Annotated in this window: 47 protein-coding genes and 2 pseudogenes (2 of these 49 running past the window's edge); 28 read left to right on the top strand and 21 right to left on the bottom strand. The window is 61.7% G+C overall.

The window, feature by feature from the left end; translation table 11 throughout:
• The 6 genes and pseudogenes from J3R84_RS07995 to istB form a co-directional block, all read left to right on the top strand.
• Positions 1–150: pseudogene (locus J3R84_RS07995) on the top strand (ABC transporter ATP-binding protein); it begins 1,715 nt to the left of the window's first position.
• Between the two features lie 365 nt (positions 151–515).
• Positions 516–1,094 carry a ubiquinol-cytochrome c reductase iron-sulfur subunit gene (gene petA, locus J3R84_RS07990; RefSeq protein WP_025427197.1) on the top strand — a complete coding sequence of 193 codons (579 nt, stop codon included), beginning with the start codon at positions 516–518 and terminating at the stop codon, positions 1,092–1,094.
• A gap of 14 nt (positions 1,095–1,108) precedes the next feature.
• Positions 1,109–2,389 carry a cytochrome b gene (locus J3R84_RS07985; protein ID WP_025427196.1) on the top strand — a complete coding sequence of 427 codons (1,281 nt, stop codon included), beginning with the start codon at positions 1,109–1,111 and terminating at the stop codon, positions 2,387–2,389.
• 32 nt (positions 2,390–2,421) lie between these two features.
• Positions 2,422–3,291, top strand: coding sequence for a cytochrome c1 (locus tag J3R84_RS07980; RefSeq protein WP_025427195.1), 870 nt, complete (start codon positions 2,422–2,424; stop codon positions 3,289–3,291).
• Positions 3,292–4,143: 852 nt separating this feature from the next.
• Complete coding sequence (gene istA / locus J3R84_RS07975; protein WP_373688562.1) at positions 4,144–5,655, top strand: IS21 family transposase; 1,512 nt, start codon at positions 4,144–4,146, stop codon at positions 5,653–5,655.
• A gap of 12 nt (positions 5,656–5,667) precedes the next feature.
• Entirely contained in the window at positions 5,668–6,423 is a 756-nt protein-coding gene (istB, locus tag J3R84_RS07970; RefSeq protein WP_203530155.1) for an IS21-like element helper ATPase IstB, read from the top strand.
• A 771-nt stretch (positions 6,424–7,194) separates the two neighbouring features.
• Here the strand turns inward: istB and J3R84_RS07965 are convergent.
• Entirely contained in the window at positions 7,195–13,923 is a 6,729-nt protein-coding gene (locus J3R84_RS07965) for an apolipoprotein A-IV repeat region-like domain-containing protein (RefSeq protein WP_203528600.1), read from the bottom strand.
• A 607-nt stretch (positions 13,924–14,530) separates the two neighbouring features.
• Between J3R84_RS07965 and J3R84_RS07960 the strand changes: the two genes are divergently transcribed.
• Both J3R84_RS07960 and J3R84_RS07955 read left to right on the top strand, forming a co-directional pair.
• Positions 14,531–14,899, top strand: a complete 369-nt coding sequence (locus J3R84_RS07960; RefSeq protein WP_025427193.1) for an Hpt domain-containing protein — start codon at positions 14,531–14,533, stop codon at positions 14,897–14,899.
• Between the two features lie 181 nt (positions 14,900–15,080).
• Positions 15,081–15,401, top strand: coding sequence for a 2Fe-2S iron-sulfur cluster-binding protein (locus J3R84_RS07955; protein ID WP_025427192.1), 321 nt, complete (start codon positions 15,081–15,083; stop codon positions 15,399–15,401).
• A 463-nt stretch (positions 15,402–15,864) separates the two neighbouring features.
• Here the strand turns inward: J3R84_RS07955 and J3R84_RS07950 are convergent, their stop codons facing one another.
• Entirely contained in the window at positions 15,865–16,494 is a 630-nt protein-coding gene (locus J3R84_RS07950) for a DUF922 domain-containing Zn-dependent protease (RefSeq protein ID WP_025427191.1), read from the bottom strand.
• 105 nt (positions 16,495–16,599) lie between these two features.
• Here J3R84_RS07950 and folP point away from each other — a divergent pair, with 105 nt between their 5' ends.
• From folP to folK, 3 genes are read left to right on the top strand one after another with little or no spacing between them, the layout of a single operon-like run.
• Entirely contained in the window at positions 16,600–17,451 is an 852-nt protein-coding gene (gene folP / locus J3R84_RS07945) for a dihydropteroate synthase (protein ID WP_203528602.1), read from the top strand.
• 14 nt (positions 17,452–17,465) lie between these two features.
• Entirely contained in the window at positions 17,466–17,834 is a 369-nt protein-coding gene (gene folB, locus J3R84_RS07940; protein ID WP_025427189.1) for a dihydroneopterin aldolase, read from the top strand.
• Positions 17,803–18,348 (top strand): 2-amino-4-hydroxy-6-hydroxymethyldihydropteridine diphosphokinase, encoded by a 546-nt coding sequence (gene folK, locus J3R84_RS07935; RefSeq protein WP_371412279.1) that lies wholly within the window; start codon positions 17,803–17,805, stop codon positions 18,346–18,348. Before folB ends, folK begins: the two co-directional genes overlap by 32 nt.
• Before the next feature lie 69 nt (positions 18,349–18,417).
• Here the strand turns inward: folK and J3R84_RS07930 are convergent, their stop codons facing one another.
• Positions 18,418–18,969 carry a hypothetical protein gene (locus J3R84_RS07930; protein WP_025427187.1) on the bottom strand — a complete coding sequence of 184 codons (552 nt, stop codon included), beginning with the start codon at positions 18,967–18,969 and terminating at the stop codon, positions 18,418–18,420.
• A gap of 245 nt (positions 18,970–19,214) precedes the next feature.
• Between J3R84_RS07930 and J3R84_RS07925 the strand changes: the two genes are divergently transcribed.
• Positions 19,215–20,081, top strand: coding sequence for a cytochrome b/b6 domain-containing protein (locus J3R84_RS07925; RefSeq protein WP_057208752.1), 867 nt, complete (start codon positions 19,215–19,217; stop codon positions 20,079–20,081).
• A complete protein-coding gene (locus tag J3R84_RS07920) occupies positions 20,078–20,866 on the top strand; it encodes a molybdopterin-binding protein (protein WP_025427185.1) in 789 nt (262 codons plus the stop codon). Before J3R84_RS07925 ends, J3R84_RS07920 begins: the two co-directional genes overlap by 4 nt.
• 110 nt (positions 20,867–20,976) lie before the next feature.
• Here the strand turns inward: J3R84_RS07920 and J3R84_RS07915 are convergent, their stop codons facing one another.
• The 3 genes from J3R84_RS07915 to J3R84_RS07905 form a co-directional block, all read right to left on the bottom strand.
• Entirely contained in the window at positions 20,977–22,062 is a 1,086-nt protein-coding gene (locus J3R84_RS07915) for a YcjF family protein (RefSeq protein WP_025427184.1), read from the bottom strand.
• On the bottom strand, positions 22,059–23,552 hold the full coding sequence (locus J3R84_RS07910; RefSeq protein ID WP_025427183.1) for a YcjX family GTP-binding protein: 1,494 nt from the start codon (positions 23,550–23,552) through the stop codon (positions 22,059–22,061). Before J3R84_RS07910 ends, J3R84_RS07915 begins: the two co-directional genes overlap by 4 nt.
• Before the next feature lie 120 nt (positions 23,553–23,672).
• A complete protein-coding gene (locus tag J3R84_RS07905; RefSeq protein ID WP_057208685.1) occupies positions 23,673–24,194 on the bottom strand; it encodes a SixA phosphatase family protein in 522 nt (173 codons plus the stop codon).
• A gap of 415 nt (positions 24,195–24,609) precedes the next feature.
• Here J3R84_RS07905 and dksA point away from each other — a divergent pair, with 415 nt between their 5' ends.
• Positions 24,610–25,029 carry an RNA polymerase-binding protein DksA gene (gene dksA / locus J3R84_RS07900; RefSeq protein ID WP_025427181.1) on the top strand — a complete coding sequence of 140 codons (420 nt, stop codon included), beginning with the start codon at positions 24,610–24,612 and terminating at the stop codon, positions 25,027–25,029.
• Positions 25,030–25,130: 101 nt separating this feature from the next.
• Here the strand turns inward: dksA and J3R84_RS07895 are convergent, their stop codons facing one another.
• Positions 25,131–26,096 (bottom strand): flagellar biosynthetic protein FliO, encoded by a 966-nt coding sequence (locus tag J3R84_RS07895; protein WP_057208683.1) that lies wholly within the window; start codon positions 26,094–26,096, stop codon positions 25,131–25,133.
• Positions 26,097–26,372: 276 nt separating this feature from the next.
• Between J3R84_RS07895 and cckA the strand changes: the two genes are divergently transcribed.
• On the top strand, positions 26,373–28,997 hold the full coding sequence (gene cckA / locus J3R84_RS07890) for a cell cycle histidine kinase CckA (protein WP_025427179.1): 2,625 nt from the start codon (positions 26,373–26,375) through the stop codon (positions 28,995–28,997).
• A 142-nt stretch (positions 28,998–29,139) separates the two neighbouring features.
• Here the strand turns inward: cckA and J3R84_RS07885 are convergent, their stop codons facing one another.
• On the bottom strand, positions 29,140–30,069 hold the full coding sequence (locus tag J3R84_RS07885; RefSeq protein WP_025427178.1) for a pseudouridine-5'-phosphate glycosidase: 930 nt from the start codon (positions 30,067–30,069) through the stop codon (positions 29,140–29,142).
• Positions 30,070–30,100: 31 nt separating this feature from the next.
• Positions 30,101–31,048 carry a carbohydrate kinase family protein gene (locus tag J3R84_RS07880; RefSeq protein WP_057208681.1) on the bottom strand — a complete coding sequence of 316 codons (948 nt, stop codon included), beginning with the start codon at positions 31,046–31,048 and terminating at the stop codon, positions 30,101–30,103.
• 239 nt (positions 31,049–31,287) lie between these two features.
• Between J3R84_RS07880 and recA the strand changes: the two genes are divergently transcribed.
• From recA to J3R84_RS07865, 3 genes are all read left to right on the top strand, one after another.
• The gene (recA, locus tag J3R84_RS07875) at positions 31,288–32,376 is read left to right on the top strand and encodes a recombinase RecA (protein ID WP_025427176.1); all 1,089 of its coding nucleotides are present in this window, start codon (positions 31,288–31,290) and stop codon (positions 32,374–32,376) included.
• 229 nt (positions 32,377–32,605) lie between these two features.
• Complete coding sequence (alaS, locus tag J3R84_RS07870; RefSeq protein ID WP_084814278.1) at positions 32,606–35,269, top strand: alanine--tRNA ligase; 2,664 nt, start codon at positions 32,606–32,608, stop codon at positions 35,267–35,269.
• Between the two features lie 264 nt (positions 35,270–35,533).
• On the top strand, positions 35,534–36,385 hold the full coding sequence (locus J3R84_RS07865; RefSeq protein ID WP_025427174.1) for an AraC family transcriptional regulator: 852 nt from the start codon (positions 35,534–35,536) through the stop codon (positions 36,383–36,385).
• A 228-nt stretch (positions 36,386–36,613) separates the two neighbouring features.
• Here J3R84_RS07865 and J3R84_RS07860 read toward each other — a convergent pair whose 3' ends face one another.
• Entirely contained in the window at positions 36,614–37,828 is a 1,215-nt protein-coding gene (locus J3R84_RS07860; RefSeq protein WP_203528604.1) for an NADP-dependent isocitrate dehydrogenase, read from the bottom strand.
• Between the two features lie 267 nt (positions 37,829–38,095).
• Here J3R84_RS07860 and J3R84_RS07855 point away from each other — a divergent pair, with 267 nt between their 5' ends.
• From J3R84_RS07855 to murI, 3 genes are all read left to right on the top strand, one after another.
• The gene (locus tag J3R84_RS07855) at positions 38,096–40,084 is read left to right on the top strand and encodes an FUSC family protein (RefSeq protein WP_057208679.1); all 1,989 of its coding nucleotides are present in this window, start codon (positions 38,096–38,098) and stop codon (positions 40,082–40,084) included.
• Between the two features lie 89 nt (positions 40,085–40,173).
• On the top strand, positions 40,174–41,019 hold the full coding sequence (locus tag J3R84_RS07850; protein ID WP_025427171.1) for an RNA methyltransferase: 846 nt from the start codon (positions 40,174–40,176) through the stop codon (positions 41,017–41,019).
• The gene (murI, locus tag J3R84_RS07845) at positions 41,006–41,851 is read left to right on the top strand and encodes a glutamate racemase (RefSeq protein ID WP_025427170.1); all 846 of its coding nucleotides are present in this window, start codon (positions 41,006–41,008) and stop codon (positions 41,849–41,851) included. Before J3R84_RS07850 ends, murI begins: the two co-directional genes overlap by 14 nt.
• Here the strand turns inward: murI and J3R84_RS07840 are convergent.
• Positions 41,848–42,006: a hypothetical protein gene (locus J3R84_RS07840; RefSeq protein WP_156407977.1), complete on the bottom strand. Its 159-nt coding sequence runs from the start codon at positions 42,004–42,006 to the stop codon at positions 41,848–41,850. The genes murI and J3R84_RS07840 overlap by 4 nt on opposite strands.
• A gap of 255 nt (positions 42,007–42,261) precedes the next feature.
• On the opposite strand from J3R84_RS07840, the gene J3R84_RS07835 reads away from it, so the two are divergent.
• Positions 42,262–43,776, top strand: a complete 1,515-nt coding sequence (locus tag J3R84_RS07835; RefSeq protein ID WP_203528606.1) for a helicase HerA domain-containing protein — start codon at positions 42,262–42,264, stop codon at positions 43,774–43,776.
• Between the two features lie 86 nt (positions 43,777–43,862).
• On the opposite strand, the pseudogene J3R84_RS07830 reads toward J3R84_RS07835, so the two are convergent.
• Positions 43,863–44,197, bottom strand: a pseudogene (locus J3R84_RS07830) (cupin domain-containing protein).
• A gap of 113 nt (positions 44,198–44,310) precedes the next feature.
• Here J3R84_RS07830 and J3R84_RS07825 point away from each other — a divergent pair.
• From J3R84_RS07825 to J3R84_RS07805, 5 genes are all read left to right on the top strand, one after another.
• Positions 44,311–44,838 carry a MarR family winged helix-turn-helix transcriptional regulator gene (locus tag J3R84_RS07825; protein WP_025427167.1) on the top strand — a complete coding sequence of 176 codons (528 nt, stop codon included), beginning with the start codon at positions 44,311–44,313 and terminating at the stop codon, positions 44,836–44,838.
• Between the two features lie 227 nt (positions 44,839–45,065).
• Positions 45,066–45,683, top strand: a complete 618-nt coding sequence (rpsD, locus tag J3R84_RS07820) for a 30S ribosomal protein S4 (protein WP_025427166.1) — start codon at positions 45,066–45,068, stop codon at positions 45,681–45,683.
• Between the two features lie 161 nt (positions 45,684–45,844).
• Positions 45,845–46,792 carry a glutaminase gene (locus J3R84_RS07815; protein WP_025427165.1) on the top strand — a complete coding sequence of 316 codons (948 nt, stop codon included), beginning with the start codon at positions 45,845–45,847 and terminating at the stop codon, positions 46,790–46,792.
• Positions 46,793–46,903: 111 nt separating this feature from the next.
• On the top strand, positions 46,904–47,788 hold the full coding sequence (gene ttcA / locus J3R84_RS07810; protein WP_025427164.1) for a tRNA 2-thiocytidine(32) synthetase TtcA: 885 nt from the start codon (positions 46,904–46,906) through the stop codon (positions 47,786–47,788).
• Positions 47,785–48,609, top strand: a complete 825-nt coding sequence (locus tag J3R84_RS07805; RefSeq protein WP_025427163.1) for an inositol monophosphatase family protein — start codon at positions 47,785–47,787, stop codon at positions 48,607–48,609. The genes ttcA and J3R84_RS07805 overlap by 4 nt, the downstream gene beginning before the upstream one ends.
• Before the next feature lie 72 nt (positions 48,610–48,681).
• Here the strand turns inward: J3R84_RS07805 and J3R84_RS07800 are convergent, their stop codons facing one another.
• The 8 genes from J3R84_RS07800 to J3R84_RS07765 form a co-directional block, all read right to left on the bottom strand.
• Positions 48,682–49,974: a multidrug effflux MFS transporter gene (locus J3R84_RS07800; protein ID WP_025427162.1), complete on the bottom strand. Its 1,293-nt coding sequence runs from the start codon at positions 49,972–49,974 to the stop codon at positions 48,682–48,684.
• 55 nt (positions 49,975–50,029) lie between these two features.
• Positions 50,030–51,265 carry a multidrug effflux MFS transporter gene (locus J3R84_RS07795; protein ID WP_025427161.1) on the bottom strand — a complete coding sequence of 412 codons (1,236 nt, stop codon included), beginning with the start codon at positions 51,263–51,265 and terminating at the stop codon, positions 50,030–50,032.
• A gap of 412 nt (positions 51,266–51,677) precedes the next feature.
• The gene (gene grxD, locus J3R84_RS07790) at positions 51,678–52,016 is read right to left on the bottom strand and encodes a Grx4 family monothiol glutaredoxin (RefSeq protein WP_025427160.1); all 339 of its coding nucleotides are present in this window, start codon (positions 52,014–52,016) and stop codon (positions 51,678–51,680) included.
• Between the two features lie 135 nt (positions 52,017–52,151).
• Entirely contained in the window at positions 52,152–52,394 is a 243-nt protein-coding gene (locus tag J3R84_RS07785) for a hypothetical protein (protein ID WP_025427159.1), read from the bottom strand.
• A 7-nt stretch (positions 52,395–52,401) separates the two neighbouring features.
• Positions 52,402–52,635: a BolA/IbaG family iron-sulfur metabolism protein gene (locus tag J3R84_RS07780; protein WP_025427158.1), complete on the bottom strand. Its 234-nt coding sequence runs from the start codon at positions 52,633–52,635 to the stop codon at positions 52,402–52,404.
• Positions 52,636–52,654: 19 nt separating this feature from the next.
• On the bottom strand, positions 52,655–54,895 hold the full coding sequence (gene purL, locus J3R84_RS07775) for a phosphoribosylformylglycinamidine synthase subunit PurL (protein ID WP_025427157.1): 2,241 nt from the start codon (positions 54,893–54,895) through the stop codon (positions 52,655–52,657).
• 196 nt (positions 54,896–55,091) lie between these two features.
• Complete coding sequence (locus J3R84_RS39005) at positions 55,092–55,178, bottom strand: hypothetical protein (RefSeq protein ID WP_376742567.1); 87 nt, start codon at positions 55,176–55,178, stop codon at positions 55,092–55,094.
• Positions 55,179–55,380: 202 nt separating this feature from the next.
• On the bottom strand, positions 55,381–56,799 hold the full coding sequence (locus J3R84_RS07765) for an aminotransferase-like domain-containing protein (RefSeq protein ID WP_025427156.1): 1,419 nt from the start codon (positions 56,797–56,799) through the stop codon (positions 55,381–55,383).
• A gap of 31 nt (positions 56,800–56,830) precedes the next feature.
• On the opposite strand from J3R84_RS07765, the gene J3R84_RS07760 reads away from it, so the two are divergent.
• Positions 56,831–57,136 (top strand): DUF1127 domain-containing protein, encoded by a 306-nt coding sequence (locus J3R84_RS07760; RefSeq protein ID WP_038576122.1) that lies wholly within the window; start codon positions 56,831–56,833, stop codon positions 57,134–57,136.
• 140 nt (positions 57,137–57,276) lie between these two features.
• Here the strand turns inward: J3R84_RS07760 and J3R84_RS07755 are convergent, their stop codons facing one another.
• On the bottom strand, positions 57,277–57,671 hold the 3' portion of the coding sequence (locus J3R84_RS07755; RefSeq protein WP_025427154.1) for a hypothetical protein. 13 nt of this gene lie beyond the right edge of the window; the window shows 395 of its 408 coding nt (coding positions 14–408); its start codon lies off the right edge, out of view — the gene reads right to left on this strand; the stop codon is at positions 57,277–57,279.

The following is a 57,671-nucleotide window of genomic DNA, read 5'->3' as shown; positions in this document are numbered from 1 at the left end:
GCCGCTCTCGATCGGCTCGTCGTCATGGATAAGGGCCGGATCGTCGAGGACGGAACCCACGCCGAACTGATCGCTCGGGGCGGTCTTTACGCTGACCTCTGGTCGCGGCAATCCGGCGGCTTTCTGGCACGCGAAGAAGCGGCAGAGTAGGGCGGCCTCGTCGCCTTTTCTCCACCCTTCGAACGGCCGTCGGCCAACTGCAATGACGACCGTCAAGTCCTTGTGCCAATTGGCCGCGCTTTTCCCCGCGACAATCTGCCCACCCACCCTTGTCAAGGCTGGACATAATTTGCGATCAAGCATAGAACGCGCCGGATTGACGGGGAATCTGCGAGCCGTGTGCGCGCAGCACTTTTCGGATTCTGACGCCCGATAACGTGTTTGCAACAGCAAACCGGCTAAGGTGTCAGCACATTGATTGGGCGTGCTTCCTTGACCTAGGTGAAACCGCAAGGGCAGGGATCTCGCTGGGCGGATGCGGTTTCCGCAACATTGCGTGAGAGGATGGTTTAGCCGTGAGCGAACACGACATTTCAAGCGAGACCTCGGGCGAGCCCACTCGCCGCGATTTCCTTTACCTGGCCACCGGCATGGCGGGCGTCGTCGGCGCCGGCGCGGTCGCTTGGCCATTCATCGACCAGATGCGTCCGGATGCTTCGACGCTTGCTCTCGCCTCGATCGAGGTCGATGTGTCGAGCCTGCAGGCCGGCATGTCGCTGACGGCCAAATGGCGCGGCAAGCCGATCTTCATCCGCAACCGCACTGAGAAGGAAGTGGAAGAGGCCAAGGCGGTCGCTCTTGCCGACCTCAAGGATCCGGTTGCGCGCAACGCCAACCTTCCGACCGACGCCGAGGCGAACGATCTCGATCGCTCCGCCGGCGAAGGCAAGGAAAACTGGATCGTGATGATCGGCTCCTGTACCCATCTCGGCTGCGTGCCGCTTGGTCAGGCCGGTGATTTCGGTGGCTGGTTCTGTCCCTGCCATGGTTCCCACTACGATACGGCCGGCCGAATCCGTAAAGGTCCGGCGCCGGAGAACCTCGCCGTGCCGACCTTCTCGTTCGTTTCCGACACAGTTATCAAGATCGGTTGAGGGGACTACTGATAATGAGTGCTGAACATTCAACCTACACGCCAACGACTGGCATTGAGAAATGGGTTGATTCCCGTCTTCCGCTGCCGCGTATGATTCACGACAGCTTCATCAGCTATCCGGTTCCCCGGAACCTGAACTACGCATATACCTTTGGCGCCATGCTTTCCGTGATGCTGATCGTGCAGATCCTGACCGGTATTGTGCTGGCCATGCACTATGCCTCCGACACGACCGTTGCGTTCAACTCGGTCGAAAAGATCATGCGCGACGTCAACCACGGTTGGCTGCTGCGCTACATGCACGCCAACGGCGCATCATTCTTCTTCATCGCCGTCTACCTACACATCGCCCGTGGCCTCTATTACGGCTCGTACAAGGCACCGCGCGAAATCCTCTGGATCCTCGGCGTGGTCATCTACCTCCTGATGATGGCTGCCGGCTTCATGGGCTACGTTCTGCCCTGGGGTCAGATGTCCTTCTGGGGCGCGACCGTTATCACCGGCTTCTTCTCGGCCTTCCCCTTGGTGGGTGAGTGGATCCAGCAGTTCCTGCTTGGCGGCTTTGCCGTTGACCAGCCGACCCTGAACCGCTTCTTCTCGCTGCACTACCTGCTGCCCTTCATGATCGCCGGCGTTGTCGTGCTTCACGTCTGGGCCCTGCACGTCACCGGCCAGACCAACCCGACCGGCGTCGAAGTGAAGTCGAAGACCGATACCGTTCCCTTCACGCCCTACGCGACCTTGAAGGACGCACTCGGCGTCTCCGTGTTCCTGCTGGTCTATGCATGGTTCGTATTCTACCAGCCAAACTTCCTCGGCCATCCGGACAACTACATTCCGGCTGACGCTCTGAAGACGCCTGCCCACATCGTTCCTGAATGGTACTACTTGCCGTTCTACGCGATGCTGCGCGCCATCACCTTCAATGTCGGCCCGATCGACTCCAAGCTCGGTGGCGTTCTGGTGATGTTCGGCTCGATCATCATCCTGTTCTTCCTGCCATGGCTGGATACCTCGAAGGTGCGTTCGGCTGTCTACCGTCCCTGGTACAAGCTGTTCTTCTGGATCTTCGTGGTCAACGCCATCCTGCTCGGCTGGCTGGGTTCGCGCCCTGCGGAAGGCCTGTACGTTGTCATGTCGCAGATCGGCACTCTGTACTACTTCGGTTTCTTCCTCGTCATCATGCCGGTCCTCGGCCTGATCGAAACGCCGAAGCGCATTCCGAATTCCATCACCGAGGCGGTGCTTGAGAAGAAGAATGCGAAGGCACAGCCGGCCACCGCACGTGCCTGATCAGAACAGCGATTGATAAGGAACCCACAACAATGAAAAAGCTTGTAACAGGCATTCTGTCACTTGCTGTCGTCGCTGGCCTCGGTCTCGGAGCTGCTGTCGCTGAAGAGGCGGCAGGTGGCGCGGAGCATGGCGGCGGCACGCCCCACTATCCGATCCACAAGCCTGAGCAGCAGGACTGGTCGTTTGCCGGCCCGTTCGGCAACTACGACAAGGGTCAGCTGCAGCGTGGCCTGAAGATCTACACCGAAGTCTGTTCGGCCTGCCACTCGATGAATCTGGTGGCATTCCGTACGCTCGAAGGCCTCGGCTATTCCGACGCACAGGTGAAGGCCTTCGCCGCGAACTACGAAGTTCAGGACGGCCCGAACGCTGACGGCGAAATGTACACCCGCAAGGCCGTGCCTGCGGATCACTTCCCGTCGCCGTACCCGAACAAGGAAGCAGCTGCTGCTTCCAACAACGGGGCTGCACCGCCGGACTTCTCGCTGATCGCCAAGGCGCGCGGCATCGAACGCGGCTTCCCGCAGTTCGTCTTCGATATGTTCTGGCCTTACCAGGAAGGTGGCCCGGATTATATCCACGCGCTGCTGACCGGTTACCATGAGCCGCCGGAAGGCGTTCAGGTCGCCGAAGGCACGCACTACAACCCTTACTTCGCCAACGCTTCTGCGCTGGCGATGGCCCAGCCGATCTCCAACGATCAGGTTACCTACGAGGATGGCACGCCGCAGACGGTGGACCAGTATGCCAAGGACGTTTCGGCCTTCCTGATGTGGGCAGCCGAGCCGCACCTGGAAGACCGCAAGCGCACCGGCTTCATGGTCATGGTGTTCCTGCTGATCTTCACCGGTCTCGTCTACCTGACCAAGAAGTCGGTTTACGCCAACAAGGAACATTGATCGCAGACTGGCTTCGCCAGCTTGATCGAAACCTTAGAAAGGCCCCGGTTTGTCCGGGGCCTTTTGTTTTGCGCGGTGTTGTTTTCGTTCGACGGTGCGAAATGCGCATGAGGTGGCTCTGCCTGGACGGGAAGGAGCAACCTGGTGTCAATGCGGTGATGGGGTATCCGAGCCTTGTCTCGTGTTGTCGAACCGTGGCGCGATTGGTTGCGTCGGACCAGTGGGTCGGATCGCTGCTACTTCCCGAAATAAGCGCCTTTGGGGGTATGTGCCGGCTGCCGCCGGAATGCACTCAAACGCGCTGATGCAACGCAATGCCGCGTAGCTACTATGGTGGTGGCCGCCAGGTCGTTCTCGTCATGAGGAGTGAACCGCGACATCTGTCGCGTCGGGCTAATGCCAGATGCATGAGATGCTCGCGGCAGCTTCCGCAGGAGATAGTTAAGGTGTGGATACATACCACTGCGGAACCTGGCAGGGCGTCCGCCTGGGCCTGGGCAGAATTTTAGAATGCTAGGCATGTCTGCTGTCTTCTGGTCAGCGTTTGCTGATCATGCGACGAACATGCCCGGGCTTTTCCAAGCTCGAACCGCGCCTTTCTCGATTGTGGTCGACGGTGCGGCAAACGCCGTTCTCCTGCACTCCGGCCCACACCGCTGCGGATTCCGACGTGAAGCCGGCCGCCATTCCGATCAAAGACCGGCCACCATTCCGATCTGAAGCCGGCCACCGTTCCAATCAAAGACCGGCCGGTTTTCGGCACTGAACATTACCTCCTGGGTCAGCAACTTTGGCATCAATTACACCACGACAAACGTGGAGATTTTGATGCCGGCAAAGAGAAGGCTGACCATGAGACAGTTACGACAAATGCTGCGGCTTGCCGGAAGCGGGACGAGCTCCCGCGAGATTGCCGTCGTGTTGGGAATAGCGCGCAGTACGGTGCAGGATAATCTGCGGCGCGCAGCAGCGGTTGGATTGACCTGGCCCTTGCCGGGCGAACTGACCGACGATGCGCTTGCGAACAAGCTCTTCACTCGCAACGGCGTCAAACAGGGCGCGAGGAGACGCGTCGAGCCGAACTGGGCCGATCTTGCTGTCGAGCTCAAGAAGCCTGGTGTCACCTTGCTCATCCTGTGGGAGGAGTATCGTGGCTCGCATCCCGAAGGATATGGCTACAGTCGCTTCTGCGAACTCTTTCGCGGTTTCGAGCAGCGGCTTTCGCCGACGATGCGCCAGGAGCATGCGGCCGGCGACAAGGTGTTCGTCGACTATTCCGGCAAGAAGATCCCGATTGTCGATCGCAAGACCGGCGAGATCCGCGAGGCAGAGATCTTCGTGGCGGTGCTCGGCGCATCCAGCTTCACCTATGCGGACGCGACCTGGACGCAAACGCTCCCCGACTGGATCGGCTCGCATGTCCGGATGTTTCGTTTCTTTGGAGGCGTTCCCCGGCTGATCGTTCCCGACAATCTGAAGTCAGGCGTCAGTCGTGCCAGCTTTTACGATCCCGAGATCAACCGCAGCTACGGCATGATGGCATCGCACTACGCCGTCGGTGTTCTTCCGGCACGGCCGCGACGGCCGAAGGACAAATCGAAAGTCGAGAATGGCGTCCGGTTTGCCCAGTCCTGCATTCTGGGGCGATTGCGCAATCAGACCTTTTTCTCGCTTGCTGAGGCCAATGTTGCCATTGGCCAGGCACTCGATCGCATCAACGGCCACGTCATGCGCCGGTTGGGCGTCAGTCGCCGGCAACTGTTTGAGAGCGTTGAGCGTGCCGCACTCGCAAGTCTTCCGAGCGAAGACTACGAATTCGCCGAATGGCGTTTGGTCCGCGTCTCGACGGATTACCACGTCGAGTTCAAGACTTTCTTTTATTCCGTGCCGCACAGCCTCATTCGCCAGCAGGTCGATCTGAGGGCAACGGCACGCACCATCGAGATCTTCCACCGCGGCAAGCGCATTGCCGTGCATCAGCGCCGCTATGGTGGTCCTCGCCATGGAACTGATCCGGATCATATGCCCAGTTCCCACCGGCGCTATGCCGAGTGGACACCGGATCGCTTTCGGCGCTGGGCCGCATCCATCGGCCCTCAGACCGAAGGGTTGGTCATCGCAATTCTTTCCAGCCGTCCTCATCCCGAACAGGGCTTTCGAACATGCCTGGGTGTCCTGCGGCTGTTTCGCGACATCGAACGCAATCGGGCTGAGGCCGTTTCAGCCCGCGCCGTCGAGATCGGTGGACTGAACTGCAAGAGCATTGCCTCGCTCATCGCCAACCACAAGGCCGCGCGCCATTCCACCGAACCGACCGCCATTATCGATCACGCCAACCTGCGTGGCCCTGATTATTTTCATTGAGGAGACACACCATTGCTGATCAACCCCACCATCGACATGCTGCGCGAACTCGGCCTTTACGGCATGGCAGCCGCTTTCCAGGAGCTCGATGCACAATCAGAAGCACGTGGCCTCGAGCATGCAGAATGGCTTGCCATGTTGCTCGAACGCGAGGCCACCATGCGTCGACAGAAGCGCTTCGAAGCCCGCGCCAGGGCTGCCAAGCTTCGCCACGACGCGCAGATCGAGAATGCCGACTTTCGTGCTGCACGCGGCCTCGATCGCAATCTGTTCATGGCGCTTGCCGGCTGCGACTGGATCCGCAAGCACCACAGTCTTCTCATCACCGGGCCAGCCGGTGTTGGCAAAAGTTGGCTGGCCTGCGCACTCGGCCACAAAGCATGCCGCGAGGATTTCTCCGTCGCCTATCACCGCGTCCCGCGGCTGTTTGCAACTCTTGCCCTTGCAAGGGGCGACGGGCGATACGGCAGGATCCTCAAATCCCTCGCCAAGACCGACCTGCTTATTCTTGATGATTGGGGACCGGAAAAACTCAACGATGATCAGCGGCGTGACCTCCTCGAGATCATCGAAGACCGCTACGAGCGTCGCTCGACAATCGTCACCAGTCAGGTGCCTCTGGATCACTGGTACGAGATCATTGCAAACCCAACGCTCGCCGATGCCATTCTGGATCGCCTCGTTCACAACGCATACCGCATCGATCTGACCGGCGACAGCATGCGAAAACAGCGTCCGCTGGTCGCCGCTGAAACACCTCAAACTTGACCTGAAACAAAACCCGATCCAAACATCAAACAGACCCAGGATCAGTCCGAGAAATGGCCGCCTTCAAATCGGAACGCCGGCCGGAATGAAATCGGAATGACTGGCCGGCTTCAAATCGGAATCAATGGCCGGCTTCATCGGAATACGCACACCGCCAAGATTGGCTGCGGGATACTCTTGTGGACAATGGCGTCGGCCAGCCGACGCTATGAAAGGGTCATCCGTTGGGTGCTTGGTACTCCGCCACCTCGGCAGCATCGGCGGTGATGTAGTACGGCAGTTTGCCGTAGGTAGCCGCCGGTAAGCTGCCCACGTTGGCGCGCAACGCGCGTGGAGTAACTCTGCCATTCAAATGGGACTAGTGAAGCGGCTTCCGCTCCTGGGGCGTGCTTGCGCCGTAACATTGGCGATGCCGCGCATCCTTGAACTTAGGGCACTGTGCCGCCGCCAACGGCACTGTGCTGGCACCGACGCGCCACTTTTCAATGTCGATCCTCGGCGCCCGACGGCACCGGGTGGTTGGGGAAGATCGGCGGTGATGATGCGGCAGGGATTTTGGGTTCGACAGTGTGGTATCCGGATACAATGCGGTATCTGGGTAAGGCACACAACGACCGTCATCGCGCCGTGGGTCACACTGGGTCGATGCAGAACATCTCGAAGCCCTCGATGCGGACGCGAACCTGTTGCGCGCTTCCGCTGTGGACGACACATGTGAAAACGGCCCCACCTTGCGATGGGGCCGTCAAATCTTGCCGGTCGGGCTGCCTCTTAGTTGAAGCGGCCGGCGGCGTGGGCGAGCATCGTGTAGACCTTGCCCGTGTCGGATGTAAGGTAGGTCTGGGTGATGCGCTTGTCCGGATCGTTGCGTGCGACATCGGCGAGCAGCTTTTCGAAGTCGGCGATGTAGCGATCGACGGCGGTGCGGAATTCCGGCTCGCGGTCGTACTTGCGCTTGATCTCGTCGAAGGTCTGCTGGCCCTTCAGCGTATAGAGCCGGCGGGTGAAGACGTCGCGCTCGCCGCGCTGGTAGCGGCGCCACAGGTCGACCGATGCGTCGTGGTCGATGGCCCGGGCGATATCGACCGAAAGCGAGTTCAGCGATTCCACCACGTGGCGCGGGTTGCGGTTATCGCCGCTGCGGGCAACCGGCTGGCTTTCTGCCGGGCGCTGCGGTGCGGCTGCCGGCGCTTCTTCCCGCGACGCGGCACGCAGCAGGTCTCGCATCCAGCCACCGCCTTCTGCGACTTCGCTGGTGACGGCCTGCGTTTCCGGCTGGGCCGGGGCAGGCTGCTGGACGGTCGCCTGTTCGATGCCGAGGCTGCCGCGCAGGGCAGGCGCCGGATCCTGGCGACGCGGCTCTGCGACCGGCTGCTGGACCGGACGGGCGACAGGCGCTGCAGCCACAGCAGCGGCAGCAACCGGCTGCTGGCGCAGCGGCTGGGCGACTTCGAGCTGCGTCGAGGACTTGCCGATGATTTCCGACAGCTCCTGCAGGGCCTTGATCTGCTCGGCCACGGCACGACGCATGACGGCGGCGTTTTCCTTGGCTTCCTCGGGCAGGTCGAAGGCGCTGCGCTTCAGCTCTTCGCGGGTCATATCGAGTTCCTTGCGGATCTCGCCGGCCGAGCGGCGGATATCGTCGGTCGCACCGCTGAAGCGGCCGATGGCGTCGTCGATCGCCACGCGAACGGCGTCGCGCAGCTGGATTGCGACGCCGTCGGACTTCTTGCCACTTTCGCTAAGCATGCGCTCGACGTCGGAGACAGACGACGCGACGCTGCCGCGCAGGCGGGACGCCACTTCCTTGGAGCGTTCCTCGGCGGTTGCGAATGCACCCTCGATTGAGGAACCCGCATCTTCGCCCACCTTGGCGATCGCCTGGCGGAGCGCCTCGGAGGCGCCGAGCGCGCGGCCCTCGACCGCCGAGAGCGTCTTGTTGACGTCGGCGAACGAGGTCTCGACGCCGGAGCGCAGCGTATCGGCAATCTGGCGCGACCGTTCTTCGGCGCGGGAGAAGACTGCCTCGACCGAGGCACCAGCCTCGTCGCCGGCCTGGGCCAGCGCATTGCGCATGGATTCGGCGGCTTCGGCTGCACGCTGTTCGGTGCTCGACAGCAGGCGGCCGACATCCGAGAAGGATTGCTGGATGCCGCTACGCAGATTACCAGCAACCAGACCTGAGCGCTCTTCGGCACGCTGGAAGGCACCATCGACGAAGCCTTCGAGTGCACGCATGGTGCGTTCGATTTCTTCCGAGCGCTGGACGAGGCCGACCGACAGGGTGCGCAAGGCATCCTGGCGTTCCTCGAGTGTGCTGACGAGGTTCGACTGGGCGGCGCCCAACAGGTCCGAGGCCTGGCCGAGCACCTTGGAGTGATCCTCGAAGCGGCCGACGATGCCGCCGATCTGCGACAGGGTAGAGGCCGAGATGTCCGAGAGCTTGTCGACCTTGCCTTCGATGAGGCGCGTAGAGGTCGACAGCATGTCGGAAGCCTGGCGCGTGGTTTCGGAGAATCGGGTGGCCGTAGCCTCCAGCCGCTGGTCCATGTCGCCGAGATTGTCGCTTGCCTGGTCGATGACAGTTGCGATCGCCGTGTTGTTGGCGGCGAGCTGGTCGATCAGGCCGAGGGCCGTCGACTGCAGACGGTTCTCGACCATCTTCATCGCCTTTGCCGTTTCCTCGGCGCGCAGCGAGATGGCGTTGAGCGTCTCGCCGGTGCGTTCGGTAATGGCATTGACCAATGCGGCATTTTCCGCGCGCAGGCGATCGGTGCTGTCCTTCGTCAGGCTGGCGATGCGCTCGGCAGCCTCACGGCCGGTTGCGGCATATTGATCGATGACCGGGCGTGCCTGCTCGTCGATGATGCGCGACAGTTCCATAGAGCGGCCGGCGAGCATCGAGTTGAGTTCGCGGGTCCGATCGTCGAGCGTGCTGCGGATCGCCTCACCACGGGCTTCCAGTGCCTTTTCGGCATCTGCCAAGCCCTGCTGGATGTTCTGGGCGTGGCTGGCAACCTGGCCATGCGTGGCGGCAAGGCGTGCAGTGGCGGTGTCAGAGGCATCGGCGACCGAGCGGGCGAGTTCGGCATGGCGTGCGGCCGTTGTCGAGGCGGTCTGCTCAATGGCATTTGCGAAGTCGGCGTTGCGGGCCGCCAGCACATTGGCGAAGTCCTGACCAGCCTTGGAAAGAAGGCCGGCGGAACGGGCCGCTTCCGCGTCGAGGTCCTGCGCTGCTTCGCTAACCGCGCTGCGAAGGCTGGTGACGAGACCGGCAGCCTTGCCCTCGATGCGGGCGGCTTCGGTGTCGAGTTCCTGGGCAACATCGCCGACTGCGCCGCGAAGGCTGGTGACGAGACCGGCAGCCTTGCCTCCGATGCGGGCGGCTTCAGTGTCAAGTTCCTGGGCAACATCGCCGACTGCACCGCGAAGGCTGGTGACGAGACCGGCAGCCTTGCCTTCGATGCGGGCGGCTTCGGTGTCGAGTTCCTGGGCAACATCGCCGACTGCACCGCGAAGGCTGGTGACGAGACCGGCAGCCTTGCCTCCGATGCGGGCGGCTTCGGTGTCGAGTTCCTGGACCACATCGCCGACTGCGCCGCGAAGGTTGCTGATGAGGTCCGCGGTCTTGCCTTCGATCCGGCCGGCCTCGGCGTCGATCTCCTGCGTCGCTTCGCTGACGGCGCCGCGCAGGCTGGTGACAAGCACCGCAGCCTTGCCTTCGATCGTGCGGTTGACGTTTTCGAGGCCGATGTTGAGGGCGCGGTCCATGGTGCCGAGGCGCTCTTCAATGCGGTCCGTACCGGCATTGATGGCGCTGGAGATGCGGCTTGCGGCTTCCTCGCTGACGCGGTCGATCTCGCCGGAACGCTCACCGAGGCTGTCGGCGATGCGCTGGCCGGCGTTGTCAACGATAGCGTTGACACTGTCGACGCTGTCGCGGACGCGATCCTCCAGCGAGCCGAGGCTCGTTTCCAGGCGCAGACCGGTGTCATCGACCAAGGCATTGACGCTGCCGACACTGCCTCGAATACGGCTTTCCAGAGAACCGAGACTTGTCTCGATCTTGGCGCCGGTATCGTCGACGATGGCATTGACGCTTCCGACGCTGTCGCGGATACGATCCTCCAGGGTGCCAATGCTGGCCTCGATGCGGATACCGGTGTCGTCGACGATTGCGTTGACATTGCCGACGCTGCCGCGGATGCGGTCTTCCAAAGTTCCGAGGCGAGATTCGATGAGGCTGCTGGTTTCATCGACGATGACGCTGACCTTATCGACGCTCCCGTGCATCCGCCCCTCGAGCGAACCCAGACGGGTCTCGATGCGGGCGGCCGTGTCATCGACGATCGTGCTGACATTATCGACGCTGCCGCGCATACGGTCTTCGAGCGAGCCAAGACGGGTCTCGACACGAACACCCGCCGCATCGGCAATCGAACCGACATTTTCGGCACTGTCGCGCATGCGCTCTTCAAGCGCGCCAAGGCTTGTCTCGATGCGCAGACCGGTGTCGTCAAGGCGGTCGTTGAGGCCGTTGATCGACATGTCGACGCGGTTGGTCAGCGTGTCGGCGGCGAGGCTGATCTGGCCGGCCGTTTCCGCCAGGCGCTCGGCAATGTTGCCGGTCGTCGAGCGCATGCGGGCTTCCAGCGTTTCGCCGCTGCGGTCGATGATGCCGGCAAGTGCCGCTTGGCGCTCTTCGAGCGACATTTCGAGCATGCTGGCGCTGGTGGCAAGGCTGGTGGCGATCGACACGGACTGGTCGGACAACATGCCTTCCAGCTGGTCGCGGCCCTGGTCGACGGCGAGGTTGATTGCGTTGATCCGGTCGTCGAGCGTGGCTCGAATCTGCTCGTGGGTCGAGGAGAGTGTTTCGCGCAGGTGCTCGGCGCGGCCGGTCAGCGTCTGTTCGATTTCCGTCGCCTTGCCGGCGAGCGAGGCTGTCGCCTCGGTGGTGCGCGCGGTCAGCGCCTCGGCGATCTGGGCGCTGGTGGCCGTCAGGACGTCCGAGATCTTGCCCACGCGGCCGCTGAGGTCTTCGGCAATGCGAGCGCTGGTGTTGGTAAGAGTGTCGGAGATCTGGCTGACGCGGCCACCGAGGTTTTCGGCAACGAGGGATACGCTGTCCGAAAGCTTCTGTTCGATTTCACCGACACGGTCGGTCATCGTCTCGGCAACGGCCGTGGCGCGGAAGGTGAGGTTGTCGGCGACGTCTTCGGCATGACGGCTCAGGGAATCTGCCATTTCGTTGGCGCGGGCCGTCATCGTCGAGGTGATGTGGGCGGAGCGATCGGCGAGAACGCCGTCGAGTGCCGATGTCTGGGTCGAAAGGGTTTCTGCAATCGCCTGGCTGCGTTCCGAAAGAACACGCTCCAGCCGGTCGGCCGTTTCGCCGACGGCACCTTCGATCGCGTCCGTTCCGGTCGAAAGCACGGTCGAAAGGGCAAGGGTGCGCTCGGACAGGGTGTTGTCGAGGCGGTGCTGGCTTGCCGCGATGGCGCTGGTGATCTCGTCGGTCGAGCCGGTCAGCGTCTGCTCGATGCGGGCATGGGCCGCGTGCAGGCCATCGACGAACTGTGCCGTGCGGGTGTCGAGGCCCTCGGTCAGGCGCTGTTCGCTTGATGTCAGTGCCTTTGCAAGCGCATCTGCGCGCTGGCCAAAGCCGTTCTCGATGCGATCCTGAGCCTCGGACAAGGCGCCCATCAGGCTGCTGGTCTTTTCGGAAAGAACGCTGTCGATGCGGCTATGGGCTCCGCCGATCAGGTTGCTGAGATCGGACGTGCGGCTGCCGATCGTCTCCTCGATGAAGTCGTGGGTGGCGCCGAGTGCTGTCGCGAGTGTGAGCGACTGATCCGAAAGCGCCGAGCCGATCTTCTCGATGCTGCTGTCGAGCGCGCCACCGATGGCATCCGAACCGCCACTGACGGTCTCGTTGATGCGGTGCAGGCTTTCCATCAGCTTGGTGTCGAGCAAGCTGGCGCGCTTGTCGAAGGCCGATGCGAACTCGTGGAAGCGTTCGTCGAAGGCGGTGGCAAGGTGGCCGACTGTCGTCTGCAGCTTTTCTTCGAAGAATCCGCCGCGCAGATCGAGATCCATGATGGCATCGTCGGCGCTGGAGCGCAGGCTCTGGCGGAAATGCGCACCCTTTTCGTCGAGGGTGGCGTTGAGCGTCGCGAGCACGTCTTCGAGGCCGCCGGCAATTGCCTGCTGGCCGACGCTCAGGCTTTCGTTGAGGTCGCGGGTGCGGGCAATCAGCGTTTCATTGAGCTGGCGGGCGCGCTCGTTCAGCGCGGCATTCAGCTTTTCAGTGTTAGCATCGAGCGAGGAGGCGCGGGTCTCGAACTGGCCGAGCAGCTGCTCGCCGCGCTTTGTCAGCGTATCGCTCAGCTGGTCGAGGCGGGTGTCGAATTCGCTGCTGAGGCCGAGGCCGGCTGCCGTCAGGCCGGAAAGGAGCGAGTCCGTGCGGTTCGACAGCATGGTGCTGATGTTCTGCAGCGCCGTGTCGGACTTTTCGCTGAGTGCCGCTGCCCGCGTGTCGATCAGCGAGGCAAAAGCCTCGCCGGAGATGGCGATGCGCGAGGCGATGTCTTCGCCGGCCTGGTCGAGATCGTCCTTCAGCTTGCCATGCGCACCGGCGATGGTCGAGCGGATGCGCTCGGAGTGGCCGATGATGGCTTCGCGCTCAAGGCCCAGCTCCTGAACCAGCGTACGCACGCGCAGTTCGTTTTCGCTGTAGCTGCGCTCGAGCGCATTCACCTCGGAGTGAACCAGCGTTTCGAGTTCGGTGGCGCGCGCAATCGTGCGCTCGATGCCTTCGTTCATCGCCGAGACTTCGCGGCGAACGGCCTGACCGACGGTCATGACCCGGTCGGCGGCCGCAGTTTCCGGTTCGGCCAGGCGCAATGCCACTTCGGCCATGGAGCGCGCGGCGTTGCGCAGTTCCTGCGCGCGGGCGATCATGATGGCGAAGGAGAAGAAGAGCATGATCGGCAGCGCGATGCCAATGGCGACGCCGACGGCACCCGGGGTGGCAGCGAGATCGCTCAGCGAGCGGATCTGCCAGATCTGTGGGCCATAGAGCAGGTTGGCGACACCGATGCCGGCCACGGCCCAGATCACCGAAACGAGGGCTGCGACACGGATGGCGGCGCGGTTCGAGCGAACGTCGAGGGCGCGCAACATGGCAGCCGGAGAGCGGCGCCCATCGTCGTTTGCCGGAGAAAGGGGAGGCGACTTTGGCGCAGGTTCAGGAGCGAGCCCGCGTGCGGCGTCATTTGCTCGCGCGGCGCGGGGGGCTTCCTGCTGAGGCTTGGCATTTCGGCTGTGATCGGGCTGAGCAGCCTGATTAGTGGAGTCAGACACATTTTCCTCCGGATTATCCAAGGAAGTCTTGTCGTTAGGGCTCGACTTAAGCTCGTCAAAATCGATCTTAAGGGCCGCTTCCAGAGCCTGGAAGGCCTTTTCATCAATTGACTCGTTGCTCTTCTTCGTCGCCATAGGGATACGCCTCATTACCTTTTGCCTGCGATGAAGCGTGTCCATTTGATCCGCGATTGCGGCCAGGCACTGACTTCACCGGGGCGGTGACGGCAAGATACGCGCATCACATCTACGCAATACCCTACTGAACACCACTGCATTTCCTCGATGGATAGTCGGAATTGACCCTCGAGGGCACCACTCGCACAGCTTATCCACCGGAACGGTTGCCATTTTCGTACGCAAGCCCGTTCCTAACCGTATCGTAGTGACACATTAGCCCGGTTGTTACAATTAAGAGCACTCCAGCTTCATTAAAATCCTAATGAATTCTTAATGTGGCAAAGGGGTTTAGGTCGGAAAAGGCAAGGAAATCAGGAGGTTTAACGAGCGTTAACCATTTTCCCAGATTCCTGCCTATATTGCGCCCCGTTTTAAGCCGATAGCAGCGCCCGCCCGTGGAGGATGATAGCTCGCAAACCGTAGCGATCGTCCGGCGACGAAGCTTGGTGAACAGGCGTCGTCGGTCACGGTGTCCGTGCCGCCCATGGCAATTGGACCGCGAATGTCGCGGGACGGCGTCGGATAAAGACCAACAGCATACAAACAATAGGGAAATTGGCTCATGGCGGCCCTCAGAATTGCCTTCGAAGCTCCCGACACTCCGGGTAGCTCTTCTCTTTCCGGCAAGAAGCCCATCGATTTTGCCCACCTTGCCGCGCAGACAATGGGAGACAAGGCGCTCGAAATCGAAGTGCTGCAATTGTTCGCCCGTCAGGCACGCAAGGTGATGAAGGAAATCACCGATGGCGACGTGAATGGACGTGCCCAGGCGGCCCATCAGTTGAAGGGGGCCGCACTCGCTGTCGGCGCCGTCGACGTCGCTGCTGCGGCCGGCGCGATCGAACAGCGTCCGACCGATGCGGCTTTGCCCGACGTTCTTGCAGAGAGCGTGCTTGAGGCTGAACTGTTTATCCTGAAGCTCTGCCGCTGATTGCAGCGAGCCACAAAGGTGCATCGCGGCCCGCGCTGAAACGCTGCGTCCGCGATGCAACTGCCGGCTGTTGTTGACTGGATGGCCGAATTGTTGGAAGAACTTTCCCTGAATTCGCGCCCGCCGCCCCGCGCGGCTTTGCGCAATCGGCCAGTCCCATCAGCTTATTCCGGAAAGTGACATGACAAAACTTACGATCGTTGCCTTTGATGGCACGCGCCACGAACTCGATGTCGAGAACGGCTCGACCGTCATGGAGAACGCCGTTCGCAATTCGGTTCCGGGTGTCGAAGCGGAGTGTGGCGGGGCCTGTGCCTGTGCCACCTGTCATGTCTATGTCGACGATGCCTGGACGGCTGTCGTCGGCGCTCCGGAAGCGATGGAAGAGGACATGCTGGATTTCGCCTATGATGTCCGTCCGACCTCGCGGCTTTCCTGTCAGATCAAGGTCAGCGATGCGCTGGACGGGCTCGTCGTGCACGTGCCCGAACGCCAGGCCTGATCGCTGGCCGTTGGCGCCCATCTTCAGTCTATCGATCTATTGATGTCATGTTTGCCAAAAAAGCGCCTCGCTGGTCGTGTGACGAGCGAGGCTAGGAGGGCGCATCGCACGCAGATGAGGGAGGGAACATCTGCTGCATGAAGACACGCCAGGAGAACCTGTATTTGCTGCGTCGTCGAGCTTTGCGCTTAAAGAAACGAAACGACACTGCTGAACTCAAGTAACGGCAATATTTATACGTCGTGCAAGACCATGATGGTCCGCCAAATTCCTTTCGACAACGGAGGGTTGGATTTCAATTCGCCCCCACGTTCCATATTCTGAATATAAGCGAGTCGCTCAGCTGTAGCTATCGCTAGATTTCACCAATAAAATACTGTGGGTGCGCACTCGTTGAACAGGTCGCCTCAAAGTATATTCCGGCTATGCTTATGTCGGTCGTGACCGTTGAACAGCGACCTGTCTAGCGCTGCGTTTTCTTCAGCGCATCCAGCCGGTATTGCAGCAATCGGATTATGCGCTTGTCGAAATTGGCCGCCTCCGTCCGGTCGAACCGGGCCTGGTCCTTGTCGTGAGCGGCGATCGCTTCGGTACTGGCGCGTGTGACGCTTTCTTGCATCTGTTCGCAGTCCGCCTGCGGCCTCAGGGCCAGAAACATCTTCTCCATCTCGCGGGCGTGGTTGCGGGCGATCTCGGCGTGGCGTTCCTCGTGCCGCTTGATATCGCTCGACAACGTATCCCAGACCAGAGCGAGGTCGCGGCTGGCCTGCTTGCGATATTTCCAGCGCGGCAGGATGATGCGCGTGCTGAGCGTGACGCGGGCGACGCCGACCGCGCAGCGTCCGCCGCGATTGACGTAGGTGATCGTGCCGCCAAACTTGATCCGCGTCGCGCCCGGATGGCGCGCGCCCGTCGATTTCATCATCGGCCCGGCTTTGGACAGAGCTTTGTCGAGGTCCGCCGCCGTGCGGCCGCCGATCGAGAAATAGGAAAAGCTCTTGTTTATCACCGTTTCGCCGGACGCAGAGCCCAAGGGCATGGCAACCAGAAGGGCAAGAAGGGCGGCTTTGAACGGAACGCGTACTCGAGACATCAATGCGTAGTTCTCTTTAGTTGAACTTCAATCAAGCTTGGGGCATAGCCAGCGTGGGTGCAACAGCAAATCGAAATGGTTGTCTGCGGCGCATCGTGAGGGGAAATGACTTACAATCCATTTCAAAATTTTCATTGGAAGCTGGCGCATGGCCGTAGTCTCGAACTGGGGCCGCGTGGCGTTTTGATGGCGATCATCAATGTTACCCCCGACTCTTTCTCCGATGGCGGTCGTTTCACGGATACGGCAGCAGCCGTTGTCCAGGGCAAGCGCTGCATCGACGACGGCGCCCTGATCCTCGATGTTGGCGGTGAATCGACCAGACCGGACGCAGCGCCCGTGAGTGCCAAAGAGGAACAGAACCGGATCTTTCCGGTCATCGCGGCATTGGCGCGCGACACCGATGCGCTCATTTCAGTCGATACCTATAGGGCAGAGACCGCACGGCTTGCCGTCGACGCTGGCGCCCACATCATCAACGACGTGCACGGCCTTCAGCGCGAACCGGATATCGCGCGGGTTGCTGCGCAGACGGGCGCCGGGCTCTGCATCATGCACACAGGCCGCGATCGCCAGAAGCTTGCCGATGTGGTGGACGACCAGTTCCATTTCCTAGACCGCTCGCTGCAGATCGCGGCAGAAGCCGGCATCGAACGCGAACGGATCGTGCTTGATCCGGGCTTCGGCTTTGCCAAGGACACGGAAGAGAACCTCGAACTGATGGCGCGGTTTACCGAATTGCACCGTTTCGAGCTGCCTTTTCTGGTCGGCACGTCACGCAAGCGGTTCCTTGGTGCTGTCACCGAACGAGAGCCGGCGGGCCGCGATGCCGCCACCGCGGCGACCACGGCCCTGCTACGCATGGCGGGTGCGGCCATTTTCCGCGTACATGATGTCGCAAACAGCAGGGATGCGCTGATGGTGGCGGATGCTATGCTGGGTGCAAAGAAGAGCTGACGGGACGGAAAACCATGAGCGCGACCTATACGATCACCCTGAAAAACTGTGCCTTCTTTGCGCGCCATGGCGTTCTCGACGAGGAAGAATTCCTCGGGCAACGGTTTTTCGTCGATGCGGAGCTTGAAGTGGAGCAAGGCTCGGCGCTGGTCGATGATTCGATCGACGACACCGTGCATTACGGCATCGCCTTTACCGAAATCGAGCGCATCGTCACCGGTCGGCGGCGCTATCTGATCGAGGCGCTGGCGCTCGAGGTCGCAAAGACCCTGTGCGTGCGTTTTCCGCAGGTCCGGCGTGCCAAGGTCTCCGTCCGCAAGCCGAATGCACCGGTTCCCGGAATTCTCGATTATGTCGAAGTCACGGTCGAGCACGTCGCCTGAGATGAGCGGGCATATCGCAACTTTGGGACTTGGCGGAAACCTGGGCGAGCCGAGAAGGGCCATGGCAGATGCATTGCAGATGCTCGATGCCAGGCCGGATTGCGCGGTTCGGGCCGTTTCGCGTCTGTATCGGACACCACCCTGGGGCAAGACCGATCAGGACTGGTTCTTCAACGCCTGCGCCGAAGTCGAAACGTTGCTCGGCCCGGAGGCATTGCTGGACGCCTGCCTTGATATCGAGCGGCAGATGAAGCGGGTGCGCGACGAACGCTGGGGCCCGCGCACGATCGACATCGATGTCCTCACCTTCGGCGACCTGTCCCAGACCGAGACCAAGCTGGAGCTACCACATCCGCGCATGACTGCGCGCGGTTTCGTCCTGATGCCGCTTGCGGACTTTGCCTCCGGCATGCGTGTGAACGGACGGCGGGTCGAAGACTGGCTGGCGGATGCCGACGTCACCGGCATCGAGGTGGTGGACGAAGACAGGGGCTGGTGGCGGGCAGGGGCCTGAGTTCGAGTAGCACAAAAAGAAAAGCCCCAGCGTTTGGCCGGGGCTTTTCTCCGCAATCTGGACTGTCGTCTACTTGATCGAGCCGACGGCGATGTTGTCGAGCTGGCGGTTGAGACTGACGCCGATCACCGGCACCATTGTATCCTCGACCTTCACCGAGATGGTGATGTTCATGGTCGAGTCGTTCTGGAGCCGGGCGATCATCGCGCCGTTCAGCTTCTTGCGGTTGATGCCGACGACGACCTTGTCCTTGGCGACGTTGCCGGAGACTACGTCGAGACCCTTGCCATCAGCGCCGTCGAGAAATTTTCCGGTGTAGCTGCCGCCCTTCTGGGTGATCAGCGCCGACATCGGTTGCTTGAACACGCCGACGCGGCAGAAGCCGTCGAGCTTGATGCCGGCATCATTGCCGGCAACCGGTTCGCCGGCGAGATCGCAGGTGAACTTGGTGCCCTTGTATTTCCCGGCGACGATCTCGCCGGGGCCCTTCCACTGGCCGGAGACTTTCTCGAAGAAAGCCTTGTCCTTGCCACCGGAAATGGCTGGCGTAGCAACGCCGACGGTTGCTGCGAGCGCGAAGGCGGCAGCGCCGCGAGCGATCAAAGAAGGGCGCGAGAACATAAACGATCCTTGATGGGTCAACGTCCGAAACTAGGAGCCACATTTGCGCGCAAATGGTTAATGGACGGTTTCTTTCGGGCTGATATCAAGGCTTCTTTGTGTCGGTGATGCGCTCTGTGCGCCGCAGATCGGATGGCTGCAAGGCAGTCACGGCGGCCTCACCGTCATGTGCTACGATGCGCGCAGACGTGTTTATGAAACTCTATCGCAACGGCGTACGTATCCACTTGAAACGCGGAGGTTTCATGATGGCAGCGGCGATCAACAGCACCACCCCGGAAACGGACATCTCGCAGGCACTCATAATCCGCCGCCACGGACTTGCCACGCGGCTGACCCATTGGCTGTGGGCACTGGCATTGTTCTTCCTGCTCCTGAGTGGCCTGCAGATCTTCAACGCCCACCCGACGCTTTATCTTGGGCAGCAATCGGGCTTTGCCTTCGACAACGGCGTGCTGTCCATCAGCGCCGCCCGGACGCAAGATGGAGAGGTCAGGGGCGTGACGACGCTGCTCGGCCTGGGGGTCGACACGACGGGTGTTCTCGGGGTCAGCGGCGCCGCAGACCGGCGTGACTACAGGGCATTTCCAGCCTGGCTAACGGTGCCTTCTTATCAAGACCTGGCGACGGGCCGGGTGATACATTTCTTCTTCGCGTGGCTTTTTGCGACCGTCTTTCTTGTCTGGTTGGTTGCGAGCCTGATCAACGGGCACCTGTGGCGCGACATCCTGCCATCGGCCTCCGATATCAGCGGCCTGCCACGAAGTTTCGTCAACCACGTGCGGTTCCGATTCGATCACGGCCGCAGCTACAATGGCTTGCAGAAACTCTCCTATGCCGCTGTTTTGCTCGTCTTTTTTCCGTTGATGATCCTGACGGGGCTGACGATGTCGCCGGGCATGGACGCGGCCTGGCCATGGTTGATCGACGTCTTTGCCGGTCGACAGACGGCACGCACGATCCACTTCGTCGTCATGCTTTTGCTCGTGGGCTTCTTCGCCATACACATCTTCATGGTTTTTGCCGCCGGGCCGATCAACGAATTGCGCTCGATGATAACAGGGCGTTACCGCATCGATAGCGAGGCGCAGCGCAAGGAGGCAGGGCAATGACGCGGCTTCTGATCAATCGCAGGCGCTTTTTGACCGCCGCCGGCATTGCCGCCTCGACGTTGCCTCTTGCAGGTTGTGATGCATTCGATGGAATCCTGCAAAACAGAAGCCCGGTCCGTGATGTCCTGGCATCGGCGAACAGCCTGACTTATCGGGTACAGCGGCTATTGATGGACGCGGACCGGCTGGCGCCTGAGTTCGCCGAAAGCGAAATCCGCCAGGGACAACGGCCGAACGGCTCGACCGATCCGACCGACCCGGAGTATATCGCCCTCCAGCAGGATTTTTCCGGATACCGCCTCGGCGTCACCGGTTTGGTCGAAAAGCCGCTCAGCCTGACATTGGCCGAATTGCGCAACATGCCGTCGCGGACACAGATCACCCGCCACGACTGTGTCGAGGGCTGGAGTTGCATCGCCAAATGGTCGGGCGTTCCGCTTGCCAAGGTACTTGATGAAGCCAAGATCAGACCGGAAGCGCGTTATGTCGTCTTCCATTGCTTCGATCGCATGGGTCTCGGGCTTTCCGGACCGACGGCCTACTACGAATCGATCGACCTCATCGATGCGCGCCATCCGCAGACGATCCTTGCCTATGGATTGAACGGACGGTCACTTCCGGTCGCCAATGGCGCGCCGCTTCGAGTGCGCATCGAGCGGCAGCTCGGCTACAAGATGGCGAAGTACATCAGTGCCATCGAGGTCGTTGCGGATCTTTCGACGTTCGGTCGTGGACGCGGCGGCTTCTGGGAAGACTTGGGCTATGAGTGGTATGCGGGCATCTAGTTCTACAGGCCGCGCGTCTTTTCAGACGCGCAAAGGTCGCTGAAGCACTTTGAATTTCTGCATGTTTTCATCCTTAAGTCGGGTAGGTTTTAGGAAACATGCAGTCGTTTCTAGACGTCGCCGTTCTGACTAGCCGCGCGACCGGCACCGGGCGCGAGGTCCGAAAGAAAGTCGCCGATCCCGGGACGTTTCAGTGCTCTGAAAGGCATCGGTCGGCAAAGGTCCATGGCAGCGATGCCGATGCGGGCGGTCATCAGTCCATTGATTACGCCTTCGCCGAGCCGGGCCGAGAGTTTTGACGCCAAGCCGTGGCCAAGCACCTGCTGGATGAGGCTGTCACCGGCGGCGATCGAGCCGGTGACAGCGAGATGGGCGATAACGTCGCGCATCAGCCTGATCATGCCGAGCGTACCGGGGCGGCCGCCATAAAGCTCGGCCATCGCGCGGATCATGCGAGCGGATTCATAAAGCACATAGCCGAGATCGACGAGCGCGCGGGGGCTGACGGCGGTGACGATCGACACGCGCTTGGAAGCGGCGAGAATGATGCGCCGGGCCTCGCGATCGAGCGGCGTCAACAATTCGCGCTCCGTCAGGTCAAGCAGATGCGGGCCATCGATGATTTCGCCTTCGGTTTCCTTAAGGCGCGTACGACCGCGTGCCGTGCGCGGATTGGTGGCGAGAAGATGGACGAGTTTTTCCGAAGCGGACCGTGCCAGCTTGGTATTGCCGGAAGCGGCGGCATTCTCCGTTTCCGTCTTCAAGCTCTGGACGGCAGTCAGTTGCATCATGCCTGAAAGCTCGCGGCCAATGACTACCAGCAGTGCCAGGAGCCCGATGGCAACGATACCCATTGCGGCATAGCCGAGCCAGTCGGCGCGGGAAAACAGGTCGCGGATGAGGCGGTCGACCCAAAGACCCGTCGCCAGCGAGAGGAGAATGCCGAATGCCCCCATGGCGATCTTGCCGACGGACAGGCGACGCCTGCGCGGGTTTGCCTCCGGCAAAGCGAGGCTTTCGACGCCAAGCGTCGTTTCCCGGAAGGGATCCTCCGTGTCGGGGGTCATCACCACCTTGTCGTCGAAGCTCGCCGGGGCGCGGCGGGGGCGGTCGCTTTCCGCCGGCTTCTGCTCCGGATCCGGGTTCACCGAAAAAGCACCGGGCTTTCGGCCACGGCTGTTGAAATCGTCACTCATGCCAACCGGTCTCCGAACAGGAACTGCATCGCCCGATCGAGCCGGATATGCGGCACCGACAGCTTCAATCCGCCGCCCGTCTCTTCAAGATGCGGCGGCCGGAAGCGCACGAAACTGAGCTCGGGCATCGGGTGCACGTCGCCGAATTTTTTCGCCGACGCATCGGCATCAAGCGCCCTAAAAAAAACTTCAGGATCATCCGGCAAGTCACCGGGAAATATCGCTGTTTTCCCTTCACCGTCGAAGGTCTCGCCGTTGATCTTCTCGCCAGCGATCGGTGTTCCGACGATAACCGGAAGCGTATGCCCTCCATGGTCGACCGTGGCCTCGCGTGTCGCCCGGACCGAGGCGATCGCCATGACCTCGAGCCCCGCACCGCTCATGCCGATGCGGGCGGCTGCCCGGCTGACGAGACGCGCCGTGATGCGCTCCAACCGATCGTGGCTTTCGTGGTGCAGATGGTCCGCCTTCGTCGCGGCGATCAGCACCTTGTCGATCCGTCGGGTCAGGAAAGACGAGAGCCAGCTGTTCGTGCCGGGACGGAAGCAGGCGAGCACGTCGGCCAGCGCCTGCTCCAGATCGAGCAGCGCTTCCGGCCCGCCATTGATCGCCTGTAGCGCATCCACCAACACGATCTGACGGTCGAGCCGAGCAAAATGCTCGCGGAAGAACGGGCCGACGACGTGCTTCTTGTAGGCTTCGTAGCGGCGCTCCATCATCGCCCAGAGCGAACCTTTCGGCGCACGGCCCTCGGGCAGGTCGGGCAGTGGCGAGAAGGTCAGGGCAGGTGAGCCCTCGAGATCGCCCGGCATCAGGAAGCGACCGGGCGGCAGGGTCGAGGGCGAGCTCGCGTCCGCCTTGCAGGCTTTGAGGTAGGCGGTGAAGCTTTCGGCGAGCCGGCGCGCGCTGCTTTCATCGGCGATCGCCGTTGGTCCCGCAGATGAGGCAAGCGTCAGCCAATCCGCCGACCGGTTGGCGCGGCCCGGAGCACGGGCGCGGGCAACCGAATTGTCGCTGAACTGCTTGAAATCCTGTGCGAGTAGCGGCAGATCAAGTAACCATTCACCGGGATAATCGACGATATCGAGCGACAGCCGGCCGGCCGAGAACAGCCTGTTCCAGCCGCTGGCGCTCTCGAAATCGAGGGTAATGCGAAGCTGCGAGATCGCGCGGGTCGAATCCGGCCAGATACGATCGCGCACCAGGGCGGCAATGTGATCCTCGTACTGAAAGCGCGGCACGGCGTCGTCCGGCTGGGGTTCAAGCCTTATCTTCGAGACGCGGCCGGAGCGCACCGGCTCGAACACCGGCAGCCGTCCGCCGTTGAGGAGATTGTGGACCAGCGACGAGATGAAGACGGTCTTTCCGGCTCTCGAAAGCCCGGTGACGCCCAGCCGGATAGAGGGATTGACGAGGCCCGATGCACGATCGGTGAGATTGTCGAATGCAATCAGGGCGTCGTCTTTGAAGCTGGTCAGATTTGGCGCCAAGTCGTGCTATCCCTCGCGGACCTTGCCGCTTTCGTTCATGCGAATGTCTGCCAGACGTGCGGCAGGTCCTGTTTGCCTTGGCGATATAGGAAATATTTCCCGCACCGCAACAATGGCATGTCATTTCGGTTCCCTGGTTGGCAGGATCAGCGACACCAGCGTGGCCGTTGCGGCGCCGCCTGGGCCTCCCTGTAAGTCAAGGATCGCAAGGGCTGCCGGCGGATAACCATGCGGAAGGGCGTCGGTCGCCGCCTCGTTCCCGGCAAAGCGGCGGAAGAGTTCGTCAATCATCGGATTGTGTCCGACGATCATCAACGAATTCAGATGCCTGTTTGCATCGATGATATCGGTATAGACGCTTGCCGGGCCGGTATAGAGCGCATCGACATAGCGGATCTGGATGTCTTCGCTGACGGATCGGAAGAAGGGTTCCGCGGTCTGGCGACAGCGGACCGCCGTCGAGCACAAGATCAGCTCCGGCCGGATGCCGCGATCGGCAGCCATCTGCGCGATCAGTTCCGCCTCGGCATATCCTACGTCGTCGAGCGCGCGATCGAAATCACGTTGACCGGGCAAGGCCCAACCGGAGCGGGCATGACGCAGAAGGAAGAGACGGAAGGGCCTGGCGGCACTGTCTTGCATATATTGAATTCCGGTAGCTGCCGGCCGCGGGTCGCGACGGGATAAAGTATCGCCGGATCGGGGTCTTGCGCGTCTCGCGGCGGATCACCACCTTTTCCCGTCGATGATGCAAAGATCAAGCTGTGAACCGCTTTTTTCAGGGGATTGCCCGGTTGCCGCCGGGCGCACCAATCCCGGCAAAAGGGCGGCGTCGCGCTGGCGGCAGAACATCCAAGTTACGACCGGTCTTCTTGGCGCCGGGTAGGTGATCATCTCTACGACTAAGATCTCATCTGTAATTTTGATGAAATATTCGCCAGTTAGCCTGAATTGCAAGCATTGTTAAAATACGGTTGAGTGTCTAATCCGAGGCTTGAATCGCGGCTTCCATGGGGCTATACACCGCCGCAATGAGATGTTCTTCAGGAGAATCGCGTTGAGTGAGAAGATCGATCTTAGTACCTTTGTCCTCTCGGAGGACGAGGAATTCATGAATGCCACCCACCGGGCCTATTTCCGGGCCAAGCTGAATGCTTGGAGAAACGACATCCTTCGCGAGGCACGCGAGACACTGGATCACTTGGCCGAGGAGAGCGCCAATCATCCCGATCTCGCCGACAGGGCCTCTTCCGAAACAGACCGGGCGATTGAACTGAGAGCCCGCGACCGTCAGCGGAAGTTGATCTCGAAAATCGATGCGGCGCTACAGCGGCTCGATGAAGGGACCTACGGCTATTGCGAGGAAACGGGAGAGCCGATCGGCTTGAAGCGTCTGGACGCCCGACCGATCGCAACGCTCTCGATCGAGGCGCAGGAGCGCCACGAGCGTCGGGAAAAGGTCTATAGGGACGAATAAGGGTCCGATTTCCGGATCAGTCTTGAGAAAAAGGCGCGGGTTGACCGCGCCTTTTTCTTTTTGCTGAATGTTTGTTCCGTGGTGAAATGACGCCGAATGTGTCAAGGCTTACGGCCGGCGGAGATGTCGGCGAGCATGCGGTTCATCTCTTCCTCGATCGTCGGCTCCTTGCGGACATCGTCGATCGGTGCGCCGAGCATCGGCTCATGGCGGGCGGCAGCGGCCACAGGCGCGCGATTTTCCGGACGTGCGGCCGCCGCAGCCGGCGTCAGCCGCTGCAGGTCACCGCTGATTTCGGCGTCGAGGATACGTTCGAAGTCCGAAAGCGCGCTTTGGGCAACGGGCTGCGATTGGGCAACGGCTGCAGGACGCTGTTCCTGCACTGGCGGCTGGGTCGGCAGCACGCGGCTGCGGGCGGCATCGAAGATGCCCTCGACCTTCTCGGCCGTATTGACAGGTGCAACGATCTCGGGCGCCTGTGGCGCAACCCTTTCGACCGGACGCGGCTCAATGGCCATCACGGGGGCCATCACAGGAGCCGGGCGCTGTTCGACAATCGGGCGAACCGCCGGGGCCGGCTCGACACGCGCAACCGGCTGCTCCTGCGGTATCGCCGCCGGACGCACTGGCGCGGCGACGGCCATCTCCGGCTGTACGACAGGGCGCAACTGCACCGGCGCTGCTGCCCTTGTCTCTGTTCCATTGCCGCTGGCAACCGGCTGCTCGATCGGCTTGCGCTCGATGACTGCCGGACCGTCGTTCGCTGAGGCGCTCTCATCGATCGGTGCAATCCGGCTTTCGATGACGATATCCGTAGGTCCGCCGATCATGATCAGGTGTTCGACGTCGTCGCGACGCACGAGCACCAGGCGACGGCGTGTGTCGACAGCGGCCGCATCGAGCACAGCGAGGCGAGGCTGCCTGTTCTTGCCGCCGCGAATGAAGGGCGACGACGGCCTGTTGCGCATGATCCAGAGCACGGCCACGAGGCACAGAAGCCCGATCGCAACGGCGCCGGCGGCGATAATGAATCGGCTACCGTTGTCTCCGACGATCGTTTCCATCATAGGCTGAACTCCTTAAAGCCTTTCGAGTGGCAGTATTTGACGGCTTTTTTCGGGCTTGGACAAGCACTTCGCCGACATTCCCTGTGAATTGACCGCTGCGCTTCCGCACAGGTGCTTTTTGCTGTTATCTCTGATCGTTAAAGATGATTCCTATCCGAATGATCGAGGGCGTGTCGGGATTGGCCGATTTCACCTGGCGGATTGCGCGGATGCCGGCCGGAGCGCCGGACCGTATCGGCTATGTGCCGGGCGGTATTGGCGGCAGATGAGGACCCGATGACGAAAATGCGGCAGTCAGGTGACTACCAGATGCCGGTTGTTGACCGTGGCGTCAGGCCGGGAACCGTCATGCGGATCGTCCTGCTTGCGATCGTTCTGACCGTCTCTGCGATCGCCTTCGTGATCTTCAAGAACGAGTTGGACAACGAGATCGTGCTCGGCATCCTTGGCGTTCTTGCCATGGTCGGCATCTTCTTCCTCGTCTCGTCGGTCATCGGCTTCATCGAGGTGATGCCGCAATCGCGGCCGGACGAACTGGCGCGCGCCTTTCTCGACGCCCATGAAGACGGCACGATCGTCACCGACCGCAAGGGCCGCATCATTTACGCCAACGCCGCCTACGGCGCGCTGACCGGCGCGAAGAATTCTGCCGGCATCCAGTCGCTCGAAACGATCCTGTCGCGAAACCGCGAGGCGACCGAAGCGATCTACCGCCTCACCAACGGTCTGCACGAAGGCAAGCAGGGGCACGAGGAGTTTCGGCTGTTGAAGCCGCTGGCGACCGGTGCTGCGTCCAGCGGCTCTGGTGCCCACTGGTTTCGCTTGAAGGCCCGGGTGTTGCCGCTCGAAGATAGTGACCGCAACCCGCTCTATCTCTGGCAGATTGCCGACATCACCGCCGAACGTGACGACCAGGAGCGGTTCTTCAAGGAACTGCAGAACGCCATCGATTATCTCGACCATGCTCCGGCCGGCTTCTTCTCCGCCGGGCGCAAGGGCGAGATCTTCTACATCAACGCTACCCTTGCGGATTGGCTGGGCATCGACCTGACAAAATTCCAGCCGGGCTCCATGAGCATCGGCGATCTTGTCGCCGGCGAGGGGTTGACGCTGGTGCAATCGGTGCAGGCGGAGCCAGGCCTGAAGAAGACCAAGGTGCTGGATCTCGATCTGCGCAAGTCCAACGGCCAGAGCCTGCCGGTGCGCATGGTGCACCGCGTGTCGTCGGCACGCGATGGCGCGCCCGGCGAAAGCCGGACCATCGTCATGTCGCGCGACGGCGGCGAGGACGAGGATCAGTCGGCGTCGAGCGCTGCGATGCGCTTCACCCGCTTCTTCAACAATACGCCGATGGCCATCGCCTCGGTCGACGGCAACGGTCGCATCCTTCGCACCAATGCGCCGTTCCTCAAGCTGTTTTCCGGCCTTGTCTCCCAGGACGATGTCGAGCGTGGCGCGCTGATCGAAACGGTGGTGCATCCGACGGAAAAGGGCCGTCTGCATGAGGCGCTTGCCGCCGCCAAGGATCGCCAGGGCGATATCGCGCCGATCGACGCCTTGCACCCGGCCGATGGCGAGCGGCATTTCCGCTTCTATATCAATGCCGTCATCGACCAGAGCGATCAGGCTCCGGAAGAGGCAGCGATCATCTACGCGCTGGAGATTACCGAGCAGAAGGCGCTCGAAAACCAGATGGCGCAGACGCAGAAGATGAATGCGGTCGGCACGCTTGCGGGCGGCATCGCGCACGATTTCAACAACGTGCTGACGGCGATCCTGCTGTCCTCCGACCACCTGCTTTTGTCGGCGCGACCGGCCGATGCGAGCTTTGCCGATCTGATGGAGATCAAGCGCAACGCCAATCGTGCGGCGGTGCTCGTCAGGCAGTTGCTCGCCTTCTCGCGCAAGCAGACCATGCGGCCGACAGTGCTGAGCATGACCGACGTGATCGGCGACCTGCGCATGCTCGTCGATCGCATGACCGGGACCAACGTCAAGGTCGAAGTCGACTACGGGCGCGATCTCTGGCCGGTGCGCACGGATCTCGGCCAGTTCGAGCAGGTGCTGCTCAACCTTGCCGTCAATGCGCGCGATGCCATGCCGTCAGGCGGCATCATCACGCTTCGCACGCGCAATCTGCCGGCAACGGAAATCGCGGCCATTGGCCGGCGCGAACTGCCGGAGGAAGATTTCGTCATGGTGGAGGTTTCCGACCAGGGAACCGGTATTCCGCCAGAAATTCTCGACAAGATCTTCGAGCCCTTCTTCACCACCAAGGAAGTCGGCAAGGGCACGGGCCTTGGTCTTTCGATGGTCTACGGCATCGTCAAGCAATCCGGCGGCTACATCTATCCGGAATCCGAAGTCGGCAAGGGAACCACCTTCCGCATCCTGCTGCCGCGCCATATCGACATTCCGGAAGCCGCGGGTGAACCGACGCAGGGCGCATCCAATGGGGCGGTGACGCTGCCGCCGGCTGAAGCTGTCGCCAAGCCAGTCGCCAAGACCGAGGAACCGACCGATCTCACCGGTGATTCAGCCGTCGTCCTCCTGGTAGAGGACGAAGAAGCGGTCCGCCGCGGCGGCAAGCGCATGCTCGAGACCCGCGGCTATACCGTGCACGAGGCAGGCTCTGGCGTCGAAGCACTCGAGATCATGGAGGAGCTCGATGGCGCCGTCGATATCGTCGTTTCGGACGTGGTGATGCCGGAAATGGACGGGCCGACACTCTTGACGGAGCTGCGCAAGAAGTACCCGGACCTGAAGTTCATCTTCGTCTCGGGTTACGCGGAAGATGCCTTCGCCCGCAATCTTCCTGCCGACGCCAAATTCGGCTTCCTTCCGAAACCGTTCTCGCTGAAGCAACTGGCCGTGGCCGTGCGCGAGATGCTGGACTCCTGAGGCGTGCGCGAAACTGCGCAGTGCATTGAGCGAATCTGAGAAATCGCGGCGCGCATTTCGGCGCTCGCCAAGAATTGCAGTCCAACAAAAAGCCCGACGCTTTCGCGCCGGGCTTTTCTCTTATGATCTTAATGTCAGTCGACTACTTCGCGGTCAGCGCCACAGCGATTTCGCCGGCGAGGCGGGCATTGTTCTCGACCAGCGCTATGTTGGTTTCGAGGCTGCGGCCCTCGGTCATGTGGAAGAGGTTGTCGAGCAGGTACGGGGTGACCTCCTTGCCGGAAATCTCATCGCGTTCGGCGTTGTCGAGCGCGCGGCCGATGTAGATTTCCATCTCCTCGCGCGCGATCTCGCTTTCGGCCGGAACCGGGTTCGCGATCAGCATGCCGCCATCGACGCCGAGCAGTTCGCGCATGTTCTGGAAGTTGGCGATTGCCGCTGGGCTGTTGAGCATCAGCGGGCTCTTGAGGCCCGAATCGCGCGACCAGAAGGCCGGGAACACGTCGCTGTCATAGGTCACAACAGGCACGCCGCGGGTTTCGAGGACCTCGAGCGTCTTCGGAATGTCGAGGATGGCTTTCGCGCCGGCGCAAACGACGATGACGGCCGTGCGTGCCAGTTCGTCGAGGTCGGCGGAGATGTCGAAGCTCAGCTCGGCGCCGCGGTGCACGCCGCCGATGCCGCCGGTCGCAAAGACGCGGATGCCGGCGCGGGCAGCGGCGATCATGGTGGCGGCAACGGTCGTCGCGCCGGTGCGGCGCTCGGCGATGGCAAAGGCGAGATCGGCGCGCGATACCTTCATCGCGCCTTCGGTCTTGGCCAGCTCTTCCAGCTTCGCATCGTCAAGGCCGATATGCAGAACGCCGTGAATGACGGCGATCGTCGCCGGAACGGCACCCTGGTCGCGGATGATCGCTTCGACGCTGCGGGCCATGTTGAGGTTGCCCGGATAGGGCATGCCATGGGTGATGATCGTCGATTCCAGTGCCACGATCGGCGCGCCGCGTGCCTTGGCGGCTGCAACCTCGTCGGAATATTCCATCGGCAGGAAGGGGGAAGCGGGTTTGGTCATGGTTTTTCCTTGGGAGTTCGGCTGGCGGCGTTCATGCCAGCATTTGAGGTGCCGGCACAAGGGCCAGTGCCTGTTCGAGGTTGGCCTGCGACATTTGTTCCGAGGCGGCCAAGGGAGAGCGAAGCGTAATGCCGGCGGCGGCAATGCCGCGCCGCAGGCATTCCGACAGATCATGGCCGGCAAGACGGGCGGTGAGGAAGCCTGATGCCAGGGCATCGCCGGCGCCGGTAACATCGGCGAGCTCCGGCAGGGCCGGCGGCGTCGCGACGCAGACGGTTTCGCGATCGAAGGCGACGACCGCTCTGCCGCCTCGGGTAACGACGCCGCCATTGAGCCCGGCGGCGCGCAAAAGCGGCGGCCAACCCTCAGCATCCGCCGCATCCTTGCCGGTGAGCGCCCGCGCCTCGGCCTCGTTCATGAACAGGAAGCTGAGCCTGACCAGGCTCGGCTGGAATCGGATCACCTTTGCCGGCGATACGGCGATACCGGCGACAATGCGCCCATCCGTCGACGCCGCCGCTACGAGGGCGGCGATGGTTTCTTCGGGCAGGTTCGCATCGGTCAGCACCAGCCGGCTGTCGGCGATGGCATCGCGCAATGCGCGCCGCTGCAACTGGCGCGGCGAGAACATCCGGTAGAGATCCATGTCGGCAAGGGCGATCACCAGGTTGCCGTCATTTTCAATGATCGCAGTGTAGCTCGGCGTCTGGCGGTCGAGAAAGGTGAGGGGATTGTCGATGACGCCGGCAGCCGCTGCGGCCGCCGTCACGATGTCGCCAGCAGCGTCACCACCGCGCGTGCTGATCATCCGGACGCTATGACCCAGTCGTGCCAGGTTGCGCGCAGCGTTGAAGCCGCCGCCACCTGCCTCTTCGAACCAGGTGCCGGGGTTGCTCGAACCGGGTGCGGTCGTGCCCGAGATGCGGCCGCGCCGATCGATATGAGCGCCGCCGAAGACGGCGATTTCGCCTTCCTTCATGAATGTTCCTCTGCTGTCTATCGGCCGAATCGGATCGGGAGGGTTCATCGTCTCAGGGTGCGCCTGGCGCTGCCAAAAAAATTACGCAGCAAAGCGTGAACATGAATCGAACACAATCCGAATAATTCCTATTTTTCAATGTCTTGTCCTGCTCTTGCAAAAACGGAACAAAACATGTACAAAAACTCGTGCGGCGGCTTCATTGCCTCGGTAGCTTCAATAACCTAAAGGTGGACCAAATGGCACAAAACTCTTTGCGGCTCGTAGAGGACAAATCGGTGGATAAAAGCAAGGCACTTGAAGCGGCACTTTCCCAGATCGAACGGTCGTTCGGCAAGGGATCGATCATGAAGCTCGGTGGGAAGGACAGCATCATCGAGATCGAGACGGTTTCGACCGGCTCTCTCAGCCTGGACATCGCACTCGGCATTGGTGGCTTGCCGAAGGGCCGCATCGTCGAAATCTATGGTCCGGAAAGCTCGGGCAAGACGACGCTGGCGCTGCAGACCATCGCAGAAGCACAGAAGAAGGGCGGCATCTGCGCCTTCGTCGACGCCGAACACGCACTCGACCCGGTTTATGCGCGCAAGCTGGGCGTCGATCTCGAAAACCTGCTGATCTCGCAGCCCGATACCGGCGAACAGGCGCTCGAAATCACCGATACGCTGGTACGCTCCGGGGCGATCGACGTTCTCGTCATCGACTCCGTCGCAGCGCTCGTGCCGCGCGCCGAAATCGAAGGCGAAATGGGCGACAGCCTGCCGGGCATGCAGGCCCGTCTGATGAGCCAGGCGCTGCGCAAGTTGACCGCCTCGATCTCGAAGTCGAACTGCATGGTGGTCTTCATCAACCAGATCCGCATGAAGATCGGCGTCATGTTCGGTTCGCCGGAAACGACGACGGGCGGCAATGCGCTGAAGTTCTACGCCTCCGTTCGCCTCGACATCCGCCGTATCGGTTCCGTCAAGGAGCGCGAAGAAGTCGTCGGCAACCAGACGCGCGTCAAGGTCGTCAAGAACAAGATGGCGCCTCCCTTCAAGCAGGTCGAATTCGACATCATGTATGGCGAAGGCGTCTCGAAGACCGGCGAACTCGTCGATCTCGGCGTCAAGGCTGGTATCGTCGAGAAGTCCGGTGCCTGGTTCTCCTATAACAGCCAGCGCCTCGGCCAGGGTCGCGAGAACGCCAAGTCGTTCCTCAGGGACAATCCGGACCTGTCGCGCGAGATCGAGACGGCTCTGCGTCAGAACGCCGGCCTGATCGCCGACCGGTTCCTCGAGAATGGTGGTCCGGAACCCGACGACGGCGACGACGCTGCCGAAGCATAAGCAGCGAGCCGAGCTTCAAGCTTTCAAAACCGGTCGCCTTCATCGGCGGCCGGTTTTTTGCTGCCGTCTGGACAGCATGATACGCGAACGATAAAAGCCTGTGGTTCCGGCGACCGAGGGCGTTGGAGGGCGCAGCCGTCAGCGATGGCCGCGGGGTCGAAGGATAACGGCGAGTGGCGCGGCAGATGCCGGGGCCTGGGCCTGAATTGGTGCACAGATAGGACGCAAGATGAGCGGCGTGAATGAAATCCGGTCGACGTTTCTCGACTATTTCCGCAGGAATGGTCATGAGGTGGTGTCGTCGAGCCCGTTGGTACCGCGCAACGACCCGACGCTGATGTTCACCAATGCCGGCATGGTCCAGTTCAAGAACGTCTTCACCGGGCTTGAGCAGCGTCCCTATTCGACGGCCGTGACGGCGCAGAAATGCGTGCGCGCCGGCGGCAAGCACAACGACCTCGACAATGTCGGCTACACCGCGCGCCACCACACCTTCTTCGAGATGCTCGGCAATTTCTCCTTTGGCGATTACTTCAAGGAAAACGCTATCGAGCTTGCCTGGAACCTGATCACCAGGGAATATGGCCTCGACGCCAAGCGCCTGCTGGTCACGGTCTATCACACCGACGACGAAGCCTTTGGCCTTTGGAAAAAGATCGCCGGCCTTTCCGACGACCGCATCATCCGCATCCCGACCAGCGACAATTTCTGGGCCATGGGCGATACCGGCCCTTGCGGTCCTTGCTCGGAAATCTTTTACGACCACGGCGACAAGATCTGGGGCGGGCCTCCTGGTTCTGCCGATGAGGACGGCGACCGCTTCATCGAGATCTGGAACCTCGTCTTCATGCAGTACGAGCAGATCACCAAGGAAGAGCGCGTCAACCTGCCGCGTCCGTCGATCGACACCGGCATGGGCCTCGAGCGCCTGGCAGCCGTGCTGCAGGGCCAGCACGACAACTACGAAATCGATCTCTTCCGCGCATTGATTGCCGCGTCTGAAGAAGCAACCGGCGTCAAGGCCGAAGGCGACCAGCGCGCCAGCCATCGCGTCATTGCCGACCACCTGCGTTCGTCCGCCTTCCTGATCGCCGATGGCGTGCTGCCGTCGAACGAGGGCCGTGGTTATGTGCTGCGCCGTATCATGCGCCGCGCCATGCGCCACGCGCAGCTGCTCGGTGCCCGCGATCCCTTGATGTGGAAGCTGCTGCCGGCGCTCGTCGGCCAGATGGGCCGCGCCTATCCGGAACTGATGCGCGCCGAGGCGCTGATCTCGGAGACGCTGAAGCTCGAGGAAACCCGCTTCCGCAAGACGCTGGAGCGTGGCTTGAACCTCCTGTCCGAAGCCTCGGCCGACCTTTCCGAAGGCGATCAGTTCAATGGCGAAACCGCCTTCAAGCTCTACGATACCTACGGCTTCCCCCTCGACCTGACCCAGGATGCGCTGCGCGCCAAGGGCATCAGCGTCGACACCGACGCCTTTACGACCGCCATGGAGCGGCAGAAGGCCGAAGCCCGCGCCAATTGGGCAGGCTCCGGCGAAGCGGCAACCGAAACCATCTGGTTCGAGCTGCGCGAAAAGCACGGCGCGACCGAGTTCCTCGGTTACGATACGGAAGTTGCCGAAGGCGTCGTCCAGGCGATCTTGCGCGATGGCGCTGTCGCTCAGTCGGCCACCAAGGGTGAAGCCGTCCAGATCGTCCTCAACCAGACGCCGTTCTACGGCGAATCGGGTGGACAGATGGGCGATACGGGGACGATCACCACCGACGGCGGCAAGCTTGTTGTGACCGACACGCAGAAGCGCGGCGAGGGCCTGTTCGTTCATTTCGGCGTCGTTGCCGAAGGCACGATCAAGACCGGCGACGCGGCCCAGCTCGAAGTCGATCATGCCCGCCGTTCGCGCCTTCGCGCCAACCATTCGGCCACCCATCTGCTGCATGAGGCGCTTCGCGAGGTGCTCGGCACCCATGTGGCGCAGAAGGGCTCGCTGGTTGCGCCCGAGCGCCTGCGCTTCGACGTATCGCATCCGAAGCCGATGACGGCCGAGGAGCTGAAGATCGTCGAGGAGATGGCAAACGAGATCATCGTTCAGAATACGCCGGTCACCACGCGCCTGATGAGCGTCGACGATGCGATTGCCGAAGGCGCCATGGCGCTCTTTGGCGAGAAATACGGTGACGAAGTGCGGGTCGTGTCCATGGGGCAGGGCATTCACGGCTCCAAGGCCAACCGTGCCTATTCGGTCGAACTCTGCGGCGGCACCCACGTTTCGGCAACCGGCGACATCGGTCTGGTGCGCGTCGTTTCCGAAAGTGCCGTTGGCGCCGGCGTGCGCCGCGTCGAGGCGCTGACGGGCGAGGCAGCCCGTGCCTATCTCAACGAGCAGGACGAGCGGGTGAAGACGCTTGCCAACACGCTCAAGGTTCAGCCGGGCGACGTGCTCGGCCGCGTCGAGGCACTGCTCGACGAGCGCCGCAAGCTGGAGCGCGAACTGACGGAAGCCAAGAAGAAGCTGGCGCTCGGTGGCGGCGGTCAGGCCGGATCGACCGATGCCGCGCGCGACATCGCCGGCATGCGTTTCCTCGGCAAGGTCGTTTCCGGTGTCGAACCAAAGGATCTGAAGAGCCTGGCCGATGACGGCAAGAAGAGCCTCGGCTCCGGCGTCGTCGCCTTCGTCGGCGTTTCCGGCGATGGCAAGGCAAGCGCAGTCGTGGCTGTCACCGACGATCTGACTTCCAAGGTCAGCGCAGTCGATCTCGTGCGTATCGCCTCGGCCGCCCTTGGCGGCAAGGGCGGCGGCGGCCGCCCTGATATGGCGCAGGCCGGCGGCCCTGACGGCGAGAAGGCAGCCGACGCGATCGAGGCCGTTGCCGTTGCATTGGCCGGCTAAGGACACTGCATAATTCCTCAAATCGGATGCGATTGGGGGATAAAATTATGCAGCAAGTTTAAGGTGTTACAGTGCCATTTGCGCGTCATACTTGATGCGCGGCGCTGTAGGCGCAGAAACGTGAAATTGAAAAGGGCGCCGGTTTCGGGCGTCCTTTTTTGTGATTGCGATTGCCCCCTCTGCATGCTCGCCGCAAAACTCCGCAGGATTTGTCAAAGTCGTCTATGGTCTACCGATCCGTGAGCAAAGCGCGAAGGGCTAGACATGGACGAGCGGGCGACCTGGGCAAGCTACGAAAGACGGCTGCACAGGGTGAGCGACTACATTTACGGCCATCTCAACGAGGAGCTCGATCTCGACCGTCTCGCTGAAATCGCCTGCCTGTCGCCACACCACTGGCACCGAATCTACAGGGCCGTCCACGGCGAGACGTTGGCGGCAACGGTCAAGCGGCTACGGCTGCAGAAGGCCGCCGCCGATCTCGTGCAGTCCGATCTTCCTGTCGAAGCGATCGCGCAGCGCTCTGGCTACCCCAATATTCAATCCTTCAACCGCACCTTCAAGGCCGTCTATGGACTGCCGCCGGCGCGGTATCGGAGGGAGGGCAGCCACAAAACCTTCGAAACCGCTTCATCGGAAGGAATTGCGGATATGTATGAAGTCACCCTCAAGGAGATCGACGGCTTCGATCTCGTCGGCGTCGCCCACTCCGGCTCTTATATGGGCATCGGCAAGGCATTCGAGACGCTCTACGGCACACTGATTTCGCGCAATCTTTATCGTCCGGACATGGAGATGATCGGCATCTATCTGGATGATCCGGAACTGGTGCCGGCGGACAGGCTGCGCTCCTTTGCCTGCGTCACCGCCAAGGAGACCCTGCCTGCCGATGCACCGCTGACACCCCAGACGCTCGAGGGCGGACGCTATGCCGTTCTGCGCCACAAAGGCCCCTATGCGGACATGCCCTTGGCCTATCAATGGCTTTACGGCACGTGGCTGCCGCAATCCGGCCGCGAGGTGCGCGACAGCCTGATGTTCGAGAAGTATCTCAACAATCCGCGCGACGTGCCGCCGACCGAGCTCTTGAGCGAGATCTATCTGCCGCTGAAATGACCCGCTCGACTTCTCTCGTCATCCTCGGGCTTGCCCCGAGGATCCACCTGAGCCGTCGCCAACGCACAGATGTCCTTGGGCTCAAGAGGCTTGGCCTGGATGCTCGGGTCAAGCCCGAGCATGACAGAGGGAATGGGTCGCCAGAGGTTCTTGGAACTGCGGCTATCCAACCAAAAAGAAACCCGGCACAAGGCCGGGTTTCGCATTCGGGTCGATGGCGTGTGCCGATCAGGCAGCCATTGCCTTCTTCAGGTTCTCGTCGATCTTGTCGAGGAAGCCGGTGGTCGAGAGCCACGGCTGGTCGGGGCCGATCAGGAGCGCCAGGTCCTTGGTCATGAAGCCGGCTTCGACGGTATCGACGCAGACCTTTTCCAGTGTTTCGGAGAAGCGGGCGAGTTCGGCATTGCCGTCGAGCTTGGCACGATGGGCAAGGCCACGGGTCCAGGCGAAGATCGAAGCGATCGAGTTGGTCGAGGTCTCTTCGCCCTTCTCGTGCTGGCGGTAGTGACGGGTCACGGTGCCGTGGGCCGCTTCTGCTTCGACCGTCTTGCCGTCCGGCGTCATCAGAACCGAGGTCATCAGGCCGAGCGAGCCGAAGCCCTGAGCCACGATGTCGGACTGGACGTCGCCGTCGTAGTTCTTGCACGCCCAGACGTAGCCGCCGGACCACTTCAGCGCCGAAGCGACCATGTCGTCGATCAGGCGGTGTTCGTACCAGATCTTCAGTTCCTTGAACTTCTCGGCGAATTCTTCCTCGAAGACCTTCTGGAAGATGTCCTTGAAGCGGCCGTCATAGACCTTGAGGATGGTGTTCTTGGTCGAGAGGTAGACCGGAACCTTACGCTGGATGCCGTAGTTGAACGAAGCGCGGGCGAATTCGGTGATCGAATCGTCGAGGTTGTACATGCCCATGGCAACACCGGCCGACGGTGCGTCGAAGACGTCGTATTCGATTTCCTTGCCGTCTTCGCCGACGAACTTCATCGTCAGCTTGCCCTTGCCGGGGAACTTGAAGTCGGTGGCGCGGTACTGGTCGCCGAAGGCGTGACGGCCGACGATGATCGGCTTGGTCCAGCCCGGAACCAGACGAGGCACGTTCTTGCAGATGATCGGCTCGCGGAAGATGACTCCGCCGAGGATGTTGCGGATGGTGCCGTTCGGCGACTTCCACATCTTCTTGAGCTTGAATTCTTCGACGCGGGTTTCGTCCGGGGTGATCGTGGCGCACTTGACGCCGACGCCGTGCTTCTTGATGGCGTTGGCTGCATCGATCGTCACCTGGTCGTCGGTGGCGTCGCGGTTTTCCATGCCGAGGTCATAATACTCAAGATCGACGTCGAGGTAGGGATGGATCAGCTTGTCCTTGATGAACTGCCAGATGATGCGGGTCATCTCATCGCCGTCGAGTTCGACGACCGGATTGGCGACCTTGATCTTTGCCATGAATATGCCTCGTAGCTTAGCGGGACAACGGGAGCGATGTCCCTTCCTCTTTAGAAAAATCCAGAGCCCTATAGCATTGTGAAACGGCAAGGCAAAGCATGCTTGGCTGAAACTTTGGGTGGAGACTCGATCGACCGGCGGGCAGGGGCCGAGGATGGGTTTTGGACTGGTTTAAGCCGGCCTGCGCCTTGAAAAGATCGGAGGCAGCGTTAATCAAGAAGAAGCGGTGACGCGTCGATGGTCACCGTAGCAGGCAAAAGGCATCCGATGGAAATTCGCTCCCGCGTGCGCGACTGGCTTCTCGCCAATGATCCTGCCTTTTCCCGGCTGCGCCAGGCGACGCGCATCACCGCGACGATCGTTTCGTCGGTTTGCCTGCTGATGGCCTTCCACTATCTCGTGGCGCCATTGCCGCCGGCAGCCTACGGCCTTGCCGTTTCGCTCTCGATCGAAGGCGGCCTTGCCGTCCGCGACCGCACGCACGGCGAACAGCTCGTGACCCGTATAATCGCCGTCATCGTTGGCGTCTCGATGGTCGCGCTGGCCTCGGTGCTGGAGAGCCACCGCTACGTCTCCGATGTCGTTTTCCTGTCGATCATCTTCCTGGCGGTCTATTGTCGCTCCTTCGGGCCGAGATGGTTTGCCGTCGGCATGTTCGCCTTCATGTCCTATTTCATCGGAGCTTATCTGCGTCCGACGATTGACCAGTTGCCCGCACTGGTCTTCGGTGCAGCGGTTTCGGCCATGGTCGCCCACCTGGTCCGCACCGTGCTTCTGCCCGACCACCGCTATCGCGACCTCATGCGCGCTGCGGCCAGCGTCCAGCAGCGCGTCGACCAGATGCTGGAGGAGCTGGTCGATGTCGCACGCAAACCGACCCTGATCGAGACGGATCGCACCCGGCTGCACCGGAGGGAAGAGCGCCTCAAGGAGGCGGTGCTGATGGCGGAAAGTTTCATTCCGACCGAGAACCGACGCCCGGAACCCGAGCCCGGCCTTGCCTCGTCGGATGTGGTGATCAACCTTTTCGACCTGCATCTGGCGGCAGAAAGCGTCATCGTGCTGAGCCTTCAGGCCATGCCTCCGGTCGCATTGGTCGAAGCGATGCTTACGCGCAACTCCGCCGAGATCGAAGCGGAGACGGCGCGCATCGACCGCACGAACGAGCGGCTTGTCGAGACCGTCAAGGCGCTCTCGTGGCTGCGCAATGTTCGCCAGCGCCTCGCCCATAGCCTGGAAAAACTCGACGCGCATGATCTCGAGGATCCGGTGGAGCGAGCCGTTGCCCCGGCGTCCACGCGTCCAAAGCTGACAGTGTCTAATCCGGCGCTCAAAACGGCCATCCAGATCACGCTCGCCGCCGGCATCGCCATGGTGTTCGGGCTGATGCTGTCGCGCGACCGATGGTTCTGGGCGGTGCTGGCTGCCTTTCTCGTTTTTACCAACACCCGCTCGCGCGGCGATACGGCGGTCAAGGCGCTACAGCGCTCGGCCGGTACGCTATTTGGCATCGTGGTCGGCATCGTCGCCGGCACGCTGGTTGCCGGAAACATCTATTTGGTGCTGCCGCTGAGTGCGCTCTGCATCTTTCTCGCGTTCTATTTCCTCGCAGTTTCCTATGCGTCGATGACCTTCTTCGTCTCTATCGTGCTGTCGCTGCTCTACAGCCTGATGGGCGTGCTGACCCCACAGCTGCTGCAGCTGCGGCTGGAGGAAACCCTGATCGGCTCCATCGCCGGTACTGTGGTTGCCTTCGTGGTTTTCCCGACCCGTACGCGAACATCGCTTGATCTCGCGATCAAGGCCTGGTGTGGCGAACTGACAGGACTGCTGCAAGCGGCGAAGGAGGGCGCCTCCGGCATGGCGCTGATTGCGCGGTCGCAGTCCGTCGACCGCGCCTACCGCGAGCTTGCCGCGGCGGCCAAGCCCCTTGGCGTTTCCTGGCAGCTTGTCACGCGCCCCGGCCACGTCAGGCAGACGCTGGCGATCTTCATGGGGTGCACCTATTGGGCGCGCGTGTTTGCCCGTCGCGTTGCCGACGAGGCCGACGCCGTCGGCTCCACGTTCCACACCGACATCGACGAAAATCTGACATTGGTTCGCTCGATCGCGGAGAAAGGGGCCGGCTATTTCTACGACGGCGGCCGCGTCGCCGGGCCAGTCAGCCGACATCTGCCGATATCGAAGGACGATGCGGAACTGGGGCTGGAGATGATCGGCATCTCCCTCAGCCGTCTGCATCCGGCAACACCGTGATGCCCGCAGTCCTCAGCATGTCGGCCGGACTTTAATTTTCCGGTCTTTTGTGCGAGGGAAGCGCCGAACAGAAGGCGAAGGCGAAAGACATGGCAGGCACCAACAGCGAACGAGAACTCCTGACCGAAGGACCGGCGATCATTCTCGCCTATCCGCAGCTCGGCGAGAATATCGGCATGGTTGCCCGCGCCATGGCCAATTTCGGCCTGTCTGAACTGCGCCTCGTCAACCCGCGCGATGGCTGGCCGAACGAAAAGGCGCAGTCTGCCGCCAGCCGCGCCGACCACGTCATCGAAGGCGCCAAGCTCTACGACACGCTGGAAGAGGCGATCGCCGACCTCAACTTCGTCTATGCGACAACGGCGCGCGACCGTTACGGCTACAAGCCGGTTCGCTCGCCGATAGTGGCGGCGCGCACGCTGAGACAGCGCTTCGTAGCCGGCGAGGCGACCGGCATCATCTTCGGCCGCGAGCGCACCGGATTGACGAACGAGGAAGTGGCGCTTGCCGACGAGATTGTGACGTTCCCCGTCAATCCGGCTTTCGCTTCGCTCAATCTCGCCCAGGCGGTGCTGCTAATGTCCTACGAGTGGCTGAAGACGGGCATGGAAAGCGAAGACCAGACGTCGTTCCAGGCACTGGAGCAGCGTCCGGCGAAGAAAGACGATCTGCAGGGCCTGTTCGATCACCTCGAGGATGCGCTGGAAGCGCGCAACTATTTCCGCTCCGCCGACAAAAAGCCGAAATTGGTCGAAAATCTGCGCACAGTTCTGACCAGACCAGCCTTTACCGAAACGGAAATCCGGGTGCTGCGCGGCGTGATTTCGTCGCTCGATCGGTTTTCGCGTGAACATCCCCGAGGTTCCGGCGCTCCCGTTGATCACAGCAGGGCCGAGCACAACAAGAAAGTATCAGACAGCGGTGACAGCGACTGAACTGAAACCCATTCTCGTCTTCGACAGCGGCATCGGCGGGCTCACGGTGCTGCGCGAGGCGAGGGTGCTGATGCCGGAGCGGCATTTCATCTATATCGCCGACGATGCCGGCTTCCCCTATGGCGGCTGGGAGGAAGAGGCCTTGCGCGCCCATGTCATCGCGCTCTTTGGCCGGCTGCTGGCCGAGCACGATCCCGAAATCTGCGTGATTGCCTGCAACACCGCATTCACCCTCGTCGGTGCCGATCTGCGCGCCGCCTTTCCGCAGATGACCTTCGTTGGCACCGTGCCGGCGATCAAGCCGGCGGCCGAGCGCACGCGCTCGGGGCTGGTTTCCGTGCTTGCGACACCAGGCACGGTCAAGCGCGCCTATACGCGCGACCTCATCCAGTCCTTCGCCAGCCAATGCCATGTCCGCCTGGTCGGATCGGAGAACCTCGCCAAGATGGCCGAGGCCTATATTCGCGGCGAAAAGCTCGATGATGCGGAGGTATTGGCCGAGATCACCCCGTGCTTCATCGAGATGGATGGCCGCAAGACCGATATCGTCGTTCTCGCCTGCACGCATTATCCCTTTCTGGCCAATCTGTTCCGCAAGCTGGCGCCCTGGCCGGTCGACTGGTTGGATCCAGCCGAGGCCATCGCCCGGCGGGCCCGCTCGCTCGTGCCGCTGCCCGACGGCTTTGAGCCGTTGAACGGCGAGGACCCGGCGATCTTCACTTCGGGAAATCCCGATTTTTCCACACGCCGGCTGATGCAGGGCTTCGGCCTGACCGTCATGTCGAACGTCACTACCCCCGAACAGACGGCCGCCAGCGAAACGATCGGCTAGAAGAAGATCGCCAGCAGGACGCCAATCGACGCGGCGAGCGCAATCGCAATCAGGAAGTTCGCGCGGCCTGATTGCGCGGATTCCTTTTTCGAGACGATGCGTTGACCATCCTCGTAGTTCATCTGGAAGTGGTTTTCGGTCTCGTTCTGATCCATTCGTGGCCCGGAAATCCCGGTCGCTCAAAGACGTATGGGCCGGGGCAGGCGCTTGTTAAAGATGTATCAATAGGTTTATTCAACGTTTCCGCGCAAACGACCGGGTGAACTGGCCGATCTTTCCATGGTCCACAACGCGGTATTCCCTGTGGGTTTTCTGCAGCGGTTGCATGACCGCCGGCAAAACCGTGCTAGGTGTCGCTCGTTTGGCGAACTCAGCATGGTCGCGAATCAATCCAAAATGAAGAGGTGGAAATGAAGGTCGGCATCGACATGGGAGCGACGTCCGAAGGGACCTCGGCCTCGCTCGATATCGAAGAGCTTCTGGCCACCCGTCTTCTGGTGCAGGGCAATTCCGGTTCGGGAAAATCGCACCTTCTAAGAAGGTTGCTGGAGCAGTCTGCGCCATGGGTGCAGCAATGCATCATCGACCCCGAGGGCGATTTCGTCACACTTGCCGACAAGTTCGGCCATGTGGTCGTCGAGGGTGAGCGCACGGACGCTGAGCTGATCGGCATTGCCACGCGCATTCGTCAGCACCGAGTTTCCTGCGTGCTTTCGCTCGAAGGTCTCGACATCGAACAGCAGATGCGCAGCGCCGGCGTCTTCTTGAACGCCATGTTCGATGCGGATCGGGAATACTGGTATCCCGTACTCGTGGTGGTCGACGAAGCGCAGATGTTTGCGCCGTCGGTCGCTGGTGACGTCACCGAAGAAGTCCGCAAGATCTCGCTCGGCGCGATGACCAACCTCATGTGCCGTGGCCGAAAGCGTGGACTTGCCGGCGTCATCGCCACGCAGCGCCTGGCAAAACTTGCCAAGAACGTGGCGGCGGAGGCGTCCAACTTCCTGATGGGCCGCACATTCCTTGATATCGACATGCTGCGCGCTGCCGACCTGCTCGGCATGGATCGCCGCACGGCCGAAATGTTCCGCGATCTGAAGCGCGGCTCCTTCGTCGCCCTTGGCCCGGCGCTGTCGCGCCGGCCGCTGAAGGTGACGATCGGTGCCGTCGAGACTTCAGCACGCTCGACGAGCCCGAAGCTGATGCCGCTGCCGGAAGCGCCGCAGGACGTGGAAGACCTGATCTTCACGCCTGACGCCGACGAACTGACGCGGCCGATCATGCGCCGTGCCGTACCGCCGCCGCGCCCGGCAACCGATATTCTGGCGGAGCTTTCCCGGCCGCGCCCCGAACCGGTCGCCCCGGTGGAAACCAGGCCAGCCCAGCCGGAAATGTCGGCGGAGGAGCGCGGTGCGCTGCTGGACGGTCTGTTTACCGAGATTCTCGCCAATCCCGATGCCGCGTTCCGGCCGGATGCCGAACTGTTCCAGGATTTCCTCGTGCGCTGCCGGATTCGCCGCGTGCCGGGAGCAGCCCTGTCCTTGAGCGCATTTCGGCGCAAGATGGCAATTGCCCGCTCCGGCGTCGACACTGAGACTGCGGCGACAGAGGCCTGGGCGTCGGCGCTCCGGCTTGCCGATCGCGTCACCGAGGACCTGCAGGGCGTGTTCCTGATGATGACGCAGGCGGCCGTGCGCGGCCTTGCCTGTCCGTCGGACGCGATGATCGCGCGCGCCTACGGCACCCATTCCGCACGACGCGCCAGACGCCTGCTCGGCTATTTCGAGGAGAATGGGCTCGTTGTCGTCCATGCCGATTTCACCGGCAAGCGTATAGTCGCCTTTCCGGACCTCGGCCACGAAACGGCGCCGGGCGACGCCAACGGGCCGGATGCAATGGATCCGTCCGCCGCTGCAGCTGAATAGGCACGTCCTCCGCCCGAGGCTTCAATTCCAAGTATTTGAAGACGAGACGGTACCGATGCACAACGCCACCCGTCGCTTGCGGGGCGTCAAACCCACTCCTGAATCACGCGGTCGGACGCGTGGATGCAGGTCATCTCAAGCCGGGTGTTGCCGCTGTTGACGAAACGGTGCGGCGTGCTGGGATCGACGATGATGATGTCGCCGGCCTTGCCGATGAGCGTCTGCTCACCGACCGTGAACTCCGCCTCGCCCGAATGAATGAGCCAGGTCTCCGGATAGGGGTGAACGTGAAGCGCCGGCCCTTGGCCAGGCTCCGCATCCATCAGGAAAAGCGAAACCGGCGTGCCGTACTGCCCCCTTCAAAGAGGATCGTCCGGTTGGGGCTCTGTTTCTGCTCTGCACGGGGAATGACATGAAACATGCTGGCCTCCATCGGGGTTGGTTTACCGGTTCGAATGAATTATCTTGACGAGAAGATATTATGTAAAAATATCTTCTCGTCAAGATATATTGCCAAACAGCGCGGAGTTGATAATGCAGCATGAGCAAGAGGAGAGGGACCACGTCGACCGGTTGCGCGCGCAATGGGATCGCGAATTGCCGGATCTCGATACGGAGCCAATGACCATCCTCGGGCGGGCCTATCGGCTTTCTAATCTCGTGCGTCCGTCGATCGAGGAAACCTTTGCCTCCTTCGGTCTCGACCGCGGCGAATTCGACGTGATCTCAACACTCCGGCGCTCCGGCCCACCGTATCGCCTCACGCCGACCGACCTTTATACATTGCTGATGATTTCGTCAGGCGGACTGACACATCGACTCGATCGATTACAAAAGGCGGGGCTGATCCTGCGCGAGCGCTCGGTATCGGATGGACGCAGCAGCGTGGTTGGGTTGACGGAGAAGGGCATAGCGCTTGCCGAAGCCGCGTTTCGGGCTGACATGGCGAGCGAGGCGCGCTATATCGCAGGTCTGAAGCCGGAGGAACGCGCAGCACTGGCAGCGCTATTGAAAACGCTGCTTGTTTCCTTGGAAAACCAACAGGCTGGCGACCCTGCCTGAAATGGTGCCGAATACGGTGATTTCGTTTGACAATGGCGGCTGGAAGCCCTAAAGCCGCCCCAACGCCGGGCAGAAATGTCCGGTGTTTCATTTGACATGTCCCGTGGTTTCTCCGGCAGCGTGATCGTGAGAATCCTGTCAGAACTCTCAAAATGGGTTCAGAGGAGGGCGTGTTTCCTTGATCCGGTTTGGCAACAGACCGGTGTAACCGACTGAAAGGAAATGCGATGAGCAAGCGCGAATCGTCCAAGTACAAAATTGACCGCCGTATGGGCGAAAACATCTGGGGCCGTCCGAAGTCGCCGGTTAACCGCCGCGAATACGGCCCGGGCCAGCACGGCCAGCGTCGCAAGTCCAAGCTTTCGGACTTCGGTGTGCAGCTGCGCGCCAAGCAGAAGCTCAAGGGCTACTACGGCGACATCCGCGAAAAGCAGTTCCGTGCGATCTTCGCCGAAGCTGACCGCCGCAAGGGCGACACCCCGGAGAACCTGATCGGCCTGCTCGAATCGCGTCTCGACGCGATCGTCTACCGCGCAAAGTTCGTTCCGACCGTTTTCGCCGCACGTCAGTTCGTCAACCATGGCCACGTCAAGGTTAACGGCGTTCGCGTCAACATCGGTTCCTACCGTTGCAAGCCGGGCGACGTCATCGAAGTCAAGGAAAAGTCCAAGCAGCTCGTTACGGTTCTCGAAGCCGTTCAGCTCGCTGAGCGCGACGTTCCGGATTACATCGAAGTCGACCACAACAAGATGGTTGCAACCTTCGTCCGCGTTCCGGTTCTCTCCGACGTGCCTTACGCCGTCGTCATGGAACCGCACCTCGTCGTCGAATTCTATTCGCGTTAATCCGAGGCTCTGGCCTTGTGAACGATCGAAACCGCCCGGAAACGGGCGGTTTTTTTGTCTCTTCAGATACGTGGCTGTTTGATCTGCCGCGCGTCTTGTTCCGCGACGGGGACTTGGTCGCCTCGGCGGGACAATGGCTCGCGCGACGAAGGGGAAATCGCATGCCGGAGCAGAAGACGCCGCAGGACCTGCAGGCGATCATCGAGGACATTTACCGCGAGCTGACGCCACGGCTCGGCGAGGGCAAGGTCGCCGACTACATCCCACAGCTTGCGCGCGTTTCTCCGAAACACTTCGGAATGGCAATCGTCACCACCGACGGGCAGGTGCACCGGGTCGGCGACGCCGAGGTGCCGTTCTCCATCCAGAGCGTCTCCAAGGTATTCACCCTGACGCTGGCGCTCGGCAAGCACGGTGAGACCATCTGGCACCGCGTCGGCCGCGAACCTTCAGGCTCGGCCTTCAACTCGATCGTCCAGCTCGAGCAGGAAGGCGGCAAGCCGCGCAACCCGTTCATCAATGCCGGCGCGATCACCATCAGCGACCTGATCCTTGCCGGCCACACGCCGCGCGAACTGATCGGCGAGATCGTCCAGTTCGTTCGTTATCTCGCAGATGACGATGCCATCGTCATAGACCACGAGGTCGCGCGCTCCGAGACGGCGACCGGCTTCCGTAATTTCGCGCTTGCCAACTTCATGCGCTCCTTCGGCCGGCTCGATCACCCGGTCGAGCATGTGCTCGGCGTCTATTTCCACCATTGCGCTCTGGCAATGACCTGCAGCCAGCTCGCCAAGGCGGGCCTGTTTCTGGCAGCCGGCGGCACCAACCCGCTGACCGGCCATTCCGTCGTATCGCGCCAGCGGGCCCGACGTATCAACGCGCTGATGCTGACCTGCGGCCACTATGACGGCTCGGGCGATTTCGCCTATCGCGTCGGTCTGCCCGGCAAGAGCGGTGTTGGCGGCGGCATTCTCGCGGTCGCACCCGGCAAGGCCTCCGTCGCCGTCTGGTCGCCGGGCCTGAACGAGAACGGCAATTCGCTGTTGGGATCGCTGGCGCTGGAGATGTTGGCCGCCCGCACCGGTTGGTCGGTGTTTGGCTCCTGATTTCGGACGAAGGGCCGTTTTCCCTTGATCTTGCGGATGGAACGGGGCAAGTGCTGGCCGTGACGTGCCGTGCGCTCTCCTTCCCGAGCCGGCCATTCCAGGATCGTTGCCATGGATCATTCGCCAGCCCTTTCGCCTGACGCAATCGACAATGCCGTTGAAGACGGCGATATCGAGACGGGTCTTCATCCGATCTTCGAACGCATGCCGTCGTCGGTCTCCTTCAACAAGCTGCGCAAGCGGCTCTTGCGGCAGACGCGCCAGGCGCTCGACGATTTCGGCATGCTGAAGGGCGCCAAGCGCTGGCTGGTCGGGATTTCAGGCGGCAAGGACAGCTATAGCCTGCTGGCACTGCTGATGGACCTGCAATGGCGCGGGCTGCTGCCCGTCGAGCTTGTCGCCTGCAACCTCGATCAGGGGCAGCCGAATTTTCCGAAGCATATCCTGCCGGAATACCTGGCCTCGATCGGCGTTAAGCACCGTATCGAGTATCGCGACACCTATTCGATCGTGAAGGAAAAGGTGCCGACAGGCGCCACCTATTGCTCGCTCTGTTCGCGGCTGCGCCGCGGCAATCTTTACCGGATCGCGCGCGAAGAGGGCTGCGATGCGCTGGTGCTCGGCCATCACCGCGAGGATATTCTGGAGACGTTCTTCATGAATTTCTTCCACGGCGGCAGGCTCGCCTCGATGCCGGCGAAGCTTCTGAACGACGAAGGCGACCTGATGCTGCTGCGGCCGCTGGCCTATGCGGCAGAGGACGACTTGGCGAAATTTGCCACTGCCATGGAATTTCCGATCATTCCCTGCGACCTCTGCGGCTCGCAGGACGGCCTTGAGCGCAATGCCATGAAGGCAATGCTTGCCGACCTCGAACGACGCATGCCGGGCCGCAAGGACACGATGCTGCGGGCGCTCGGCCATGTGAACCCCTCGCATCTGCTCGACCCCAAGCTTTTCGACTTCCAGTCCCTCTCACCGGAGCCCAAAGAATGAGCCATTCCGTCGACATCGCCGCCCTTGCCAATCTGCTGCAGGAGGCTGCGGTCAAAGAAATCCTGCCGCGGTTTCGTAATCTCGGCGCGGGCGATGTCCGGATGAAGTCGGAAGCGATCGATCTCGTCACCGAGGGCGACGAGGCAGCCGAGCGCCTGATCAAGGCACGCATGGATGAGATTGCGCCAGGCGCCGTGTTCATCGGCGAAGAATCCGTTGCTGCCGATCCGGCGCTGCTCGACAAGCTGGCAGACGCCGATCTCGCCGTCGTCGTCGATCCGATCGACGGCACCTTTAACTTCGCAGCCGGCCTGCCGCTGTTCGGCGTCATGGCGAGCGTCGTGTCCAAGGGCGAGACCGTTGCCGGCATCATCTACGACCCGCTTGGCAACGACTGGGTAATCGCCGAGAAGGGCTCCGGCGCCTGGATGTGCCGTCCTGACGGCTCGCAGGAGCGCATGTCGGTGACTGCAGGCGTTCCGCTTGAAAGCATGGTCGGCGGCGCCTCGACGGGCTTCTACAGCCAAGAGGCGCGGCGCGAAGTCATGGCCAACTTGGCCAAGGTCCGTATTGCGACCAGCTACCGGTGCGCCGCGCACGAGTATCGCATCCTTGCCGGCGGCTACATCCACTTCTTGATGTACCAGAAGCTGATGCCCTGGGATCATCTGGCCGGCACACTGATCGCGCAGGAGGCGGGTGCCTATGCCGCACGCTTCGACGGCGCGCCCTATCTGCCTGCCCACCTCAATGGCGGCCTGCTGCTGACGACCGACAAGGACAGCTGGGAAACGCTGCGTCGCGAAGTCTTCACCATCTAAACACCGACATCGTCGAAACAGAAAAGCCCGCCTGGAGCGATCCAGGCGGGCTTTTTGTTGGTGAGGTCGATATCACATATGGCCGCCGCCGTGGTCGAGCGAGACATCCTTGTCGCCGGGATGGGTGAAGAGCTTGCCCTTTTCGGCCCAAAGGGTGGCCAGGATCGTCACGAGCCCGAAGAGGGCAAAGCCCCCGAGCAACGGCTGCAGCGTGCCATTGAACAACTGGCCGACGGCGCCACCGAGCAGTGCGCCGCCGGTCGTCGAGACGAAACCGGTGATCGCGGTCGCCGTTCCGGCAAGGTGACCCATCGGCTCCAGGCTGATCGCGGTGAAGTTGGTGGCGATGACAGCGAAGAACATCAGAAGAACCGAGAACATCAGGTAGCTGATGACGAATGCCGGCGTGCCCCAGAGCGACATGGCAAAGCCGATCACGGAAATCAGCGTGAACAGGATCATCGACACGTGCGAGATGCGGCGCATGCCGAAGCTGCGCACGAAGAAGCCGTTGGCGAAATTGGCAACGGCGATGCCGCCGGCAGTGCCGGCAAAGGCGATCGGCAGCCACTCGCCGAGGCCATAGACCTCGCCGAAGATCTGCTGGACGGTGACGATGTAGGCGCAGATGACCGCGGTGAACATCGTCATGCCGATCATGTAGCCGCAGGTGATGCGGTTGGTCAGCACCGTCTTGAAGCCGGATGCGACCGATGAGACGGAAAGCGGCAGGCGCTCTTCCTTCGGCAGCGATTCCTTCATGCGGGCCAGTGCCCAGACGAAGAGGACAGCGCCGACGATGCCGATCAGGATGAAGATCCAGTGCCAGTTGGCGTAGAGGATGACGAGCTGACCGATCGACGGTGCGACGATCGGAACGATCATGAAAACGATCATGACGTAGGACATCACCCGCGCCATCTCGCGACCACCGAAGCAGTCACGCACGATCGCCATGGTGGTGATGCGCACGGCGGCAGCGCCGATGCCCTGGACGAAGCGCAGGACCAGCAGCATTTCGAAACTCTGGGTCAGGGCGGCGGCAAACATCGACACGGTGAAGAAGGCAAGGCCGCCGAGCAGCACGGCGCGACGTCCGAACGTATCGGAAAGGCTGCCGAAGAAGATCTGCGAAAGCCCGAAGCCAAGGAAGAACACGCCGATGACGAGCTGGGTGTCGTTGGAGTTGGCGACGCTCAGCGACTGGCCGATGCTCGGTAATGCCGGCAGCATGCTGTCGATGGCGATTGCCACGCTCGCCGTCATGACGGCAATGGTGATGATGAATTCGACGAGGCCCATATTGAGGCGGGCCGCGCCCGAAACCCCGTCGACATGTTCGGATTGTGTGGTGATCGTGGTCATTGTGCGAACCCGTGAAGAGCAGATCTGGGAGGAATAATCGGCCGGCAGGCTATCGTCAGCCTGCCGGATTGTGTGCCTTGAACAGCTTTCCGCGTTCGGCGATGAGGACGAAGACGACGCCGATCGCCGCGACGGTGAAGTAGCCGATCGCGAGCGGTGTCGCCGTCCCATCGAAAGCCTGGCCGATGAAGGCGCCGATGACGCCGCCGCCGATGGTCTGGGTGAAGCCGAGCACCGAGGAGGCCGTGCCGGCGACGTGGCCGAGCGGCTCCATCGCCATCGCATTGAAGTTCGACGCGATCAGCCCGAACTGGAACATGGCGGCGCCATAGAGCACCACGAACAGCGGGAAGGGCACCGGACCATAAAGCGACGCCGCCATCCAGAGGAAGCTCGCCAGCGTGAAGCCGAGTAGGGCAGCATGCGACAGCGCCCGCATGCCGAAGCGCCGAACGAGCTGCGAATTAGTGAAGGACGCGACCGCCATCATCCCGGCAAATGCCGCAAACACGACCGGAAACCACAGGCCCAGCCCATAGACCCCGACCAGGATCTGCTGGGCAGAGTTGATGAAGCCGAAGAGCGCCCCGAGGATAACGGATGTCGCCAGCGTATAGAACAGCGACAGCCGGTTCGTCAGGACGATCTTGAAGCCGCTGAGGATGACCGAAGGGGTAAAGGCGCGGCGATGATCCGGGTTCAGCGTTTCCTGAAGCCGGAACACCACAAGCGTTGCGATCGTGAAGGCAAAGAGCGCGATGACGACGAAGATCATGTGCCATTCGGCAAAGATCATGATCAACTGGCCGACGCTCGGCGCTATGACCGGCACGATCATGAACACCATCATGATCAGCGACATCACTTCAGCCATGCGACGGCCGCCATAGACGTCGCGAACGATCGACACGGTAATAACACGGGTCGCGGCTGCACCGATGCCCTGGACGAAGCGCAACGCCAGCAGCGCGCCGAAGGTCGGCACGATGACGATTGCGATCGCGCAGACACCATAAATGCCGAGGCCGACGAGCAGCGGCGCCTTGCGGCCGAATCGATCAGACAACGGGCCGAAGAAAAGCTGCGCCACGCCCATACCGATAAGATAGGCGGTGATGACATATTGCCGATGGTTTTCGTCGGTTACACCAAGGCTGGCGCCGATCTCCTGCAGGCCGGGCAACATGATATCGATCGACACGGCATTGACCGCCATCAGCATCGCCATCAAGGCGATGAACTGAAATTTGCTGAGGCCGGGAGCGGCCGCTTCGTCTGTCATGCTCGTCATAGGCAAAATCCTTGCGGCGCGCCGGACGCAACCGAAATAGGTCAAGACCGGAGTTTGTTCCGGAAAGAGGCGACGTCGGCTGGCAAAATGCCGGTCGGCATGTCGAGAACAGTTGAGGGGACGGGCCTGGTCCGGCGCAGCGGTGCAGGCGGCATCCGATGTGAAGCGAAAGGGACTATCGGCGATGGGCAGCCGGGCCAAGCCGGAGCATGGGAACGGGCGAACGCCCTTTCAGGCTGCTTATGCCGCTTTATCGCGACCACTTCATGACAGAGCGTGAGTGTGCTCCACAGAGCGTGAGTGTGCTCCGCCTAGTAAAGAACAACGAAAATTAGACGATCCGGATTTAATTCCGGAATCAAAAAAGGCGGTCACCCGCCTTTTCCGACCAGATCGGAGTTGGCGGCCTGACTTAGGCAGCGGCGCCCTTGACCGAGATTCCCTGTTCCTGCAGGTGCGACTGGAGCTCGCCAGCCTGGAACATTTCGCGGACGATGTCGCAACCGCCGACGAATTCACCCTTCACGTAAAGCTGTGGGATGGTCGGCCAGCTCGAATAGTCCTTGATGCCCTGACGCAGGTCCGCGTCGGCAAGGACATTGATGCCCTTGTAGTCGACGCCGATGTAATCGAGAATCTGGACCACCTGGCCGGAGAACCCACACTGTGGGAACTGCGGCGTACCCTTCATGAAGAGCACCACGTCGTTGGTCTTGACTTCGTTCGCGATGAATTCGTGAATTCCGCTCATCTTTTCATCCTTCCTGCGCCCGGTTTCAAGGACCGGATATCGATTGGGCCTTAGATAGCATGCATATCGGTGATTTTCATCACCCAAGTGCAACAAATATTGATGGGCCTCAAGATGTGGTTTTAATACAACTGCTCAGGCCGAACGGCGACGGGTCTTGCTGCGTGCGCTGGCGGTTCGCCGCCGGCTCACCTGTTTCTTGGCCGGCTTTCCGATGGCGGCTTCCAGGATATCCCCTAGAATGCCACCCGTCGCCGCCTTGCGCGTCCGGCGCTTGGTCCGCTTCGTCGCGGTCCGCTTGACGCCGGTCTTCTTCAGGATTTCCTTCAGCGCGCTGTCGACAACGCCACTGACCAGTTCCTTGATCAGGTCGGCCATTCCAGCCTTACTCCGGCGCGCTGGTCTGAAGGGCAAGGGCGTGCAGAACGCCGCCCATGTTGCCCTTCAATGCGTTGTAGACCATCTGGTGCTGCTGCACGCGGGTCTTTCCGCGAAAGACTTCGGCCACGACTTCGGCGGCATAGTGGTCGCCGTCACCGGCCAAATCGCGGATCGTGACCTTGGCGCCGGGAATTCCTGCCTTGATCATGTCTTCGATGTCGCCTGGTGCCATGGGCATGATATGCCAACTCCCTTTATTATTCTGCGGCAGCAGCAGCGTTGCTGGAGCCGTCCATAAAGTCAGGGAACCACGATTCATGGGCCGAGCGCAATTGCTGAATTGCGACGGCGCGCGCTGCACCGAGCTTGACGGCATCGCCGCCGGTCTTGCCGATTTCCGGCAGGGCAACGCCTGCCTTTTCCGCACGGGCGCGAACGGCAGCGACGTTACCGGCCGCAACCGTCAGCACGTAGCGTCCCTGGTCTTCGCCATAGAAAACAGCAATCGGATCATGACCTTCGACCACATCCACGGTCGCGCCGATATCCGAAGCCATCGCCATTTCGGCAACGGCGAGAGCCAGGCCGCCGGACGAGCAGTCATGAACTGATGTCGCCAGACCGTCGACGATCAGCCCACGGACGAAGTCACCGACCTTGCGCTCATGTGCGAGGTCGACATGCGGCGCCGGACCGTCAGTGCGGCCATGGACGTCGCGCATGTAGACCGACTGGGCGATGTGCGAACCGAGGCCTTCCGGCGCGCCGGCAAGCAGGATCGTTTCGCCGGCAGCGGCAAACCGGATGCGCGCCATCTTCGACCAGTCCTTGATCAGGCCGACGCCGCCGATGGTGGGGGTCGGCAGGATTCCCTGGCCGTTGGTCTCGTTGTAGAGCGAGACGTTGCCGGAAACGATCGGGAAATCAAGCGCGGTGCAGGCCTCACCGATGCCCTTGATGGCATGGACCAGCTGGCTCATGATCTCAGGACGTTCCGGGTTGCCGAAATTGAGATTGTCGGTTGCTGCCAGCGGCAGCGCGCCGGTTGCCGTCAGGTTGCGCCAGCATTCGGCAACCGCCTGTTTGCCGCCTTCGAACGGATCCGCCTCGACATAACGCGGCGTCACGTCGGAGGAGAAGGCCAGCGCCTTGCTCTGGTGACCCTCGACGCGCACAACGCCGGCGTCGCCGCCCGGCAGCTGCAGCGAGTTGCCCTGGATCAGCGTGTCGTATTGTTCGTAGACCCAGCGGCGCGAGGAATTGTTGGCCGAACCGACCAATTGCACGAGCGCATCAGCAACGTCCGTCTGCGGGATGTCGTTGGTCGCAAGCGCGGTCGGGACCTTGGCCGGGGTCCAGGGACGGTCGTATTCCGGCGCTTCGTCGCCCAGTTCCTTGATCGGCAGGTTCGCCACTTCTTCGCCCTGATGCAGAATGCGGAAACGCAGGTCGTCCGTGGTCTTGCCGACGATCGCGAAATCGAGGCCCCACTTGACGAAGATCGCCTTGGCGACTTCTTCCTTGGCCGGCTCAAGCACCATGAGCATGCGCTCCTGGCTTTCCGAAAGCATCATTTCGTAAGCGGTCATGCGCTCTTCGCGCACCGGCACGGTGTCGAGGTTAAGCTCGATGCCGAGGTCGCCCTTGGCGCCCATTTCGACGGCCGAGCAGGTGAGGCCGGCTGCACCCATGTCCTGGATGGCGATGACGGCACCCGTCTGCATCAGCTCGAGGCAGGCTTCGAGCAGGCACTTTTCGGTGAAGGGGTCGCCGACCTGCACGGTCGGGCGCTTTTCCTCGATCGATTCGTCGAACTCGGCCGAGGCCATGGTCGCGCCGCCGACGCCGTCACGGCCGGTCTTGGCGCCGAGATAGACGACCGGGAGGCCGACGCCTTCGGCCTTGGAGTAGAAGATCGCATCGCTTTTGGCGAGACCGGCGGCAAAGGCGTTGACGAGGATGTTGCCGTTATAGCGGGCATCGAACTCGACTTCGCCGCCGACGGTCGGAACACCGAAGGAATTGCCGTAGCCGCCGACGCCGGCAACGACGCCGGAAACGAGGTGGCGGGTCTTCGGGTGATCCGGCGAGCCGAAGCGCAGGGCGTTCATCGCCGCAACCGGACGGGCGCCCATGGTGAAGACGTCGCGCAGGATGCCGCCGACGCCGGTCGCAGCACCCTGGTAGGGCTCGATATAGGACGGATGGTTGTGGCTCTCCATCTTGAAGACGACGCAGTCGCCATCATCGATGTCGACGACGCCGGCGTTTTCACCCGGACCCTGGATGACGCGCGGGCCCTTGGTCGGCAGCGTGCGAAGCCACTTCTTGGAAGACTTGTAGGAGCAGTGCTCGTTCCACATCGCCGAAAAAATGCCGAGCTCGGTAAAGGTCGGCTCGCGTCCGATCAGGCCGAGAATGCGCTCGTATTCGTCGGGCTTGAGCCCGTGCGAGGCGATGAGTTCCGGGGTGATGGGGCGGGTGTTGGAAATCGTCATCGTCGACCGTCAAATCCTTCGGGCGGCGCGCAATCCTTCCACGGGATATGGCGCGTGCGAACCGCAACAGACACAGGGGGCGCTTTGCCGCTTCTTTAGCGTATGCTGCGGCGCGGCGCGACAGAAAAATACGGGCGATCAACAACGGTTGCCGCCCTTTTTGATGCCCTCACGCGCCTCAGGTGGTGCCGACCTGTCAGAACTTGTAGCCGAGTGCGAGATCGGCACGGGTCGAGCCATCGTTGGGGCCGCCGCAAAGTTCGGCATGCGAGGCATGCGCCACCGTTGCCGACAGGTTCCAATGCTCGTTTAATCTGAATCCGGCTGCGGCATATTCGCAGGCGCTGTCGAAAGCAAACTGACGAGAACAAGCGACGATGTCGCGAGGCGGTGGGATGAACGAAGAAAAAGCAATGCTGGCATGCCGAATTGTTGAGGCGAATCGATCTACACAAGACTGCTAAAACATACGGGACACCGGGTTATCAGTCGAAACTGTCGTAACCCACTCGTCCGCTGTCGAGCAACCGCCGCAAAGTCTGGAAGCCGTTGCGCACTTCGGCACGGTCGGCCGGTGAGGAAAAGCCGATACGGATACGGTGAAAGACGCGGTCCGCCCGGCCGGCCTTGAATTCGTCCTCGTCGTCGACGAGCACGCCTTCCTGCAGTGCAGCCTGCTTGAATGTGCCGGAAAGCCACGGTTCCGGCAGCTTCATCCAGAGGAAGGGAACGCACGGATGCGAGCTGAACTCGATGCCATCGAACACTTCGCGGGCAATCGCCTCGCGCGCCCGGATCTCTTCGATACCCTTGCCGCGCAGAATAGTGGCCGCTCCGGAAAGCACCAGCCGCGAACACAGCTCCGCCAGGATGAACGGCAGGCCGCCACTGACCATCTTGTGGGCAATGCGAATGCGCTGGCTGAAATGGGGAGGGCAGGCAACCCAGCCGCCGCGCACACCGGCAGCAACAGACTTTGAAAGACCACCAACCAGGAAGGTCCGCTCAGGTGCAAGCTCCGCTAAAGGCGGCGTCGGATCGCCGGTCATGGCGCCGTAGAGATCGTCCTCCACCAGCCAGACACCGTACTTGCGGGCGATATCGGCAATCGCCTGACGCCGGGCGAGCGGCATGACGGCAACGGTCGGATTCTGCGCGCTTGGCATAAGGAAGGCGAGCTTGGGATGCTGCTGCGCGCAGACCCGCTCGAAATCCTCGGGAATCAGGCCGAATTCATCCGATTCCATCAGGGTCGTGCGGCGCCCGATCAAGCCGGCGCTGCGGCTGACCTGGGAATAGGTCAAGGTCTCGAAGGCGATACGATCGCCGGGCGAGGTGACTGCCGCGATCACGGCAATGACAGCCGCGTGCGCTCCGAGCGTCGGCACGATCGTTTCAGGCGAGGGACGAAAGCCGCCGCGCGCCAGCCATTGGCATCCGGCCTCAAACCAGTGATCCGGGAAATTGCGCGCGTAGCTGGCAATGTCGGCGTGGTGATCGCGGCTGATCTCGCTCAAGAGCTCACTCAGGACAAAGCCCTGGCCGATGTCCGGCGCCGCGGTGCTGTCGAAGCGCAATTTGCCGGCGGGTGCAATCAGCGGCCGGGTGCCGGCCAAGGATGTGGTCAGCGGATCGGCCTGCTCGGGCGGGCGGCTTTCCTGGTGATCGAGAACATAGGTTCCGCGCCCGACCTCGCCGCTGACGAGGCCGCGTTCGCGCACGATATTGTAGGCGCGTCCAATGGTACCAATGGTGACACCAATGTCATAGGCGAGATTGCGCTGCGGCGGCAATTTTGCGCCGACGGGCAGGGCGCCTTCGCCAATTGCCTGTTCGATCTGGTCGGCGATCCGCGCATAAAGCGGACCATGACCCTGCTGAATGTCCGGGAGCCAATTTGTCATAGTGACAATTACCTAGATTACACAGCGAAATATGTCAATTATCACCAATGCAATGATAGCAATCGATGCATTGGAGCCTACAATGAGTACAATTGATACAATTTGCTCGGCAGTCGTGAAAAAGGCCCCTCGCGCGCGTCGCAAGATCGGGTTTGATGTCGAAATCTCGGGGAGTGCTAAGAACGCGCTTCAACGTCTCTGGCGGCTCTATTGTTTCCTGGCCGCCAAGAGACGCAGCCGGTTAGCTCTCGAAGAGATGAGCGATTGGCAACTGATCGATATCGGGGTCTGCGAGAAGGATGCCCGGCGGGAATCGTCCGTGGCGTTCTGGCGTTAACGGGCATCACACAAAGCGTGCGGTGGTTTTGCGATAGCGGCATGCGAACAAAGCGCCGTATGCCCTAGAGATTGCGACGCGCATCAGCGAACGCTGAGGGCACCAGCCAACAGCGTCCGAACTCTCAACCGGTGCCTGGATTAATTGCAGCCCTGGCCGCCAGCGGCCCAACGCCGGATATCTGCACTCATGCGGGTGGCGACCGGTTCGCTCATGAGCGGTCCGAACGCCTGCAACCGCGCCGGCTGGCCTTCCGCCTGGATGACGGCAAGCGGCCGTGCTTCCGGCGACTTGCGCGGCACGATCAGGATGCGGGGACGTCCGGAGAAGGAATTGAGTTCAGGGGCAAGCCGGTAGTTCTTGAAGGCAGCATCGCCCGATTTGAACCAGCAGCTGTTGGCGCCGAGCGCCACGCGTTCCATTGTCGGCAGGGCTGCCGAGCTTGCCGTCGGCGCCGGCGGGCGCGATGTTTGGCAGGACGCCAGAAGCGTCAGGGCGAACGCCGCGCAAGCAGGGCCGGTCAGGCGTCTAGAAA

Source organism: Ensifer canadensis (genome assembly GCF_017488845.2).
Classification (GTDB): domain Bacteria; phylum Pseudomonadota; class Alphaproteobacteria; order Rhizobiales; family Rhizobiaceae; genus Ensifer; species Ensifer canadensis.
This window is presented reverse-complemented; position numbering and strand designations above follow the sequence as displayed.

Excerpts from the sequence above, each read along its gene's own strand:
- ttcA (WP_025427164.1), top strand. The coding sequence starts at position 46,904 with ATGGATCATTCGCCAGCCCTTTCGCCTGACGCAATCGACAATGCCGTT.
- J3R84_RS07880 (WP_057208681.1), bottom strand. The coding sequence starts at position 31,048 with ATGAAGGAAGGCGAAATCGCCGTCTTCGGCGGCGCTCATATCGATCGG.
- J3R84_RS07780 (WP_025427158.1), bottom strand. The coding sequence starts at position 52,635 with ATGCCCATGGCACCAGGCGACATCGAAGACATGATCAAGGCAGGAATT.
- cckA (WP_025427179.1), top strand. The coding sequence starts at position 26,373 with ATGACGAAAATGCGGCAGTCAGGTGACTACCAGATGCCGGTTGTTGAC.
- J3R84_RS07985 (WP_025427196.1), top strand. The coding sequence starts at position 1,109 with ATGAGTGCTGAACATTCAACCTACACGCCAACGACTGGCATTGAGAAA.
- J3R84_RS07915 (WP_025427184.1), bottom strand. The coding sequence starts at position 22,062 with ATGAGTGACGATTTCAACAGCCGTGGCCGAAAGCCCGGTGCTTTTTCG.
- J3R84_RS07855 (WP_057208679.1), top strand. The coding sequence starts at position 38,096 with ATGGAAATTCGCTCCCGCGTGCGCGACTGGCTTCTCGCCAATGATCCT.
- J3R84_RS07885 (WP_025427178.1), bottom strand. The coding sequence starts at position 30,069 with ATGACCAAACCCGCTTCCCCCTTCCTGCCGATGGAATATTCCGACGAG.
- J3R84_RS07965 (WP_203528600.1), bottom strand. The coding sequence starts at position 13,923 with ATGGCGACGAAGAAGAGCAACGAGTCAATTGATGAAAAGGCCTTCCAG.
- rpsD (WP_025427166.1), top strand. The coding sequence starts at position 45,066 with ATGAGCAAGCGCGAATCGTCCAAGTACAAAATTGACCGCCGTATGGGC.
- alaS (WP_084814278.1), top strand. The coding sequence starts at position 32,606 with ATGAGCGGCGTGAATGAAATCCGGTCGACGTTTCTCGACTATTTCCGC.
- J3R84_RS07950 (WP_025427191.1), bottom strand. The coding sequence starts at position 16,494 with ATGTCTCGAGTACGCGTTCCGTTCAAAGCCGCCCTTCTTGCCCTTCTG.
- grxD (WP_025427160.1), bottom strand. The coding sequence starts at position 52,016 with ATGAGCGGAATTCACGAATTCATCGCGAACGAAGTCAAGACCAACGAC.
- recA (WP_025427176.1), top strand. The coding sequence starts at position 31,288 with ATGGCACAAAACTCTTTGCGGCTCGTAGAGGACAAATCGGTGGATAAA.
- J3R84_RS07760 (WP_038576122.1), top strand. The coding sequence starts at position 56,831 with ATGTCAATTATCACCAATGCAATGATAGCAATCGATGCATTGGAGCCT.
- folP (WP_203528602.1), top strand. The coding sequence starts at position 16,600 with ATGACTTACAATCCATTTCAAAATTTTCATTGGAAGCTGGCGCATGGC.
- J3R84_RS07960 (WP_025427193.1), top strand. The coding sequence starts at position 14,531 with ATGGCGGCCCTCAGAATTGCCTTCGAAGCTCCCGACACTCCGGGTAGC.
- purL (WP_025427157.1), bottom strand. The coding sequence starts at position 54,895 with ATGACGATTTCCAACACCCGCCCCATCACCCCGGAACTCATCGCCTCG.
- J3R84_RS07800 (WP_025427162.1), bottom strand. The coding sequence starts at position 49,974 with ATGACCACGATCACCACACAATCCGAACATGTCGACGGGGTTTCGGGC.
- J3R84_RS07930 (WP_025427187.1), bottom strand. The coding sequence starts at position 18,969 with ATGTTCTCGCGCCCTTCTTTGATCGCTCGCGGCGCTGCCGCCTTCGCG.
- J3R84_RS07955 (WP_025427192.1), top strand. The coding sequence starts at position 15,081 with ATGACAAAACTTACGATCGTTGCCTTTGATGGCACGCGCCACGAACTC.
- folB (WP_025427189.1), top strand. The coding sequence starts at position 17,466 with ATGAGCGCGACCTATACGATCACCCTGAAAAACTGTGCCTTCTTTGCG.
- J3R84_RS07835 (WP_203528606.1), top strand. The coding sequence starts at position 42,262 with ATGAAGGTCGGCATCGACATGGGAGCGACGTCCGAAGGGACCTCGGCC.
- J3R84_RS07980 (WP_025427195.1), top strand. The coding sequence starts at position 2,422 with ATGAAAAAGCTTGTAACAGGCATTCTGTCACTTGCTGTCGTCGCTGGC.
- J3R84_RS07785 (WP_025427159.1), bottom strand. The coding sequence starts at position 52,394 with ATGGCCGACCTGATCAAGGAACTGGTCAGTGGCGTTGTCGACAGCGCG.
- J3R84_RS07860 (WP_203528604.1), bottom strand. The coding sequence starts at position 37,828 with ATGGCAAAGATCAAGGTCGCCAATCCGGTCGTCGAACTCGACGGCGAT.
- J3R84_RS07865 (WP_025427174.1), top strand. The coding sequence starts at position 35,534 with ATGGACGAGCGGGCGACCTGGGCAAGCTACGAAAGACGGCTGCACAGG.
- J3R84_RS07765 (WP_025427156.1), bottom strand. The coding sequence starts at position 56,799 with ATGACAAATTGGCTCCCGGACATTCAGCAGGGTCATGGTCCGCTTTAT.
- istA (WP_373688562.1), top strand. The coding sequence starts at position 4,144 with ATGAGACAGTTACGACAAATGCTGCGGCTTGCCGGAAGCGGGACGAGC.
- J3R84_RS07850 (WP_025427171.1), top strand. The coding sequence starts at position 40,174 with ATGGCAGGCACCAACAGCGAACGAGAACTCCTGACCGAAGGACCGGCG.
- J3R84_RS07795 (WP_025427161.1), bottom strand. The coding sequence starts at position 51,265 with ATGACGAGCATGACAGACGAAGCGGCCGCTCCCGGCCTCAGCAAATTT.
- J3R84_RS07840 (WP_156407977.1), bottom strand. The coding sequence starts at position 42,006 with ATGGATCAGAACGAGACCGAAAACCACTTCCAGATGAACTACGAGGAT.
- J3R84_RS07815 (WP_025427165.1), top strand. The coding sequence starts at position 45,845 with ATGCCGGAGCAGAAGACGCCGCAGGACCTGCAGGCGATCATCGAGGAC.
- folK (WP_371412279.1), top strand. The coding sequence starts at position 17,803 with ATGTCGAAGTCACGGTCGAGCACGTCGCCTGAGATGAGCGGGCATATC.
- J3R84_RS07905 (WP_057208685.1), bottom strand. The coding sequence starts at position 24,194 with ATGCAAGACAGTGCCGCCAGGCCCTTCCGTCTCTTCCTTCTGCGTCAT.
- J3R84_RS07805 (WP_025427163.1), top strand. The coding sequence starts at position 47,785 with ATGAGCCATTCCGTCGACATCGCCGCCCTTGCCAATCTGCTGCAGGAG.
- J3R84_RS07925 (WP_057208752.1), top strand. The coding sequence starts at position 19,215 with ATGATGGCAGCGGCGATCAACAGCACCACCCCGGAAACGGACATCTCG.
- J3R84_RS07825 (WP_025427167.1), top strand. The coding sequence starts at position 44,311 with ATGCAGCATGAGCAAGAGGAGAGGGACCACGTCGACCGGTTGCGCGCG.
- J3R84_RS07920 (WP_025427185.1), top strand. The coding sequence starts at position 20,078 with ATGACGCGGCTTCTGATCAATCGCAGGCGCTTTTTGACCGCCGCCGGC.
- J3R84_RS07895 (WP_057208683.1), bottom strand. The coding sequence starts at position 26,096 with ATGATGGAAACGATCGTCGGAGACAACGGTAGCCGATTCATTATCGCC.